Source organism: Exiguobacterium sibiricum 7-3, from assembly GCF_000620865.1.
Classification (GTDB): domain Bacteria; phylum Bacillota; class Bacilli; order Exiguobacteriales; family Exiguobacteriaceae; genus Exiguobacterium_A; species Exiguobacterium_A sibiricum_A.
In genome coordinates, this window is record NZ_KK211190.1 from 1,242,020 (window position 1) to 1,299,690 (window position 57,671).

General features: G+C 46.9%; 63 protein-coding genes (2 of these 63 running past the window's edge). 56 read left to right on the forward strand and 7 right to left on the reverse strand.

Annotated features, from left to right (window positions below):
• From P402_RS0107185 to P402_RS0107205, 5 genes are all read left to right on the forward strand, one after another.
• Positions 1-848 carry the 3' portion of a MerR family transcriptional regulator gene (locus P402_RS0107185; protein ID WP_026828059.1) on the forward strand. 37 nt of this gene lie to the left of the window's left edge, so only the last 848 of its 885 coding nucleotides appear in the window; its start codon lies off the left edge, out of view; it ends in the stop codon at positions 846-848.
• Between the two features lie 59 nt (positions 849-907).
• Positions 908-1,498 (forward strand): adaptor protein MecA, encoded by a 591-nt coding sequence (locus tag P402_RS0107190; protein WP_026828060.1) that lies wholly within the window; start codon positions 908-910, stop codon positions 1,496-1,498.
• Between the two features lie 179 nt (positions 1,499-1,677).
• Complete coding sequence (locus tag P402_RS0107195) at positions 1,678-2,625, forward strand: D-alanine--D-alanine ligase (protein ID WP_026828061.1); 948 nt, start codon at positions 1,678-1,680, stop codon at positions 2,623-2,625.
• A 131-nt stretch (positions 2,626-2,756) separates the two neighbouring features.
• Complete coding sequence (locus tag P402_RS0107200) at positions 2,757-4,022, forward strand: Glu/Leu/Phe/Val family dehydrogenase (protein ID WP_012370683.1); 1,266 nt, start codon at positions 2,757-2,759, stop codon at positions 4,020-4,022.
• 114 nt (positions 4,023-4,136) lie between these two features.
• Positions 4,137-5,126, forward strand: coding sequence for a YpdA family putative bacillithiol disulfide reductase (locus P402_RS0107205; protein WP_026828062.1), 990 nt, complete (start codon positions 4,137-4,139; stop codon positions 5,124-5,126).
• A 60-nt stretch (positions 5,127-5,186) separates the two neighbouring features.
• Here the strand turns inward: P402_RS0107205 and P402_RS0107210 are convergent, their stop codons facing one another.
• Positions 5,187-6,155 carry an asparaginase gene (locus tag P402_RS0107210; protein WP_026828063.1) on the reverse strand — a complete coding sequence of 323 codons (969 nt, stop codon included), beginning with the start codon at positions 6,153-6,155 and terminating at the stop codon, positions 5,187-5,189.
• 151 nt (positions 6,156-6,306) lie between these two features.
• Between P402_RS0107210 and prsW the strand changes: the two genes are divergently transcribed.
• The 26 genes from prsW to P402_RS0107340 all read left to right on the forward strand — a co-directional run bounded on the left by prsW (position 6,307) and on the right by P402_RS0107340 (position 27,317).
• Positions 6,307-6,966 carry a glutamic-type intramembrane protease PrsW gene (gene prsW, locus P402_RS0107215; RefSeq protein ID WP_026828064.1) on the forward strand — a complete coding sequence of 220 codons (660 nt, stop codon included), beginning with the start codon at positions 6,307-6,309 and terminating at the stop codon, positions 6,964-6,966.
• A gap of 25 nt (positions 6,967-6,991) precedes the next feature.
• Positions 6,992-7,648 (forward strand): flagellar brake protein, encoded by a 657-nt coding sequence (locus P402_RS0107220; protein WP_026828065.1) that lies wholly within the window; start codon positions 6,992-6,994, stop codon positions 7,646-7,648.
• 74 nt (positions 7,649-7,722) lie between these two features.
• The gene (gene cmk / locus P402_RS0107225) at positions 7,723-8,394 is read left to right on the forward strand and encodes a (d)CMP kinase (protein WP_026828066.1); all 672 of its coding nucleotides are present in this window, start codon (positions 7,723-7,725) and stop codon (positions 8,392-8,394) included.
• The gene (locus P402_RS0107230; RefSeq protein WP_026828067.1) at positions 8,391-8,990 is read left to right on the forward strand and encodes a lysophospholipid acyltransferase family protein; all 600 of its coding nucleotides are present in this window, start codon (positions 8,391-8,393) and stop codon (positions 8,988-8,990) included. Before cmk ends, P402_RS0107230 begins: the two co-directional genes overlap by 4 nt.
• A 93-nt stretch (positions 8,991-9,083) precedes the next feature.
• The gene (gene rpsA, locus P402_RS0107235; protein ID WP_026828068.1) at positions 9,084-10,217 is read left to right on the forward strand and encodes a 30S ribosomal protein S1; all 1,134 of its coding nucleotides are present in this window, start codon (positions 9,084-9,086) and stop codon (positions 10,215-10,217) included.
• Positions 10,218-10,340: 123 nt separating this feature from the next.
• Positions 10,341-11,651 carry a ribosome biogenesis GTPase Der gene (gene der / locus P402_RS0107240; RefSeq protein ID WP_026828069.1) on the forward strand — a complete coding sequence of 437 codons (1,311 nt, stop codon included), beginning with the start codon at positions 10,341-10,343 and terminating at the stop codon, positions 11,649-11,651.
• 17 nt (positions 11,652-11,668) lie between these two features.
• A complete protein-coding gene (locus P402_RS0107245; RefSeq protein WP_026828070.1) occupies positions 11,669-12,694 on the forward strand; it encodes an NAD(P)H-dependent glycerol-3-phosphate dehydrogenase in 1,026 nt (341 codons plus the stop codon).
• A 39-nt stretch (positions 12,695-12,733) separates the two neighbouring features.
• A complete protein-coding gene (locus P402_RS16845; protein WP_034769842.1) occupies positions 12,734-12,910 on the forward strand; it encodes a DUF2768 domain-containing protein in 177 nt (58 codons plus the stop codon).
• A complete protein-coding gene (locus tag P402_RS0107255) occupies positions 12,907-13,641 on the forward strand; it encodes a hypothetical protein (RefSeq protein ID WP_026828072.1) in 735 nt (244 codons plus the stop codon). The genes P402_RS16845 and P402_RS0107255 overlap by 4 nt, the downstream gene beginning before the upstream one ends.
• 85 nt (positions 13,642-13,726) lie before the next feature.
• Positions 13,727-13,999 (forward strand): HU family DNA-binding protein, encoded by a 273-nt coding sequence (locus P402_RS0107260; RefSeq protein WP_012370671.1) that lies wholly within the window; start codon positions 13,727-13,729, stop codon positions 13,997-13,999.
• Between the two features lie 142 nt (positions 14,000-14,141).
• Positions 14,142-14,720 (forward strand): heptaprenyl diphosphate synthase component 1, encoded by a 579-nt coding sequence (locus P402_RS0107265; protein ID WP_026828074.1) that lies wholly within the window; start codon positions 14,142-14,144, stop codon positions 14,718-14,720.
• Between the two features lie 22 nt (positions 14,721-14,742).
• On the forward strand, positions 14,743-15,450 hold the full coding sequence (locus P402_RS0107270; RefSeq protein WP_026828075.1) for a demethylmenaquinone methyltransferase: 708 nt from the start codon (positions 14,743-14,745) through the stop codon (positions 15,448-15,450).
• 1 nt (position 15,451) lies between these two features.
• The gene (locus tag P402_RS0107275) at positions 15,452-16,414 is read left to right on the forward strand and encodes a polyprenyl synthetase family protein (protein ID WP_034769845.1); all 963 of its coding nucleotides are present in this window, start codon (positions 15,452-15,454) and stop codon (positions 16,412-16,414) included.
• Positions 16,415-16,508: 94 nt separating this feature from the next.
• Positions 16,509-16,925, forward strand: a complete 417-nt coding sequence (gene ndk, locus P402_RS0107280) for a nucleoside-diphosphate kinase (protein WP_026828077.1) — start codon at positions 16,509-16,511, stop codon at positions 16,923-16,925.
• A gap of 140 nt (positions 16,926-17,065) precedes the next feature.
• Positions 17,066-17,839, forward strand: a complete 774-nt coding sequence (locus P402_RS0107285; RefSeq protein ID WP_026828078.1) for a CheR family methyltransferase — start codon at positions 17,066-17,068, stop codon at positions 17,837-17,839.
• Positions 17,840-17,861: 22 nt separating this feature from the next.
• Positions 17,862-19,016 (forward strand): chorismate synthase, encoded by a 1,155-nt coding sequence (gene aroC / locus P402_RS0107290; RefSeq protein ID WP_026828079.1) that lies wholly within the window; start codon positions 17,862-17,864, stop codon positions 19,014-19,016.
• A complete protein-coding gene (locus P402_RS0107295) occupies positions 19,013-20,071 on the forward strand; it encodes a 3-dehydroquinate synthase (RefSeq protein WP_026828080.1) in 1,059 nt (352 codons plus the stop codon). The genes aroC and P402_RS0107295 overlap by 4 nt, the downstream gene beginning before the upstream one ends.
• Positions 20,062-21,315 (forward strand): 3-phosphoshikimate 1-carboxyvinyltransferase, encoded by a 1,254-nt coding sequence (aroA, locus tag P402_RS0107300; RefSeq protein WP_026828081.1) that lies wholly within the window; start codon positions 20,062-20,064, stop codon positions 21,313-21,315. Before P402_RS0107295 ends, aroA begins: the two co-directional genes overlap by 10 nt.
• A gap of 44 nt (positions 21,316-21,359) precedes the next feature.
• Positions 21,360-22,622 carry a tetratricopeptide repeat protein gene (locus P402_RS0107305; protein WP_026828082.1) on the forward strand — a complete coding sequence of 421 codons (1,263 nt, stop codon included), beginning with the start codon at positions 21,360-21,362 and terminating at the stop codon, positions 22,620-22,622.
• A 28-nt stretch (positions 22,623-22,650) separates the two neighbouring features.
• Positions 22,651-23,178: a ReoY family proteolytic degradation factor gene (locus P402_RS0107310; RefSeq protein ID WP_026828083.1), complete on the forward strand. Its 528-nt coding sequence runs from the start codon at positions 22,651-22,653 to the stop codon at positions 23,176-23,178.
• A 196-nt stretch (positions 23,179-23,374) separates the two neighbouring features.
• Complete coding sequence (locus P402_RS0107315; RefSeq protein ID WP_026828084.1) at positions 23,375-23,815, forward strand: DUF2487 family protein; 441 nt, start codon at positions 23,375-23,377, stop codon at positions 23,813-23,815.
• A 104-nt stretch (positions 23,816-23,919) separates the two neighbouring features.
• On the forward strand, positions 23,920-24,426 hold the full coding sequence (locus tag P402_RS0107320) for a ubiquinol-cytochrome c reductase iron-sulfur subunit (protein WP_026828085.1): 507 nt from the start codon (positions 23,920-23,922) through the stop codon (positions 24,424-24,426).
• Positions 24,427-24,429: 3 nt separating this feature from the next.
• Positions 24,430-25,101 (forward strand): menaquinol-cytochrome c reductase cytochrome b subunit, encoded by a 672-nt coding sequence (gene qcrB, locus P402_RS0107325; RefSeq protein ID WP_012370658.1) that lies wholly within the window; start codon positions 24,430-24,432, stop codon positions 25,099-25,101.
• A gap of 41 nt (positions 25,102-25,142) precedes the next feature.
• Positions 25,143-25,934 (forward strand): menaquinol-cytochrome c reductase cytochrome b/c subunit, encoded by a 792-nt coding sequence (locus P402_RS0107330; protein ID WP_026828086.1) that lies wholly within the window; start codon positions 25,143-25,145, stop codon positions 25,932-25,934.
• A gap of 56 nt (positions 25,935-25,990) precedes the next feature.
• Entirely contained in the window at positions 25,991-26,590 is a 600-nt protein-coding gene (locus P402_RS16305; protein ID WP_034769848.1) for a DUF1405 domain-containing protein, read from the forward strand.
• A 46-nt stretch (positions 26,591-26,636) separates the two neighbouring features.
• Positions 26,637-27,317, forward strand: coding sequence for a zinc metallopeptidase (locus P402_RS0107340; RefSeq protein ID WP_026828087.1), 681 nt, complete (start codon positions 26,637-26,639; stop codon positions 27,315-27,317).
• Between the two features lie 61 nt (positions 27,318-27,378).
• Here the strand turns inward: P402_RS0107340 and P402_RS0107345 are convergent, their stop codons facing one another.
• A complete protein-coding gene (locus P402_RS0107345) occupies positions 27,379-28,266 on the reverse strand; it encodes a YitT family protein (RefSeq protein ID WP_026828088.1) in 888 nt (295 codons plus the stop codon).
• Positions 28,267-28,439: 173 nt separating this feature from the next.
• Here P402_RS0107345 and bshA point away from each other — a divergent pair, with 173 nt between their 5' ends.
• The 13 genes from bshA to nth all read left to right on the forward strand — a co-directional run bounded on the left by bshA (position 28,440) and on the right by nth (position 41,389).
• Positions 28,440-29,582 carry an N-acetyl-alpha-D-glucosaminyl L-malate synthase BshA gene (gene bshA, locus P402_RS0107350; RefSeq protein ID WP_026828089.1) on the forward strand — a complete coding sequence of 381 codons (1,143 nt, stop codon included), beginning with the start codon at positions 28,440-28,442 and terminating at the stop codon, positions 29,580-29,582.
• Positions 29,569-30,714: a CCA tRNA nucleotidyltransferase gene (locus P402_RS0107355; RefSeq protein ID WP_034769850.1), complete on the forward strand. Its 1,146-nt coding sequence runs from the start codon at positions 29,569-29,571 to the stop codon at positions 30,712-30,714. The genes bshA and P402_RS0107355 overlap by 14 nt, the downstream gene beginning before the upstream one ends.
• A complete protein-coding gene (locus P402_RS0107360) occupies positions 30,675-31,646 on the forward strand; it encodes a biotin--[acetyl-CoA-carboxylase] ligase (protein ID WP_026828091.1) in 972 nt (323 codons plus the stop codon). The genes P402_RS0107355 and P402_RS0107360 overlap by 40 nt, the downstream gene beginning before the upstream one ends.
• 238 nt (positions 31,647-31,884) lie before the next feature.
• Positions 31,885-32,724, forward strand: coding sequence for a 3-methyl-2-oxobutanoate hydroxymethyltransferase (gene panB / locus P402_RS0107370; protein WP_026828092.1), 840 nt, complete (start codon positions 31,885-31,887; stop codon positions 32,722-32,724).
• On the forward strand, positions 32,721-33,551 hold the full coding sequence (gene panC / locus P402_RS0107375) for a pantoate--beta-alanine ligase (RefSeq protein WP_026828093.1): 831 nt from the start codon (positions 32,721-32,723) through the stop codon (positions 33,549-33,551). Before panB ends, panC begins: the two co-directional genes overlap by 4 nt.
• Before the next feature lie 2 nt (positions 33,552-33,553).
• Positions 33,554-33,937 carry an aspartate 1-decarboxylase gene (gene panD, locus P402_RS0107380; RefSeq protein ID WP_026828094.1) on the forward strand — a complete coding sequence of 128 codons (384 nt, stop codon included), beginning with the start codon at positions 33,554-33,556 and terminating at the stop codon, positions 33,935-33,937.
• A gap of 101 nt (positions 33,938-34,038) precedes the next feature.
• Positions 34,039-36,852 (forward strand): ATP-dependent DNA helicase DinG, encoded by a 2,814-nt coding sequence (dinG, locus tag P402_RS0107385; protein WP_026828095.1) that lies wholly within the window; start codon positions 34,039-34,041, stop codon positions 36,850-36,852.
• A 61-nt stretch (positions 36,853-36,913) separates the two neighbouring features.
• Positions 36,914-37,084: a YpmA family protein gene (locus tag P402_RS16850; RefSeq protein WP_012370646.1), complete on the forward strand. Its 171-nt coding sequence runs from the start codon at positions 36,914-36,916 to the stop codon at positions 37,082-37,084.
• A complete protein-coding gene (locus P402_RS0107395; protein WP_026828096.1) occupies positions 37,081-37,548 on the forward strand; it encodes a hypothetical protein in 468 nt (155 codons plus the stop codon). The genes P402_RS16850 and P402_RS0107395 overlap by 4 nt, the downstream gene beginning before the upstream one ends.
• Positions 37,549-37,564: 16 nt before the next feature.
• Positions 37,565-38,746, forward strand: coding sequence for a pyridoxal phosphate-dependent aminotransferase (locus P402_RS0107400; protein WP_026828097.1), 1,182 nt, complete (start codon positions 37,565-37,567; stop codon positions 38,744-38,746).
• A 29-nt stretch (positions 38,747-38,775) separates the two neighbouring features.
• Positions 38,776-40,065: an asparagine--tRNA ligase gene (gene asnS, locus P402_RS0107405; protein ID WP_326931778.1), complete on the forward strand. Its 1,290-nt coding sequence runs from the start codon at positions 38,776-38,778 to the stop codon at positions 40,063-40,065.
• Positions 40,066-40,136: 71 nt separating this feature from the next.
• Complete coding sequence (locus P402_RS0107410; RefSeq protein WP_026828099.1) at positions 40,137-40,715, forward strand: DnaD domain-containing protein; 579 nt, start codon at positions 40,137-40,139, stop codon at positions 40,713-40,715.
• Between the two features lie 5 nt (positions 40,716-40,720).
• Positions 40,721-41,389, forward strand: coding sequence for an endonuclease III (nth, locus tag P402_RS0107415; RefSeq protein WP_026828100.1), 669 nt, complete (start codon positions 40,721-40,723; stop codon positions 41,387-41,389).
• Positions 41,390-41,439: 50 nt separating this feature from the next.
• Here the strand turns inward: nth and P402_RS0107420 are convergent, their stop codons facing one another.
• The 3 genes from P402_RS0107420 to P402_RS0107430 all read right to left on the reverse strand — a co-directional run bounded on the left by P402_RS0107420 (position 41,440) and on the right by P402_RS0107430 (position 43,679).
• The gene (locus P402_RS0107420) at positions 41,440-42,267 is read right to left on the reverse strand and encodes a DUF3800 domain-containing protein (protein ID WP_034770188.1); all 828 of its coding nucleotides are present in this window, start codon (positions 42,265-42,267) and stop codon (positions 41,440-41,442) included.
• A 616-nt stretch (positions 42,268-42,883) separates the two neighbouring features.
• On the reverse strand, positions 42,884-43,129 hold the full coding sequence (locus P402_RS0107425; RefSeq protein WP_026828102.1) for a hypothetical protein: 246 nt from the start codon (positions 43,127-43,129) through the stop codon (positions 42,884-42,886).
• 256 nt (positions 43,130-43,385) lie between these two features.
• Positions 43,386-43,679, reverse strand: coding sequence for a DUF1798 family protein (locus P402_RS0107430; protein WP_026828103.1), 294 nt, complete (start codon positions 43,677-43,679; stop codon positions 43,386-43,388).
• Positions 43,680-43,753: 74 nt separating this feature from the next.
• On the opposite strand from P402_RS0107430, the gene recU reads away from it, so the two are divergent.
• From recU to gpsB, 6 genes are all read left to right on the forward strand, one after another.
• Positions 43,754-44,368 (forward strand): Holliday junction resolvase RecU, encoded by a 615-nt coding sequence (gene recU, locus P402_RS0107435; protein WP_026828104.1) that lies wholly within the window; start codon positions 43,754-43,756, stop codon positions 44,366-44,368.
• A gap of 33 nt (positions 44,369-44,401) precedes the next feature.
• Positions 44,402-47,080: a transglycosylase domain-containing protein gene (locus tag P402_RS16310; protein ID WP_051525128.1), complete on the forward strand. Its 2,679-nt coding sequence runs from the start codon at positions 44,402-44,404 to the stop codon at positions 47,078-47,080.
• Between the two features lie 106 nt (positions 47,081-47,186).
• A complete protein-coding gene (locus P402_RS0107445; protein WP_026828105.1) occupies positions 47,187-49,451 on the forward strand; it encodes a DEAD/DEAH box helicase in 2,265 nt (754 codons plus the stop codon).
• A complete protein-coding gene (locus P402_RS0107450; RefSeq protein ID WP_026828106.1) occupies positions 49,448-50,632 on the forward strand; it encodes a ribonuclease H-like domain-containing protein in 1,185 nt (394 codons plus the stop codon). The genes P402_RS0107445 and P402_RS0107450 overlap by 4 nt, the downstream gene beginning before the upstream one ends.
• Complete coding sequence (locus P402_RS0107455; RefSeq protein WP_026828107.1) at positions 50,629-51,189, forward strand: DUF1273 domain-containing protein; 561 nt, start codon at positions 50,629-50,631, stop codon at positions 51,187-51,189. Before P402_RS0107450 ends, P402_RS0107455 begins: the two co-directional genes overlap by 4 nt.
• Positions 51,190-51,194: 5 nt before the next feature.
• A complete protein-coding gene (gpsB, locus tag P402_RS0107460) occupies positions 51,195-51,518 on the forward strand; it encodes a cell division regulator GpsB (RefSeq protein WP_034769853.1) in 324 nt (107 codons plus the stop codon).
• 78 nt (positions 51,519-51,596) lie between these two features.
• On the opposite strand, the gene P402_RS0107465 is transcribed toward gpsB, so the two are convergent.
• The gene (locus P402_RS0107465; RefSeq protein ID WP_026828109.1) at positions 51,597-51,905 is read right to left on the reverse strand and encodes a hypothetical protein; all 309 of its coding nucleotides are present in this window, start codon (positions 51,903-51,905) and stop codon (positions 51,597-51,599) included.
• 32 nt (positions 51,906-51,937) lie between these two features.
• Positions 51,938-53,512, reverse strand: a complete 1,575-nt coding sequence (locus P402_RS0107470; RefSeq protein WP_026828110.1) for an FAD-dependent monooxygenase — start codon at positions 53,510-53,512, stop codon at positions 51,938-51,940.
• A gap of 80 nt (positions 53,513-53,592) precedes the next feature.
• Here P402_RS0107470 and yvfG point away from each other — a divergent pair, with 80 nt between their 5' ends.
• The 6 genes from yvfG to P402_RS0107500 all read left to right on the forward strand — a co-directional run.
• Positions 53,593-53,823, forward strand: coding sequence for a protein YvfG (yvfG, locus tag P402_RS0107475; RefSeq protein WP_233494521.1), 231 nt, complete (start codon positions 53,593-53,595; stop codon positions 53,821-53,823).
• Positions 53,820-54,431, forward strand: coding sequence for an NUDIX hydrolase (locus P402_RS0107480; protein WP_026828111.1), 612 nt, complete (start codon positions 53,820-53,822; stop codon positions 54,429-54,431). Before yvfG ends, P402_RS0107480 begins: the two co-directional genes overlap by 4 nt.
• 60 nt (positions 54,432-54,491) lie before the next feature.
• A complete protein-coding gene (locus tag P402_RS0107485; protein WP_012370627.1) occupies positions 54,492-54,698 on the forward strand; it encodes a hypothetical protein in 207 nt (68 codons plus the stop codon).
• Between the two features lie 145 nt (positions 54,699-54,843).
• Entirely contained in the window at positions 54,844-55,575 is a 732-nt protein-coding gene (locus P402_RS0107490; RefSeq protein WP_026828112.1) for an ABC transporter ATP-binding protein, read from the forward strand.
• Positions 55,572-57,089, forward strand: coding sequence for an ABC transporter permease/substrate-binding protein (locus P402_RS0107495; RefSeq protein WP_026828113.1), 1,518 nt, complete (start codon positions 55,572-55,574; stop codon positions 57,087-57,089). Before P402_RS0107490 ends, P402_RS0107495 begins: the two co-directional genes overlap by 4 nt.
• Positions 57,086-57,671 carry the 5' portion of a diacylglycerol/lipid kinase family protein gene (locus P402_RS0107500; protein ID WP_026828114.1) on the forward strand. It continues 299 nt past the right edge of the window, so 586 of the gene's 885 nt are visible here — the first part of the coding sequence; its start codon is at positions 57,086-57,088; its stop codon lies off the right edge, out of view. Before P402_RS0107495 ends, P402_RS0107500 begins: the two co-directional genes overlap by 4 nt.

Here is a 57,671-nt window from a genome sequence, read left to right on the forward strand (position 1 = left end):
CATTGGTGGGACTCAATCCGACGACCATTCGTGCTTGGGAACGGCGGTATCAAGTATTGGATCCGGATCGTAGCGAATCAGGACATCGTATTTACAGCGATAACGATGTTGCCAAGCTACGTTGGATCGTTGATAAACAAAAAGAGGGGCTATCGGTTTCAAAAGCCATTCAACTATATGAAATGCCTGTGAACCGAACGGAGGTTCCGACCGATTATGGGATTGAATTGCGTGACCAACTATTCGAGGCGCTGACGAGTTTTGAAGAACGGCACGCGCATGACATCATGAACAAAGCGTTTTCGATGTTTAGCTTTGATAAGGTCATTCAAGATATCGTAGGTCCGTTGTTACATGAAATCGGCATGAGATGGGAAAAGGGCACGATTACGATCGCCCATGAACATTTTGCGACAGCATTCTTACGGGCGCGTCTTTCGACGTTATCCCTTCAAATGCCGATCAATCCATTTTTACCACGCATCCTGTGTGTCTGTGCACCGGAAGAAGAACATGAACTCGGATTGTTGTTCTTTACGCTGTATCTACGTCAGAGCGGATTCGATGTCATCTTTCTTGGGGCGGGTATTCCAGTACCCGACCTTGTGGCAGTGACGAAACAGCTGACTCCTCGGGCAGTGGTGTTATCTTGTACGGTTTCCGATCATTTAAAGGACTTGGATGAAGCGATTGACGAGATTCACCTGCATGCGCCGCAAACGGAAATCGGTTTAGGCGGCTATGCCGTTGACCAACACCCGGAAAAGTACGGGGATATGTTGCTTGGATCAGATGACACGGCTTGGAAAAGTTGGTTAAGTCGACTCACTCCGACAACTGGTGTATAGTGTGAGTCATATCGAACGGAGAGCTTTTGTACTCTGCCGAGTAACTGGAGGAGTCTAACATGAGGTTTGAGCAATTTAAGCAAGGTCACTTACGGGTCTTCGTGTCGAAGCAGGAACTGTCTGTCCATGACGTTCGACCAGAAACGTTGGCTGTCGGAAAAGGACAAGCATTATTACGTAATCTACTAGAAGAAGCAGAATCCAATTACGGATTTCATGCCGTCGGGACACTCGACTTCTTCGTAACATTTTTCCCGAACGACGGGATGTTGGTCGATGTTCGGCGGGAAGGTGCTTTGCCGGAAGAAACATTTGAAGAATTTGATCAAGTGGAGATTCGGATGACAGTCGATATCGTGCATCATGTCTTATATCAATTGGACCAGTTAGAGGATGTCATTCAAGCAAGTCATAGTTTGAGCCGGCACATCGGTCAAACCGAGACAGGCGGCACGTTGTATTTCTTTGAAGGCCGTTATTATTTATACTTCCAAGAACAAATGAAACAACACGTTGAGCAGACGGTGACAACGATTCTGTCGGAATACGGAGTACCAAGTCCGAAAAGTCCGCTCGTGATGTCCGAATACGGCAAAACGATTTTGTTAGAACAAGCGGTTCCGGCTCTGATTGCCACCTTTACACCTTGATTCGGATGATCCTTTTTAACGGGTGAATCGTCAATGTGTAGCTAAAAAGTCACTTCACCGAACACATTCGGGAAGTGACTTTTTATATGTCAGGACGGTTCTTGCGACCATTTTGTGTTTTTTCATACAAAAAGTGATGGTATGATAAGCATTGAACGTAAGATGAAGGAGTGAACAAGATGAAAGTGGCAGTATTGTTTGGCGGAATTTCTGGTGAACGTGAAGTTTCATTAAATAGTGGGAAATCGGTAATTAATGCGCTGGAAAGCAAAGGGCATGAAGTCGTTGCCGTCGACTTTCATCCAGAGCGTGCAGACGAAATCTTAAATCTACAAGTAGAGGCCGCTGTCATTGCCCTTCATGGCAAGTTTGGTGAAGATGGTCGTGTCCAAGCGCTACTCGAGATGGCGGGTATACCATATACAGGTTCAGGAGTATTGGCGTCAGCGTTAGCGATGGACAAGGCGCGCTCGAAAGTACATTTCGAAAAAGCAGGAATTCGAATCGCCCGTGATGTATTGGTCGAACGAGGGGATGACATCGAACAAAAAGTCAGCCAATGGGGCAACCAATTCCCGTGTGTCGTCAAACCCGCACAAGAAGGTTCTTCGAATGGTTTAACGATTGCGCTGGATGAACAGATGTTGCGTCAAGGCATCGAACTGGCTTTCCAGGCAGACGACGCTGTTTTAATTGAGCAATTCATCAAGGGGCGTGAAGTTACAGTGCCGGTTCTCGGCGCGAAGGGGCAAGAAAAAGCCTTGCCGGTGATTGAGATCATTCCGAAAAATGAATTTTATGACTATGAGTCAAAATATGCAATCGGTGGATCGGAACATATCTGTCCGGCACAGTTTGATGACAAGACGACACAAACATTACAGGAATGGGCCGTTTTAGCCCATCAAGTATTAGGGTGTGCCGGCTATTCGCGGACCGATTTCCTCGTTCCCGATGAGGGGGCACCGGTTATTTTAGAAACGAACACGTTACCGGGGATGACCTCTACGAGTCTCTTCCCGGATGGTGCGCGTGCTGTCGGAATCGACTATCCGGAACTCGTCGAAACATTTATTGAACTGGCGATTACGCGTCATCAAAGTGAATCGGCAAGCAAAAAAAAGTGAAAATGAAGTGGATGGTAGAAAGCGCTTACAAATATGGTGGCAACCCCTTTCATTACGGCTCGGAAAAAGGTATACTTTATCCGAACAAGGAAACGGCATAGGGGATGCCACTTATGGGGAGGAACGTTGGAATGATCACTGACCAACAACACGCAAATCATCGCAAGAATGTACTCGAAGCAACACAAGAAATCGTCAAGGAAGCACTTGAAAAACTTGGTTATCCAGACGAGATGTATGAATTGTTGAAAGAGCCACTTCGGATGTTGACAGTCCGGATTCCGGTTCGGATGGATGACGGATCGACAAAAATCTTTACCGGGTACCGTGCTCAGCATAATGATGCTGTAGGTCCGACGAAAGGTGGAATTCGTTTCCATCCGAACGTAACGGAAGTCGAAGTCAAGGCATTGTCCGTTTGGATGAGTCTCAAGGCAGGAATCGTCGATTTACCTTACGGTGGTGGTAAGGGCGGAATCATCTGTGACCCACGTGAAATGAGTTTCCGTGAAATTGAACGATTGAGTCGCGGATATGTTCGTGCCATCAGTCAAATCGTTGGTCCGACGAAAGATATTCCGGCACCGGATGTCTTCACGAATTCACAAATCATGGCTTGGATGATGGATGAGTACAGTCGAATCGATGAATTCAACTCACCAGGCTTCATTACAGGAAAACCATTAGTTCTTGGTGGTTCGCATGGTCGTGAGACGGCAACAGCAAAAGGTGTCGCCATCATGATTCGAGAAGCGGCTGCTAAAAAAGGAATCACGCTTGAGGGGGCACGTGTCGTCGTTCAGGGATTCGGTAATGCCGGAAGCTTCTTGTCGAAGTTCATGCATGATCTCGGTGCGAAAGTCATCGCCATCAGTGATGCCTACGGAGCGTTGCACGATCCGAACGGTCTTGATATTCCGTATCTACTTGATCGCCGTGACTCGTTTGGTACCGTCACGACACTTTTCAAAAACACGATTTCGAATAAAGAGTTGCTTGAACTGGAATGTGACATTTTAGTACCGGCAGCCATCGAAAATCAAATTACAGAAGACAATGCTCATGACATTAAAGCAAGTATCGTCGTCGAAGCGGCGAACGGTCCAACGACTAACGAAGCGACGAAAATTTTAGCGGAACGTGATATTTTGATTGTTCCGGACGTTCTTGCTTCAAGTGGTGGCGTTACCGTCTCTTACTTTGAATGGGTTCAAAATAATCAAGGATACTACTGGACGGAAGAAGAAGTTCATGAAAAACTTGAAAAAGTACTCGTGAATTCCTTTAACCAGGTGTATCAGACAGCGCAGACAAGAAATGTCGACATGCGACTTGCGGCATATATGGTCGGTGTCCGTAAAATGGCGGAAGCATCACGATTCCGCGGTTGGGTTTAATTTAAGTCAAGCTCACTTCTAAACGAAGTGAGCTTTTTTGTATGGTTATTTCTTTCTTAGACGGGAAAGATTTGCTAAGATGAAAAAAAAGCAAGTGGAAGAGGCGAAAAAGATATGTTGGATTGTATCGTCATCGGCGCAGGGCCTTGCGGGTTATCCGCGGCAATTGAAATGCAGGACCTTGGACTGTCTGTCGAAGTGATTGAAAAAGGAAACATCGTGGAAGCGATTTATCAGTATCCGACACACCAGACGTTTTTTTCAAGCAGTGAAAAATTAGAAATCGGCGGTGTGCCTTTTATCAATAAAGAACTAAAACCGAAACGGCAGGATGCCCTTGTCTATTACCGGGAAGTAGTGCGGCGAAAAGAGGTCACCGTGCGACCATTTGAGACGGTTCAAGACGTTGCGCGCATTGAAGATGGTTTTAACGTGACATCACTCCGCAATGGGCAAGTCGTGACACGGACAGCCAAATCGGTTGTTCTGGCGACCGGATATTATGGGCTGCCGAATAAGATGGATGTACCGGGTGAAGAATTGCCGCACGTCTTCCATTACTTCAAAGAAGGTCATCCGTTTTATGGCCAGGATGTTGTCGTCATCGGCGGGAAAAATTCGAGTGTCGATGCGGCAATTGAACTTGAAAAAGCAGGTGCCCATGTGACGATGCTGTATCGCGGCGAATCGTATAGTCCTTCGATTAAACCGTGGGTATTGCCGAATTTCGAATCCTTAGTCCGGGCAGAAAAAGTGACGATGGTGTTTGACGCGACAATCGAAGAAATTACGAATGCTGAAGTGTTGTATTCTGTCCATGGTCAACAGTTGGCTGTCAAAGCGGATTTCGTATTCGCAATGACGGGATATACGCCGGATATCGGACTGTTTGCCGATGCCGGAATTGAAATCGATCCAGAAACAGGGGTTCCTGCATTTGACGAAACGACGATGGAGTCGAACATCGCCGGCATCTATATCGCTGGTGTCGTTGCAGCCGGATATGATGCCAATAAAATCTTCATCGAAAACGGGCGATTCCATGGTGGGTTGATTGCAGACAGTCTCCTGCATCGTCTGAAACAAGAAACTGCTCGAACATAATGTATACACAAATAAAGGGAGGGGCATCGATAGAGGCCTCTCCCTTTATTGTCTGCACATTTATTCGACGCGGAAGGATTCTTCCAACGCATGGTGCGTGGCACCAATCTCAAGTTCAATCATTAGTTTCAACCGCGCTTTTTGAGAGTTCAGTCCATTCGAGAAAATCACACCGAGTTCTTTTAACTGTTGTCCACCCCCGGTATAACCGTACACGTCCTGGACGATTCCATTGAAACACCGACTGACGATGACGATTGGCATTTGTTCCGTTAGAGTCTGGATTGCATCGACGAGGCTTGGCGGCACGTTTCCTTGACCAAGTACTTCTAATACGAGTCCGTCGTAACCGAGTTCGCTGATCGCAAGCAATAAATCCGGGTCCATCCCGGCATATACTTTTAAGACAGCGACACGTTTGCTCAATTGCGTCACCATATGAGTCGGTTTGAGAAGTGGTGTGTTGAACAAGTACACGTGATCTTTTGTCACCATACCCAAATTTCCGAAATGGACGGATTTAAACGTATCGACTGAAGAAGTATGGGTTTTCGTGACGTTAAACGCAGAGTGGATCTCCCCGTTGAAGACGACAAGGACACCTTTGTCTTGAGCAGCCGCACTGACGGCAACCCGTAAGGCGGTAATTAAATTAAATTCACCGTCTGATCCGACCTCATTAGAAGAGCGCATCGCACCGGTCAAAACGATCGGAATCGGCGCACCAATCGTGAGCTGGAGAAAGTAAGCCGTTTCCTCCAACGTATCCGTGCCGTGTGTAATGACGACGCCGTCATACCCACCGTCCTGTAATTCCCCATCGATAAAGTGAGCGAGTCGTAACATGATTTCTGGTGTGATGTGGGGAGACGGTAGATTGGAGAAGTGACGCGTCGTAATATCAGCAATATCGGTCGCTTTTGGCAATGAGGCGTCCAGCGGATTGATCTCATTGGGTAAAACGTGACCGGAATGGTTTTGCGCCATCGCGATGGTGCCTCCGGTATGAATCAAAAGTAGTTTTTTCATTAAATGGTCGTCGTCGAAAAACGAACAACCTTCACCTTCTTTCCGGTCATTTTCATTAACATTGTACCCTTTTTTTCCAGAGAAACAATGGGTGCGGTTTTCTTTTCCGGTAGAAACCTTTATTCTAAGAGAATAGGAAGGGGGAGGAGACGTGTTACCAATCGTTTTCTCAGGAATTGCCCCAGGAATTGCATTGTTGACATATTTCTATTTGCGCCACGAACACGAATCAGAGCCGGTAGGGTATATCCTCCGTAGTTTTATTTTCGGGATACTTCTTGTTTTTCCTTTAATGTTCATCGAATATATCATCCAAAGTGAGTTTGGAGGACTGGAATCGATTCAATTAGTTCGTTCGGCCGTGACGGAAGAGTTTGCAAAATGGTTTGTTGTCTTTTATACCGTCTACATCCATCAACGGTTTAATGATTATTATGATGGCATCATTTATGCAGTTGCTTGTTCATTAGGATTTGCTACATTGGAAAATATTTTATATTTAATGGTTAACGGAACGGTTGAACATATGATTTTCCGTGCATTGTTACCGGTCTCAGGACATGCTTTATTTGCAGTCATTATGGGATTTTTTATGGGGAAAGCTAAGTTTTCGAATCATCCGTATCGTTGGCTCGGATTATCAATTTTCGTTCCGATGGTTGTACATGCTATTTTTAATTTGTTAATATTGGAAAATGGTGGTATATCCATTGTGCCAATTCTATTTATGGTTGGATTATGGATGGTCGGTCTTTATCAAATTCGAAGCGCAAATCGTTTAAATCAACGACACAACAGAAAAAGCAATTGAATAGAATGGACTGGGAGAGAGTAAGATGATAGAAACTGGAGATTTAGTCATGTTGACCAATCAGGAGGACCGTCAAGGACGGACGAAAGTAACGGCTGTGACCAACCGATTGATTTGGATTGAAGCGCCAAGTGAAGTCTCGACGTTAAAAACCTTTATCTTATCAGATCAGGAACAAGTCGGATTTTACTTCTTCAAGGAAAAAGGAAAACTCTATGGATTTGAGACGGAAGTCGTGGAACGGCAAAATGATCCGTTACGAGGTCAACGTTATGCATTGCGCCGACCGGAAGAAAATATGATTCAGCGCGTTCAGCGCCGGCAGTTCGTCCGTGTGCCTCAATTGTTGGATGTTGCTGTTCATCCGCATAAAATCTCTTTTGAGCCGTTTACTTCCGTTACGCTCGATTTATCGGCAGGCGGTATTTTAGTGTTGGCCAATCAAATTCCAATCGAAGTGAAAGACGAGTTGGAATTGACCTTTTTATTGCCGACGGGAGACGGCGTGACACATACGGTAGATGTTTTGGCAGAACTTGTACGTGTTGACCCGAGAGAAAGCCGTTATGAATTAGCCTTTCAGTTTACTCGGATCAATGATCGAAGTCGTGAACTTGTTTTACGGCACTGTTACCAAGCGCAAATGAAATATTCACGACGTGGAACGAATCCATTCACGTAAGCGCATTTTTTTGCTATGATAACGGTCGATACTACACACCACTGTTGGTGAAGATGGAAGGAACGAAGTCACTCATGAAGAATATTCAAATTGCCTTAGACGGACCTGCAGGTGCCGGGAAGAGTACGATTGCCAAACAATTAGCAGCGCATCTCGATTATGTGTACATTGATACAGGAGCCATGTATCGTGCAGTCACACTTGCTGCGTTAGAACAGGGGATTGATTTAGAAGATGGACCGGTTCTTGGAGAATTGATGAAATCCCTTGATATTCGTCTGACACCAGGAGAACAGGGACAACGTGTCTTCATCGGAGAACGGGAAGTGACGGAAGCGATTCGAACGAATGAAGTGACGAATAATGTTTCGTTTGTTGCCCGCCAAGCCGAAGTGCGGTCAGCGCTTGTCGTTGCCCAACGTAAACTGGCGGAGCAAGGAGGCATCGTTATGGACGGCCGTGACATCGGGACAGTCGTCTTGCCAGAGGCCGAGTTGAAAGTCTTTTTGACGGCATCGGTCGAAGAACGAGCCAGCCGCCGTCATCGTGAGAATGTTGCCCGCGGAATGGATAGCGACTTAGAAGCACTGCAAGAAGAAATTGCGTTGCGTGACCAGCGGGACAGCGAACGGGCGGTTTCACCGCTTAAGCAAGCAGAAGATGCCATTTATCTCGACACGACAGAATTGAACATCGATCAGGTCGTAGCACGGTTAACCGAACTTGCAGAAGGTGTCTTAAAATGAACCAGAACGACTTTGTTTATCGATTAGCACGATTCATCGTCCTGATGATTGCCAAAACGGTGTTCCGTTTAAAAGTGACGGGAAAGGAAAATATTCCGTCTGACGGATCACTCTTAGTCTGTGCCAACCATAGTTCCAACTGGGACCCGGTCTTTTTAGTCAGTGCCATTCCGACAAGTCGCTCCGTACGTTACATGGCGAAAGAGGAACTGTTCCGAATCCCGGTTCTCAAACAAATCATGATTTCAGCCGGAACGTATCCGGTCGGTCGCGGACAAGGTGATCGTCAAGCGTTGAAGCGGACGATTGAATTGTTGAATTCGGATGAAACGGTGGGGATTTTTCCTGAAGGCACCCGATCGGCACCAGGAGAGTTTACATCAGCCCAACCCGGCGTCGGATTCTTTGCTTTGCGTTCACCGGCCCAAATCTTACCGATTGCAATCATCGGGGATTACCGTCCGTTCCGAAGAATGCGCGTTGTCGTTGGGAAACCGGTTGACATTACGGATTTAAGAGATCAACGAGGGGCGGCGAAGGCGATTTCCGAACGGATTTTGGAAGAAATCAAAACCGTCTACTTCAATCACGCGTAATGCCTTGACAAATAGTCAGAATTGTAAGAAGTTAGAAGAAGGATAAACGTAGTCATACGTTTCTTGTACTCATCGTGAGGAGGTTGTGTTGGAATGGTCGAAGAAATGAAAGATATGCCTGATTTTGAAATTCATCGGGACCAGGTAATAACCGGAACGGTCGTGAAGATTGAAGACAAGCAAGCACTCATTGATATCGGATATAAGACAGAAGCAATCCTGCCGATTAGCGAAGTATCGAGTCTCCACTTGGATGACATTCAAGGTGCGCTCAAAGTCGGTGATGAACTACAAGTAAAGGTCAAGAAAATAACAGATGAAGAAGTGGTTGTTTCCAAACGTGAAGTGGATGCTTTACAGGCATGGGAAAAAGTTGAAGCGAAATACGCATCGGGCGAAATTTTTGAAGTTGTTGTAAAAGACATCGTCAAAGGTGGACTTGTCGTCGATATCGGTGTTCGTGGTTTCATTCCAGCTTCTCTTGTAGAACGACACTATGTGGAAGACTTCTCAGATTATATCGGTCGGACGATTGCTGTTAAAGTCGTCGAACTGGATCAAGAAAAAAATCGCGTCATTCTTTCGCATAAAGCCGTTGTCGAAGGTGAATTGAATGCGAAGAAAAAAGAAACGCTCGAACAGCTTGAAGTGGGCCAGATTTTAGAAGGAACGGTTCAACGTTTAACGGATTTTGGTGCGTTTGTTGATATTGGCGGAGTGGATGGGTTAGTCCACATTTCCGAAATGGCACACCACCGTGTGGAACGACCGTCTGATATCGTCACGGAAGGACAACAAGTCGAAGTGAAGGTACTTGGTGTTGATCGGGATACGGAAAAAGTAAAACTCTCGATCAAGGAAACGCAGCCGGGACCATGGCAACAAATGGAAGGCAAAATCGAAGCGGGAGACATCGTCAAAGGACGTGTCCGCCGCATCGTTCAATTCGGTGCTTTCGTCGAACTGGCGCCACAGGTTGAAGGACTGCTTCACATTTCGCAAATCGCAAACCGCCATATCGGTTCGCCGTCAGAAGTGCTTGAAGAAGGTCAGGAAATCGAAGCAAAAGTTCTTGAAGTGCATCTTGCAGAGCATAAGATTTCCTTGTCGACACGTGTTTTGGAACAGGAAGAATCGTCGGACGATGATTATTCTCAGTACACGGATCAAAATGAAGGATTTTCGGTTGCTGATCTTGCTGAGAAGGAATCGGATTCAAAAGAATAAAGTAGTAAAAGTGAACACGAAACGTGTTCACTTTTTTTATGTTCGGATAGATATGGTATAAAACCGCTCCATTTGGTACAATAGAACGGCTATGAAGCGAGAGAAGAGAAAGAAGGTGTTGGGATGGCAATTCCAGTAGTGGCGATCGTAGGTCGCCCAAATATCGGAAAGTCGACGATTTTTAACCGGGTGATTGGAGATCGGGTTTCGATCGTAGAAGACAAGCCAGGCGTTACCCGCGACCGTATATACGGAACTGGAGAATGGCTGAATCGTCATTTTCATTTGATTGATACAGGTGGAATCGAAGTTGGGGATGAGCCCCTACTTCAAATGATGCGTCATCAGGCGGAACTCGCCATCGATGAAGCAGATGTGATTATTTTCATGGTCAACGGCCGTGAAGGCATTACATCAGCGGATGAAGAAGTCGCAAATATGTTATTCCGTTCAAATAAACCCGTCGTCATTGCGGTCAACAAAGTCGATAACTTTGAAATGCGTGATTTGATGTATGAGTTTTATTCATTAGGATTCGGTGATTTGTATCCGATTTCCGGAACGCATGGTTTAGGGCTCGGGGATATGCTTGACCGTGTGCTTGAGCTTGCACCGGATAAAGAAGAGATCGAGTACGATGAGGATACGATTAAGTTTGCTTTAGTCGGACGTCCGAACGTCGGAAAATCAAGTATGACGAACTCCATTCTCGGTGAAGAACGGGTCATCGTTTCAAGTGTCGCCGGTACAACACGCGATGCAATCGATACACCGTTCTCACGGGATGAACAAGAATATGTCATCATCGATACAGCAGGTATGCGCAAACGCGGAAAAGTCTATGAATCAACAGAACGATTCAGTGTCATGCGTGCACAAAAAGCCATCGAACGGGCGGATGTCGTCTGTGTCGTATTAGATGGTGAAGAAGGTATCATCGAGCAAGATAAAAAAGTTGCCGGTTATGCCCATGAAGCAGGCCGTGCGATCGTCATCGTCGTCAATAAATGGGATGCCGTTGAAAAAGACGATAAAACAATGAAAAAAATGGAAGAGGAAATTCGCGAAGAATTCCGATTCCTTGATTATGCACCAATCGTTTTCGTCTCGGCGAAAACAAAACGTCGTTTACAAACGTTACTTCCTGTCATCAAACAAGCAGCGAAGAGTCATGCGCAACGCATTCAAACAAGTGTCTTGAATGATGTCATCGTAGATGCCGTAGCGATGAATCCTGCCCCAACGGATAAAGGAGTTCGTCTGCGAATCAACTATGCGACACAGGTCGCTTCGCGTCCACCGACATTCGTCTTATTCGTCAATGATCCAGAATTGTTACACTTCTCATACAAACGTTATCTGGACAACCGGATTCGTGAAGCCTTTGATTTTACAGGAACACCAATTCGGATTCTGGCACGTCAAAAACAATAAGGACAAGGTGAATCATGATGAAAAAAATCGCAGTCATTGGAGCAGGGAGTTGGGGAACCGCACTCTCACTCGTTTTAGCCGATAACGGTCATGAGATCACTCTCTATGGTCGGGATCAAAAAAATGTTGATGCCATTAATCAAAATCATGAAAATACGCAGTTCTTACCAGGTGTGACGTTGCCGGAATCACTTCGGGCAACAACTGTTTTAAGCGAAGCTGTCGAAGGGGCCTCACATATCTTGATTGTGACGCCCTCTTCTGCGATTCGTTCTGTATCGCGTCAACTCAATGAATTGTTGTCAGAACCGGTCGTGTTGATTCATGCTTCGAAAGGGATTGAACCTAAAACACACTTGCGGCTGTCGGAATTGATGGAACAAGAAATTGATGCCTCTAAACGTTCGGCGATTTGTGTTTTGACTGGTCCATCCCATGCGGAAGAAGTTGCTTTGCGGAAGCCAACGACTGTGACAGTTGCTTCAACGGACATGGAAGAGGCAGGACGTGTGCAAGAATTGTTTACGAATGATAACTTCCGTGTCTATTTGAATGCCGATATTATCGGAGCAGAACTGGGCGGAGCTTTTAAGAACATCATTGCCCTAGCAGCCGGAATGGCGGATGGGTTAGGGTACGGCGATAATGCCAAAGCCGCCTTGATCACCCGTGGTATGGTAGAAATCGCACGACTCGGCACGTTGTTCGGTGCTAATCCGATGACGTTTACGGGATTGACCGGCATGGGAGATTTGATTGTTACATGTACATCGGTCCACAGCCGGAACTGGCGTGCTGGAAATGCAATTGGCCGGGGGGAAAAACTCGAAACCGTTCTCGAAAACATGGGAATGGTCGTCGAAGGTGTCCGGGCGACGCAAGCCGCTTACGATTTAGCAGAAACAAAACAATGTGAGTTACCAATCACGACAGCGCTTTACCATGTCTTATTTGACGGACATACTCCGGCCGAAGAAGTACAGAAGTTGATGCGCCGTCCGCAGAAAAATGAGATTGAACATCTGTTTACGATGAAAGATTAACGGAGTGGGGTGGAAACCTTGAGTCCTGGATTACTAAAAATGTGGATTTCGTTCGCCGGGATTGGTCTGTTTGCCATCAGTGTCTTATTGGTCACGATCAGTCGGACGAAATTATCCGGAGGTTGGCAATTTTTGATGTCGACCATTGCTTTTCTTTGTTTTATCGTCGCATCGATCATCATGGTCTTTATCGTCATGGCAGGTCCGAGCGCATGAAAAAACTTCTAGTTGTCTTCATGCTGATCCCCGTAATGTTGTTATCCGGCTGTTTATTTCCGGATAGTCAAAAACCGTCGAATCGGGTTCCTTATCCAGAACAGATTCGGACGGTACAAAATGCAGTAGACGCCTATCAAAAAGATACTGGGGTTTTGCCGATTAAAACACGAGAAGCAAATACGCCATTAATGGAACGCTATCAAATCGAGCTCGGACGTCTGATTCCGCGATATATGAGTGACCCGCCTCCGAACAGTTTTGAAGGCGGTGGTACATTCATTTATCTACTCGTCGATGTCGAAAAAAAACCGACCGTCAAATTGATGGATTTGCTTGTGGCGGAAGAACTTCAAAAGCTGCAAGTTCGGATTGATACGTACCGTAAGAAAAATGACAAGTATCCCTTCAAAGGTTCGATTGGAAAAAATCAGTTTACACTTGATTATAAGAAGCTGTTTATTAAAGAGGAACCAAAAGTGCCGAGTCCGTATTCGGATGAAAAACTGTCCATCTATGTCGATGGACAAGGTCAGTTGTTTATCAACTATTTGCCTGAACTCAAAAAAGCGGTCGAAACTGCGAAGAAAAAGCCGAAAGTCGGCCAAGATATTCGGCATTTGCTTTACGATGAGCAACCTTTTGTTCCTGCATACTCTCAAAGCTACACAATCAACAAAAAAGGCGAACCTGTGTTTTCTGAAGAATCGATCGAAGAATCAGAAAATTAATAGGGATTCTAACGAAAATGTTGTAATATCAACGTTTATAAGGTATGATTAGCCTCGAAGAAGTGATTGGGAGGGGGTGAACGTAATGAACAAAACTGAACTCATTCAAGCAGTTGTCGAAAAATCAGGTCTGACTAAAAAAGACGTGACGAAAGTTGTAGAATCAACATTCGAATCGATCACTGAGACACTTCAGTCTGGAGAGAAAGTCCAATTGATTGGCTTTGGTAACTTCGAAGTCCGTGAACGCGCAGCTCGTAAAGGTCGCAACCCACGTACAAAAGAAGATATCGAAATCCCAGCAAGCAAAGTACCGGCTTTCAAACCAGGTAAAGCATTGAAAGATGCGGTTAAGTAATTCGGCTACATAGTCGTTCGAGGAAATCCTCGGACGGCTTTTTTTGTGGACATTGAGAGACGAGAAAACGGATTGATTATGGTATATTAAAAAAGAAGAAAATCCATCAACGAGATGGCACTGGAGATCGGGGGGTAAAAGCATGAATCATCAAGAGCTGATCGTGGAAGAAATGGTCACCGCACTCACTACAAAACAAACAACACAACTGGCTCGGCATGTGGATTTCCCTTCCATCAATCGTGAACAAATCAGTTGGTTGATCGATGTCGCCCAAAATGAAACGTTGGCTTGGCAATCACTTGTCAAAGGTGTGCACTATGCACAAGTGGCGCTACTGTTACACGAACGTGTCGGAGAGACCAAAAGAGGTTCGAAAGAACGACAATTGCTGGTTTTGGCGGGAGATTTGTTTTCGAGCTATTTCTTTGAAGAATTGGCGTATCTTCCCCAAACGGCACTCGTAACACTCGGGCGGACCGTTCAGCATGTGAACGAAGCAAAATGTGCTCTTCATGAGGAAAACTACGATTCAACCGAAGAGTATGTCTTGCTCTGGTTAAAGGCAGAATTCGGATTGGTTCAAGGATTAGCAACGATTAGCGGAAGAGACTGGTTGACGGAGGACGGACAGCGTTTAATCCGCCAACGGGCACAAAGCTTACAGGCAAGTGCTCAACAACTATTATTATCACATCTAGAACAGATGGCAGTAGCGTAATATCTTCGAAAGGGTGAACTGCGTGCAGACACAAGAAAAAGAGAAAAAAGTATATGAAGTGTTTCAATCGATTTCAAGTAATTATGATCAAATGAATTCCATTATCAGCTTCCGCCTTCATAAATTGTGGAGAAAAGAAACGATGCGGCGGATGAATGTGTTTCCAGGCGCGAAGTGTCTCGACTTATGTTGTGGAACCGCCGACTGGACGATTCAACTCGCGAAAGCAGCCGGTCCGACCGGTGTGATTAAAGGACTTGATTTTTCTGAAAACATGCTGAAAGTCGGCGTGGAAAAAGTTGAAGCGCTTGAAATGAAAAATGTCGAGTTGATTCATGGAAACGCGATGGATCTTCCGTTTGGTGATCATTCTTTTGATTATGTGACGATTGGCTTTGGACTCCGAAACGTTCCGGACTACCTGCAAGTCATTAAAGAAATGCATCGGGTCTTAAAACCTGGCGGGACGGTCGTTTGTCTCGAGACGAGCCAGCCGACAGCCCCGTTATTTAAAGAAGCCTACTCCCTTTATTTCGGAAAAATCATGCCGCAAGTCGGTCGTTTGTTTGCGAAATCCTATGATCAATACAATTGGCTGCAAGAGTCGACCGAAGTCTTTTTAGATCGTGTCGAGCTGAAGCAACTGTTTGAACAGGCCGGTTTTATGCAAGTTGAAGTAAAAGCATTTGCAGGTGGGGCGGCTGCAATGCACCTCGGAAAGAAGTGGTGAGATGTCACTGCATTCAATTTATCGAGATGTAACAAAAGAAGTTAATTTAGTGGATCAATTTTTAGTCAGTCATATCGCATCAAACGACCCGACAATCGATGCGGCCGGACAACAATTGCTTCAAGCAGGCGGCAAACGGATCCGGCCTGCCTTCGTTCTGTTGGCATCAAAATTTGGTCGGGCAGACCGCGATGAACTCGTGCGTGTCGCAGCCAGTCTTGAACTGGTCCATATGGCCTCGCTTGTTCATGATGATGTGATTGATGATGCCGAATTGCGACGTGGAAAACCAACCGTCATGCAACACTTTGATGAAGAAGTTGCCCTTTATTCCGGTAATTTTTTATTTGGTGAAGCGGTTAAATTGATTGGTGAAGTCGGGAAACCGGAACTCGTTCAAGTGATGGTCCATACGATGCGCGAAATTTGTGAGGGTGAAATCGAGCAGATTTACGATCAGTACGACTGGGAACAATCCATCAAACGGTATATCAAGCGGATTGAACGCAAAACGGCGATCTTGATTGAAGCCAGCTGTCACCTTGGGGCGATCGTCGCGAACTGTTCACCGGAAGATACAAAGGCATTACGACAATTTGGGCGTGACATTGGTCTAGCTTTCCAAATTGCAGATGATTTGCTTGATTTTACAGCCAAGCGGACGGAACTCGGAAAACCTGTTGCAGAAGATTTACGGCATGGCCATAAAACTCTGCCAGTATTTTATGCTTCAGAAGATCAAGATTTCTTTCAAGAGTTGCAAAAGATCCGTTCGATGCCGAGTCATGAAGAGGTCGCTCCGTTACTAGACCGGTTGCAGCAATCAGATGCTTTGGAGCGAACGCAACAAACGGTCGATTTATATATTCGACGGGCCATTCTCCGCTTGAATCATCTGCCGAAATCGTCCGCAAAACGTTCTTTGGAAGAGGTCGCCCGATATGTTGGGAAACGTAAAGGTTGAAAAAATGTAAAAAATTTCTTGCCGCTTGTCCATTTACGCAGTAAACTTACTATGTAAGCGCTTTTTTATCTGTATTTCATAGGGGGAACTAGTAATGGAGCAAACATTTTTAATGGTAAAACCGGATGGCGTTGAACGAGGTTTGATTGGGGAAATCATCGCTCGTATCGAACGTAAGGGATTCGTAATTCGTGAAATGAAAATGATGCAAGCATCTGAAGAATTGGCACAAGCTCATTACGCGGAACACGCAGAAAAACCATTTTTCGGAGAGTTGGTCACTTTCTTGACATCTGGTCCAGTCGTCGCGCTTCGTGTTGAAGGCGAAGATGTCGTCACAGTTTCACGGATGATGATCGGTAAAACGAAACCGACAGAAGCACTTCCAGGAACGATTCGGGGTGATTTCGCGAACACGATGAGTGAGAATGTCATTCATGGTTCAGACAGTGTTGAAAGTGCCGAGCGTGAACTCGGTCTTTGGTTTCAAGGACAACCATTAAACGTATGATGGCGGCAAGACGATTGAGCAACTGCTCGATCGTCTTTTTTTGTTTTTTGGAAAGGAAATAGCTTTATGCTAAGATAGAAAATAAGACAGGGAGTGCCTTGAAAGCAATCCCGTAAGAGAGAGGATTTGTGAGGTGGACTATGCAGGATTATGAGCTTTTCATCCAACGTTTCTTAAAAAAATCAGGAATTGATTTAGGACAATATAAAGAAGCCCAGATGAAGCGGCGATTGACAGCGCTACGCGATAAAAAAGGATACAGTACATTTGCTTCTTATATGCAGGCGATGGAAAAAAGTGCGACATTGTATGAAGAATTTTTGGATCGCATGACCATTAACGTCAGTGAGTTTTTCCGGAATCCGATTCGGTGGCAACAACTCGAACAGGACATCTTGCCGGTTTTGCAAGCCCGTGCTCATGGACGGATCCGGACATGGAGTGCCGCCTGTTCGACAGGGGAGGAACCGTATTCGTTAGCGATGATCTTAAACGAAAAGATGGATCCTGCACAATTTACGATTCAAGCAACGGACTTGGATGACCTGGTCCTGGAAAAGGCCAAACAAGGCCGTTACGGGGCATCTGCTTTAAATGAAGTGGAGGAAGCGCGAAAAAAACGCTATTTCATCGAGCAAGAACAACAGTTTGAAGTCGTTCCTGAAATCAGACGTCTCGTCCGGTTCAGTAAACATAATTTGTTGGGTGACCGATATGATACAGGATTTGATTTGATCATTTGTCGGAACGTCTTGATTTATTTTACAGAGGAAGCCAAGGCGCATGTCTACCGGTCGTTCGTCGAAGCCTTAAAACCGGGCGGTATTTTGTTTGTGGGTGGGACAGAACAGATTTTTCAACCGGAACGGTTCGGTCTGAAGATGAAGCAAAGCTTTTTTTACGAAAAAATCTAAGGTAAGAGGGGGATGAGGCAACATGCGTTATATGACAGCAGGTGAATCACACGGTAAAGGATTATCGGTTATCATCGAAGGAATCCCTTCTGGTCTTATCATTGATTTTGACAAAGTACAACGTGAGATGACGCGCCGTCAAGGTGGCTATGGTCGTGGACGGAGAATGCAGATCGAACAGGACGCGGTAGATGTCCGTGGAGGAATTCGACATGGCTATACGACGGGGGCACCCATCAGCCTGTTCATTGAAAATAAAGATCATACACACTGGACACAAGTCATGCAGGCAGAACCTTTGCAAGAAGAGCTGGAACGGCCGCGCACGCTAACCCGTCCCCGACCGGGACATGCGGATTTAGTCGGCGGATTGAAGTACGGGCACCGGGATTTACGGGATGTCCTCGAACGTTCGTCTGCCCGGGAAACGGCGGCACGTGTTGCTGTTGGCGCCATTGCCAGACAACTATTGAGCCAGCTGGACATTGATTTATTTTCTCATGTCCGTTCAATCGGTGGCATCGATGCAGATGTCATCAATCCACTGGAATACCGTGACGTGATTGAGACATCTCCTGTCCGCTGTGCCGATGAAGCGGCAGCTGAGCGGATGATGGCAGCGATTGATCAAGCCAAAAAAGACGGAGATACGTTAGGCGGGGAAGTCGAAGTGGTCGTGACGGGTGTCATGCCGGGAATCGGCTCCTTTACGCAAAACGAAACGAAACTCGACAGTCGCATCGCCCGCGCTGTCATCAGTGTCAATGCGATGAAAGCAGTTGGATTCGGAGACGGATTTGAGCTGGCTCGACGAAAAGGCAGTACGGTGCAAGATGAAATTCTGCATGACGAGACCGGTTACTTCCGCAAAACGAATCATCTTGGAGGAATCGAAGGGGGTATGTCGACCGGGATGCCGATTCGGGTCCAAGTAGCGATGAAACCGATTCCGACCCTGTATCGTCCCCTGCAGTCGGTGGATATTGAAACAAAAGAACCTTTTGTTGCCCAAATTGAACGAAGCGACGCATGTGCCGTTCCGGCTGCTGCGGTCGTACTGGAAGCCGTTGTAGCAGTTGAGATTGCGGCAGCTGTTCTTGAAATGTTTGGTACATCGACGCTTGACCGTCTCAAGCAGGCTGTTACAGACTACCGGGAGGAGGTGCGTCTCTTTTGACGCACCTGACCATCCAGGCGAGCCGTCCTTATTCGGTTTATGTTGAAGCAGAGGCCATCCTTCACATTCGTGAAATCAAACAAGCGCAAGAAGCGGATCAGTTCTGGATCATTACAGATCAAACCGTAGCGGATTTGCACATGGTGTCGATTCGTCGTCAACTCGAGATCTGTTTTCCGGTGACACCCCAATGTGTCAGTACCGTCGAGCCTGGAGAAGGCAGCAAATCATTATCCGTCTATCAACGGTTACTGGAAGAGGGAATTGAGCAGGGGGCAACCCGTAAGACGATGATTCTTGCAGTCGGAGGCGGCATGATTGGTGACTTGGCCGGATTCGTTGCGGCGACTTTCCTGCGTGGTGTTCCGTTCATCCAAATTCCAACGACGCTGCTTGCTCATGATTCGAGTGTCGGAGGAAAGGTTGGATTAAACTTACGTTGGGGTAAGAACTTAGTAGGTGCTTTTTATCAGCCGTCTGCCGTGCTATATGATCCCGCCTTTTTACAGACGTTGCCTGACCGCGAATGGAGAAGCGGTTTTTTTGAATTATTGAAGCATGGATTATTGGCGCGTCCGACATTCGCAGAAGACTTGATCGGATTTGGATTGGCAGACATCAAACAGTTGCCGCTGGCAGACTGGATTTCAGCCGGGATTAAAGTGAAACAACACATCGTCGAGCAGGATGAACGTGAGGCGGGCATCCGGGCCTTTTTAAATTATGGCCATACGTTTGGCCATGCGGTCGAATATGCGAGTGTGGATCTTTCCCACGGAGAAGCGGTCGGAATTGGATTGGTTTTTGTATCGTTACTCGAAGGAAATGAACGTCAAGCCCGTCAATTGGTGGAGCTGATCAAAAGACTCGGTGTCGTGTTACCGGAACGTCAACCGTTTGAAAGATACTTGGAGTTGATGAAACGGGATAAAAAAAATGATGCGTCGATTCGATTTGTCTTACAAGGTCAAGACGGATTTGGCTTAGAAGCAATCAATCGGGAACGTCTAGAAGACGCATATGATCAAACAGTGAGGTGTTTACAGTGGGCTTAAGAGGGACAGTACGCGTACCAGGAGACAAATCAATGACCCATCGTGCGTTTTTGATGGGCGGAATCGCTGAGGGGACGACAGTGATCTCGAACGCCTTGCTAGGGGCAGACTGCCTGGCATCGCTTGCAGCAGTCGAGGCACTTGGGGCGAACATTCACCGGACGGAACAAGACATCCGGATTACCGGTACTGCTTCTCTGAATGCGGCAACGATCGATTGCGGCAATTCGGGAACGACGATTCGTTTGTTGAGTGGTATTTTGGCCGGTGGACAGGAAACATACACTTTGACAGGAGATGCGTCGCTGCAGCGACGGCCGATGGACCGGGTGACTGTCCCGCTTGCGACACTTGGAGCGGACATTGAGGGGACGTATGCGCCGTTGACGATCCATGGTCAACCGCTTGTTGGCACGACCTATACATTGCCGGTGGCGAGCGCTCAAGTCAAAAGTGCAGTGTTGTTGGCCGGATTGTTTGCAACAGGAGAGACGACAGTCATCGAACCGATTTTGTCGCGGGACCATACAGAGCGGATGTTGCCGAAATTCGGAGCGGATCTTACCATCCAAGAACAGGAGCAAGGACGCCGGATTCGTCTGCAAGGACCGGTCCGACTAAAGGCGACGACGATCGATATTCCGGGTGATCCTTCTTCTGCGGCCTTTTGGTGGGCGGCAGCGGCTTTAGGGAACGACAGCCAAATCACTACGGAACACGTGTTAATGAATCCGACCCGGACCGGATTTTTGCAAGTGTTACGCCAAATGGGGGCCAGTGTCGAAATTACGAACCGCCGTGAAATGGCGGGAGAAGAGACAGCGGACGTAACCCTGACGACGACTCACTTACAGGCAGTGGCAATCGAAGGAGAGCAAATTCCTTCATTGATTGACGAAATCCCGTTGCTTGCCTTGCTTGCGACGCAAGCAGAGGGACGGACAGTCATCCGGGATGCGGCAGAACTGCGTGTTAAGGAGACCGATCGGATTGAGACGGTCGTATCGACTCTTCAAAAAATCGGGGCGAAGATTGAGGCGACTGAAGACGGTATGATCATTGATGGACCGACACCTCTTGTGGGGGCGACGGTCGACAGTGCGGGGGACCATCGTCTGGCGATGATGTTGACGATTGCCTCGACATTACAACCGGAAATCCAAGTCCTTGGGGATGAAGTAGTTGAAGTCAGCTACCCGACGTTTTATGATGATTTAAAGACACTGCAACAAACGAATCCCTGAAAAAGATTTCGAACAGTGAAATAGAGGAAAGTGAGGCGTTTGCCTTGAACGAAAACGTATTAAAAGAGATCGTCGAAAGTCTCGAGCACGGTCACACGTCAGAAGCGTTGACGGCGCTCGAACAGCTTGAAAAAACCGGGACGGACGAAGATCGTTTAGCGGTGGCTGATTTGTACATCGAATTAGGATTATCTGACCGGGCAGTCGATTTACTGGCACCTTTGTATGTGGATTATTCAGGGAATGCTGGTGTAGCGTTGTTACTCGCAGAATGTTACATCGATTTGGACCGGGAAGAAGAGGCCATCACGGTGCTCGAACAGGTCGATGTGACGGATATCGAAAACGGTCCCCGGACATTGGTTTTGCTGGCTGACTTGTATCAGTCTCAAGGGCTAGATGAGGTAGCATTGGCTAAATTAAAACAAGCGCGTGACTTGGCGCCAAATGAACCGTTGCTTGCTTATGGACTGGCAGAACTCTATATGACACTTGGTGCATTCGACCAAGCAGTTCCGTTGTTTGCGGAAATCGCAGCTGATCCGGTCTTGCGTGAAGAGTTACCGCTTGATGCCCTCTATGCGGAATCACTGGCGATGATCGGTGAGTTTGAAGAAGCGATTCCTCTCTACGAACGCGCTGTTGCCGAACGATCGGATCTGCACACATTATTCGGTCTCGCCATGACGGCTCACCGGGTCGGGCAACATCAAAAAGCAGTCGAGACATTCCAACAACTGATTGCTCAGGATCCTGACTATACGTCGGCGTATGTTCCGTATGCTGAAAGTCAGGCGGAACTCGGTTTGACGAAAGAAGCGCTTAATGTCATCAAGCAAGGAATGGAGCGCGACGATTATAATGATGAGTTACGGACGATGGAAGCGTTATTCCTCTTGAAACTCGGCGATCGGGAAGGCAGCGTCAAAGCGTTACGCGAAGCGCTGGCCCTCAATCCAGAATCGCTTGTCGCAGCGGAACGATTATTGGCATTGCTCGCGGAAGACGAAGATCATGACGCGACGCTCGAGACGATTTCCGCCATCGAAGAACATGTGACGGCGCCGATTCTAACCTGGTATCGTGCCCGATCACTATATGCGTTAGAAGAATATACGCAGGCGATGGAGAAATATGCGCAGGTGGAAGCTGCTTTTGCAGATGATGCGTTATTCTTAAAAGAGTATGGATATGCTCTTGTGGAAGAAGGACGCCGGGACGAAGGGTTGGTCTTATTACGCCGGGCGGCCAATCTGACACCGGAAGATGCAGATTTAGTCGACTATGTCGAACGAATGGATGGATGACTTCACTGGAGAAGGGAGTAGGATTAAGATGACAGAGAGAAAGCAGCGTTTCTTGCGCCGCATCTTGACCTATTATACGTTGAAACGTCGGGAATCAAAGTGGATCATCGATTATTGGCTTCGAAACGATTCGAAGCTCGAACAGGTTCATTTTGTTCAAAATGCCATGTTTGCGCCAAAAGCAATAATCATTACGACCTATGGATTTGATGCAGACCCTTTTCTCTTTAAAAAAGGAGAGGTCAAGACGACCGATCCGGAAAAAGCCTATCATGATATTCGTTTGACCGATGAGCCGATCTATATCGAGTTAAACTTTCAAGGGATGATGATGGATGACGAGTACCTCTCGCTGTTAGAGGAAAATCCTTTTCGACCGGAAGTAGCCGTTGAACCGAAACTGGCGGATGCTGCGATGAATTTCATTGCGGCATCCGTCAACCGTCAGGAAGAAGAACGTTTGGTCCGATTGATTGACGAGGCGCTTGATGCCCGGGATAAAAATCGTTTCCAATCGCTTTCGGACGAATTACGGATCATTCGCAGCCAGCTTTGATCGGGAAATCGAGTCGTTCGCCTTCCTTCGACTGCACCGAAGGGAGGCTTTTTTTTGAAATCGAAACTAAGGGGAAAATATGAAGAAAAATTGTAGCTAATTTCATAAAACGTTCACATTAAAGAAGCAGTTACAAAAGCGGATATGATACATTAAATGTGACGAAATGTAAGTGAACAGGAAAGGGGGGAATGACTTGCGTTTCAAACCATCCGATGTTCAAAGGACGAGAAACGAACAAGCGTATATCGATACGTTGATTGTCCCATTGATTCCCGTCGGATTCGACGAAGCGATGCATGCTTTCTCGGAATGTGCAGATATGACGATGACCGTCGCGACGGAAGTCGAACGGCAATTGTCGGGACGTGCGATGCTTGTTCCGTCAATGACGTATATTGGTGAACCGTCCATCGATCAGCTTACCAGTTGGGAGCAAGCCGCATCTTCAGAGCAGTTTCGATTTGTAACGTTCATTACTGCCGATTTACGGTGGAAAGAGACATCGGTCACGGACATCATTTATGTCCCACGTTTATCGCTTGAGACGATGAGTCGCGATCAACAAGGTCAGATGGTCGGGAATTTTGTCGGGCAAGTCTTAGAGCAGTTAGGAAACCGCTGGACCGCGCTATGAAGCGGTTGACGCAATGATTTTATTAAGATACTATTACCATGTGAGAAATTTGTGTGAAGTACTGTGGTCTTGGGGCACAGCGTACATCACGAGGGGGGATCGAGATGGCTCAAAACGGGTCTAACGTAACACGTCGTCAATTCTTGACGTATACATTGACTGGAGTCGGCGGCTTTATGGCGGCGACGATGGTCATGCCGATGGTCAACTTTGCAGTTGATCCAGTCCTGAAGAAATCAGGAGCAGGCGATAAAGTAAAAGTAATGAAGTTGTCGGACATCACGACAGAACCAAAACGGGTCGACTTCAAAAAACAAACACAGGATGCGTGGTATGAGTTTGAAGAAACGTTATCTGCGTGGGTGTTCAAAAACGATAAAGGCGAAGTATTAGCCTTATCACCGATCTGTAAACACTTAGGATGCCAGGTCAGTTTTGGAGCGGATCCGACGCACCCAGAACAATTCTATTGCCCATGTCACTTCGGCCGGTATACGAAAGATGGCGTCAACGTACCAGGTACGCCTCCGACGAAACCGCTTGATGAATATGAAAAGCAAGAGAAAGATGGTTTCCTTTACCTAGGTAAACCAGTCGAAAGAGGTGCGTAAGCGATGATGCAAAAAATTTATGATTGGATTGATGAGCGCGTTGATATTACGCCACTTTGGCGAGATATCGCCGATCATGAAGTTCCAGAACACGTTAACCCGGCCCATAACTTCTCAGCATTCGTTTATTGTTTTGGCGGGTTGACATTCTTCACGATTGTCATCCAGATTCTTTCAGGAATGTTCTTGACAATGTATTACGTACCAGACATCATCAATGCGCATGCGTCCGTGTACTATCTTCAAAATGAAGTAGCGCACGGTCAAATCGTCCGTGGTATGCACCACTGGGGCGCATCGGTCGTCATCGTAATGTTGTTCTTACATACATTACGTGTCTTCTTCACAGGTTCATACAAAAAACCACGTGAATTGAACTGGGTCGTCGGCGTACTGTTATTCTTCGTTGTCTTAGCACTTGGTCTGACAGGATATCTGTTGCCATGGGATATGAAAGCATTGTTCGCAACGAAAGTTACGATTCAAATTGCGGAAAGTATTCCTGTCATCGGTGGTATCGCGAAAACACTCCTGGCGGGTGGAGAAATCGTCGGTGCAAGTACAATCGCTCGATTCTTTGCGATTCACGTCTTCTTCCTTCCTGCAGCATTGTTCGTCTTGCTCGGGGCCCACTTCATGATGATCCGTAAACAAGGGATCTCTGGACCACTTTAAACCGACACTTATCATTAGACAACTAAAAGGGGGAGAACACGATGCATCGTGGTAAAGGAATGAAATTCGTCACCGATTCACGGGTGTCGATTAATAACCGGATGCCGAATAAGTCAAAAGACTATTCGGAGTATCCAGGTCGGACGGAAGCGTTCTGGCCAAACTTCTTGCTTCGCGAATGGATGGTAGGAGCGGTCTTCTTGATCGGCTTCATGACGCTGACAATCGTTGAGGCAGCACCACTTCAAAATATCGCTGACCCGACGAATACGTCGTACATTCCACTTCCGGACTGGTACTTCTTATTCCTCTATCAGCTCTTGAAATATCAATTTGCGGCTGGTCCGTACATTTTGATGGGTACCGTCATTCTTCCAGGTCTTGCGTTTACGGCACTGCTTGTTGCACCATGGCTTGACCAAGGACTCGAACGTCGCCCGGCAAAACGCCCGATCGCCGTCAGCATGATGTTACTTGCCATCGTATCGATCGTCTTCTTGACATGGGAATCAGTTCAGACAACACACTGGGATACTATCCATAAACAAGGTGAGTTGACAATGAACGAAGGTCCAAAAATCGATACAGCAGCAAAAGGCTTCGAGATTTACTCGAATCAATCATGTGTCAACTGTCATGGTAAGAACCTCGAAGGCGGCGCAGCTGCTCCAGCCCTCGTTGGAACGAAGAAGACAGAAAAAGAAATTTATGATATCGCAGTTAAAGGTGTCGGTTCGATGCCTGCTGGACAGTTCAAAGGTTCAGACGCCGATCATAAAGAACTTGCTAAATTCATCGCTTCATACGGTGAAGGCGGAGAAAACAATAAATAAGACAACCGGCCGGGGGAATCTTCCTCCGGTTTTTGTCTATCATGAGGTGACGATACATGCCGTTCATTCATCTGTTAAAACATAAAGCTGTGCTTTGGGCGCTTGCCTTAATCAACCTGGGAGGAACATTATACGGCTATTACTGGTATCAACCCCAACTGGTCCAGTCGAAGTGGTACTATTATCCGTTCATTCCGGATAGTCCGACAGCGTCTCTCTTTTTCACGATTATCGTCTTTTTATGGATTTTCAATCGTCGATCGCGTTTATTTGAAGCCCTTGCCTTCGTCACCTTGATCAAATATGGGGTTTGGGCAGTCGTCATGAATGCGTTGATGCTACAAGAACTCGGAACGGATGATTCCTATTTGACGGCGATGGCCTTGATGCTGATGGTTTCACATGGTGCGATGGCGTTTCAGGCGCTCCTGTATGCGCCTGTCATGACGTTTCGGGTCAAGGAACTGGTCCTCGTCTCGATTTGGGTCATTCATAACGATGTCGTGGATTATGTGCTCGGACAGTGGCCGCGGTATCCGGCACTTGCTGAACACATCCAGTGGATCGGGTACGGTTCCTTCTGGTTGACCGGATTATGTCTTTTGATGGGATATTGGTTTGTTGCACGCGATTCGATTGACAATAAGGTCGCTTGAACATAAAATAAGACTATAATCTTTTTTTATGAAAGGAAGCGACGACATGGCGAACTATTTAATCTATCTAGCCATCATCATCATCGTGCCGATTTGGGCACAGATGCGTGTCAGAAAGACGTACAAAAAATATCAGGAAGTTCCGATTCACAGTGGGGTGACTGGAGCACAAGTCGCAGACTTCATCATGAAGCAAAATGGGATTACCGATGTTCGTCTTGAGCCGATTGGTGGGACGATGTCCGATCATTACGATCCAACGAATAAAGTCGTCCGCCTGTCGGAAGATGTCTATTACGGTTCTACGGTATCAGCCGTTTCGATCGCCGCACACGAAATCGGTCACGTCATTCAAGATGCGACCGATTACGGAATGATGCGGGTTCGTCACCGGATTGCCCCGGTGGCTTCGATTACGTCTAACTTGTCGTTCCCGTTGTTGATGATTGGTTTCTTGGCGGGGATGAGTGGACTGGCTATGCTTGGTGTCATCTTGATGCTCGGAGCCGTCATCTTCCAACTCGTGACGTTGCCGGTCGAGTTTGACGCTTCTAACCGGGCGATGGCCCAGTTGACGGAACACGGTATCATTGACGCGGAAGAAGAGCGCGGTTCGCGTCTTGTCCTGAATGCAGCGGCTTGGACATATGTCGCCGCGACGCTCGTAGCGATTGCCGAATTCGTCCGTTTGGCGTTGATCGTCTTCGCTCCGTCAAGTGATGATTAAGAATAAAAACAAAAGACGAGGAATCCGATTTGGATTTCTCGTCTTTTTGTATTGTGCCCAATCACGTTTCTTTGATTGGGATTCGGTTTTCATCGAAGGTGAACCCTTCGCCCGTCACTTCATAGACATCATGCAGGGTAATGAAGGCATGTTGATCGACTGATTTGACAAGTGTCTTCAATCGTGTGATTTCATTGCGGGCGACGACGACGTACAACACTTCCAAATCGCGTCCCGAGTAACCGCCCTTGGCGATCAAGCGAGTCGTCCCGCGGTTCATCGTCGCGTGAATACCGTCCGCAATCTCCGTCCGTTGATCGCTGATGATCATGGCGGCTTTTCCGGCATACGTCCCTTCTTGCATCCAGTCAATGACACGAGCACCGACATAGACGGCAAGTAACGTATACATCGCCTGTTTGTAGTCGAGATAGCTTAACGACGCAATGATGACAAAAAAGTCAAATACCATAAACGTTCGGCCGATCGACCAGCCAAAATACCGTTTTGTTAAGCGGGCGATGATATCGACACCGCCAGTCGTTCCACCGTTATTGAAGATGATGCCAAGACCGACACCGATGAATACACCGGCAAACAAGGCCGCGAGGACCATATCATCTTTCAAGAAAATCTCAAGCGGAGAATATTTAGCGATCAATCCATACCAAATCGAAAAACTGAACGTTCCGATCAGCGTATAGACGAACGTCGTCCGGCCAAGCAACTTGTAACTGACGAGGAATAACGGAATGTTGAGCAGTAAGTTGGTGACGGATGGGGAAAAACCGAACAATCCCTTTAAAATCAAGGTGATGCCTGTAAATCCTCCTTCTGCCAACTCGTTCTGCACGTTAAAATGATAAATACCAAAAGCGAAAATAAAGGATCCGATCAAAATCCAGATGATATTTTGAATACGAATCGGAAACTGGAATGGGGGTGCCATCTGATTGCTCCTCTCTGACATGACTCTTTCTCTAGGGTAACGGCAGACGTCAAAAAAGACTAGCTTTTCTGACGAAAATCGTTCGAAAAGTGGCAGATGTAGTTTTTAGTCGGCAATTTGATTACAATGAGCAGGGGACAGGACATTACTTAGTGAAGAGAGAGTGAGTAGATATGAAAAAAGCGATTGGGATTCTCTGTTATCCATCGGTCGGCGGCAGTGGTGTCGTAGCGACGGAACTCGGCATGAAATTAGCAGACCGGGGACACGATGTCCACTTCATTACATCCAGCATTCCGTTTCGACTGACGGAGTACCGGCCGAACATTACCGTCCATCTCGTCGAGGTGAATCAATATTCGGTTTTTAAATATCCACCGTACGACATCACGCTGGCGTCGAAAGTAGCGGAAGTCATTGATTTGTTTGATCTTGACGTCATTCATGCCCATTACGCTGTGCCGCATGCGGTTTGTGCGGAGCTTGGGCGAAACATGGCGAAGAAAAAGGGCGTGGCTGTCGTAACGACTTTACACGGGACCGATATTACCGTCATCGGACAGGATTTAGAGATGCAACCGGCGATCCGGTATGGCATCGAAAGTTCGGATGCCGTTACGGCAGTTTCCGAAAGTCTGGCGCTTGAAACAAACATGACGTTAAACGGACAGTATACGATTGAAGTGATTCCGAACTCAATCGATGAAAGTATGTATTATCCGATGCGGGATGAACGATTGAAACGCCACTACGGCATCGAGCCGGATGAGGTCGTTGTCATCCATATTTCGAATTTCCGACCGGTCAAACGAATCGATGATACAATCGCTGCCTTTGCGATTGCTTCAAAGGATCGTGCCATGCGCTTGTTACTAGTCGGAGACGGTCCAGAAATGGGGCAGACGCGACGCCGGGCAAAGGAACTGGGGATTTACGACAAAATCATTTTTGCCGGCAAACAGGAGCATGTCGCCCAGTTGCTGGCAATCAGTGATATTCATTTACTGTTGTCGGAAAAAGAAGCGTTCGGGCTTGTCGTCCTCGAGGCAATGGCTGTCGGTGTGCCGAGTGTCGTCTCGAGTGCCGGTGGGTTACCGGAAGTGATTCAGGATGGAAAAACTGGATTCATCGTACCAACGTATGATGTCAAGGCTGCAGCGGACCGGATTGGACAGTTGGCGGATGATGCAACATTGCGGGAAGAATTAGCAGAGGAAGGAATTCGGGATACCCGAAGACGGTTTGATTCCAATCAGGTCGTTCGTGCCTATGAACTGCTGTATGAACGGGTGTGTGCACGCTATGAAAATGCTTGAGTCGGCCAATCACATCATTCAGACGATTGAAGAGGCGGGCGGCGAAGCCTATATCGTCGGAGGAGCGGTCCGGGATATGTTGCTCAAACGAGAACCCGGGGATTACGATTTGGCCACGTCATTCCTTCCGGATGAGGTCATGCGACTGTTTCCGGTCGTTATCCCGACCGGACTCGATCATGGCACTGTCACGGTCGTCCTAGACCACATTCCGTTCGAAGTGACGACATTTCGTTCAGAAAGTACGTACAGTGACCGTCGGCGTCCGGATGAAGTGACGCTCGGCGTCAGCTTAGAAGAAGACTTGACGCGTCGTGATTTTACGATCAATGCGATGGCGCTGAAACCGGCCGGGCTCGTGGATCTGTTTGGTGGTCAAGACGATTTGGCAGCAAAAATTGTCCGGACGGTCGGTCGAGCGGAAGAACGATTTGATGAAGATGCCCTGCGGATGATTCGGGCGTTTCGATTCATGAGTCAGTTGGAATTTACGCTCGACCAGGAGACGGAACAGGCAATCAAACATCAAAAACAGCATCTTCAATCGGTCGCCATCGAGCGAGTTGCGATAGAGTTTGAAAAATTATTGTTAGGTCCCGGACGTGAAGCGGCCCTAGCGGCGATGCTCCGGACCGGAATCCAGCAGTACATGCCTCATCTGAACGAGACGATCATCAAGCAGTTGATGGCGCTCCGGTTTAACGGTGTATCGTCAGATGACGTCTGGACACTCGTCTTAGTCGCAGGACTCCGTCCGGAAGCATTACGGGCCTGGAAACGTTCGAAAAAACAGGAAGGGCGCGCGAAGACACTGGCTCCGCTTGTTCAGAAAGAGACGTTATCCGATTGGCAACGTTACCGGTTGTCGGACGAAGAGTTGGAACATTTGAACGAGATGACAGGACGCCGACATGAAGAGCGAACGTCCTTGCCAATCCGACGTTTACAAGACTTAACGGTCAACGGGCGTGACATGGTCGAACTCGGATTGCAAAAAAAACAGATTAAAGAAGCGCTTCATCACCTGGAGCGACAAGTCGTGCACCGTCAACTGGACAATCAACGCGAGATACTGTTAAAGGAAGTGATGAGTTGGAAAAATCAACACGGGACCGAGTCCTCCACGCATTGATGCAAATCGACTGGATATCGGGACAAGAGTTGGCTGATCAATTAAATATTTCACGTACCGCTATTTGGAAACAAATAGCGGCATTAAAAGAATCCGGGTACATCATCGAAGCGAATAAAAAAACAGGCTATCATTTAGCCGATCAAGGCGACCGGTTGACCCCGCTTGCGATTCAACAACATTTGCGAACGCAAACGCTCGGACAACAAATCATCCACCTTGAGCAGACGGAAACGACGCAACGGATCGCCCATGAACAAGCCCAGCAAGCAGCAAACGAAGGCACACTGATTGTCTGTGACTTTCAAACCGGCGGTCGGGGGCAACTCGGGCGCACGTGGCACGAGACGAGGGGAGCGGGCATTGCGATGAGTTTGATTTTGCGTCCGGAAGCACCGCTTCACCAAGCCGGTCAATTGACATTACTCGCGGGGATCGCCTTAGCTGATACGCTACGAACACTCGATGTCCCGGCGACGATTAAATGGCCGAACGATTTGTTGATTGCAGGACGGAAAGTAGCCGGTATCTTAACGGAAATGCAAACGGAAGCGGATCGCATTAATTCCGTCATCATTGGAATCGGCATCAACGTCCATCATGAACAGTTTTCGGAAGTCTTGGCGGACCGGGCGACATCTTTAAAATTAGCGACAGGTAAATCAATTGTCCGCGCTGAAATCGTTGCTTTGTTTTTAAATACGTTCGAACCGATGTACCGGAAGTGGTTGACGGACGGATTCGCGTCATTTGTCCCCGCATGGGAGAAATATGCCGATCGGTTAAACGATCTGGTAACGTTACGAACACGGCAAGAGACCGTGACCGGAATCTTACGTGGAATTCGAACTGATGGTACCTTGCAGATTGAAACGGAGACGGGTCTGAAAACATTTCATTCTGCTGAATTGATTTACTGGACGGAAATGTAAGCTCGGACGTTTGCAGTCTGCTTTTTGAATCATGTATAATGAGTGCGAGGATGATAGCCATTTGGAGTCATACCGGTTAGAGGCTTTTATTCATAACGTTTATTTGACTGCCTTGATCCTACTCGGACAGGGACAGAAGGATGATATTGCACTTATCCACGCCTTCTTTCCTATGGATTATTTTAGGAAGGAAGGTGTTTCCTTTTGTCCTCTCTAAACTACGAAGGAGAGAACACACATGCATACGATGACACCTTTATTAAAAAAACAACAGGCGGGCGAAAAACTCGTCATGCTGACGGCGTACGATTATCCGTCAGCCAAACTGGCAGAAGCTGGACATGTCGATTTACTATTGGTCGGTGATTCACTCGGGAATGTCATTCTCGGCTATGATTCGACGATTGCCGTGACAGTAGATGATATGGTCCATCATGCGAAAGCCGTTCGGCGGGGGGCACCTGCGACATTCATGGTCGTCGACATGCCGTTTGCCAGTTACCATGGTTCGTTTGACCGGACGCTTGAAGCGGCAGCCCGTATTTTCCAAGAAAGCGGAGCGGACGCCTTGAAACTCGAAGGGGCCGGAGAAATCTTGACGACGATCCGTCGTCTGACTGATGCCGGGATGCCGTGTGTCGCGCACTTAGGACTGACACCACAATCTGTTGGGGTGCTCGAAGGATTCAAAGTCCAAGGGAAATCGCTTGCAGCAGCGGAACAGTTGATTGCCGACAGTTTGGCAGCAGAACAAGCGGGAGCGAAGATGCTCGTCCTCGAATGTGTGCCGCATCCTCTAGCGAAACGCGTCCAGGAACTCCTGAAGATTCCTGTAATCGGGATTGGTGCAGGGGCTGATGTCGCAGGACAAGTATTGGTTTATCATGATCTTTTGACGTATGGTGTCGGTCGGCTTCCAAAATTCGTCAAAGCGTATGCTGATTGGAACACATCAGGTACGGAAGCCATCGCGCAGTATGTCCAAGAAGTCAAAAACGGAACGTTCCCTGAACTCGCCCATTCTTTCGTGATGGATGAAGAATTGATCGGGGCGTTATATGGAGGATCAAAAGAATGAAAATCATGCAGAGTGTGGAACAACTGCGGGAAGCGTTGGCAGGACAAACGTCAATCGGTTTCGTCCCGACAATGGGGTTCTTGCATGAAGGACATGCCTCGTTACTGAACCAGGCACGGCAGGAAAATGATATCGTCGTCTTGAGCATCTTTGTCAATCCGACACAATTTGGTCCGAACGAAGATTTAGACCGTTATCCGCGGGACGAACAGCGTGATCAACAAATGGCGCAAGCCGCAGGCGTCGATTATCTCTTTTATCCGACGAATGACGTCATGTATCCGCTCGATATGGCACGGGTCACAGTTCGCTCAGGTGATGATGTCTTATGTGGTGCGTCACGACCGGGACATTTTGACGGGGTCTTGACGGTCGTCAGTAAATTGTTTAATATTGTCCAACCGAAGCGCGCCTATTTCGGATTAAAGGATGCGCAACAGTTGGCATTGATTGAAGGATACGTCTCAGATTACTTTGTCCCGGTCGAAATCAAACGGTGTCCGATCATTCGCGAAGCGGACGGACTGGCGAAATCGTCGCGTAACGTTTATCTGTCGGAAGTGGAACGAACGCAAGCGCCGGGGATTCAACACGCATTGCAGGAAGCAAAACAAGCACTCGACGCAGGGGTACCACTTGAAACCGTTCTTGCACAAACCCGTGCGTCACTTCAGTTTGAAGGCACTACGATTGATTATGTCGAAGCCGTCGCCTATCCGACACTCGGACAGGTCGATTCGACAACAGAAACGATTTTACTTGCGGTTGCCGTTCAATTTGCATCGGCTCGTTTAATTGATAATTTACTATACACGAGAGGAGCATGATCATGTTACGAACATTCATGCATGCAAAACTACACAAAGCCCGTGTGACGGAAGCGAATCTCCATTACGTCGGCTCGATTACAATCGACGAAGATTTACTCGATGCTGTCGGTATTCTCGAAAATGAGAAAGTCCAAGTGACGAACAATCAAAATGGAGCACGGATTGAGACATATGCGATTAAGGGAGCCCGAGGTTCTGGTGTGATTTGTTTGAATGGAGCAGCAGCCCGCCATTTCCAAATCGGAGATGAAGTCATCATCATGGCATATGCGCAATTGACGAACGAAGAAATCTCATCACATGTTCCGAAAGTGGCAGTCCTTGATCAGGATAATTCAATCAAGCAGATGTTATCGCAGGAAATCGCACATACGATCTTATGATTTTTGAGGGACCCGAGATACATTCGGGTCTCTTTTTTGTTAAGATGGAACTTGAGATGCCATATGTATAAGATATGGGTGGTTAAAGGTGGAGATGAGTCGTGGAAAAGAAGTTTGTTGTAGTGGATTTAGAGACGACCGGACATTCGATTAAATCCGGCGATGAGATGATTGAAATCGGAGTGGCAGTAATTGAAGATGGTCAGATTACAGATCGTCTGTCGGCATTTGTCCGTCCACAAAAACCGATTCCGCCGTTCATTTCTCAATTGACCGGCATTACGGATGAGGACGTGTCGCAGGCGGAATCATTCGCGACCATTGCACCGCGTGTACTCCAATTACTCGATGGTGGGGTGTTCGTGGCACATAACGTGCAGTTTGATTTGACCTTTTTGAACGAAGCATTAGAAGAAGAAGGCTATTTGCCGTATTCTGGTCCTGTCATCGATACGGTTGAGTTAGCAAGGATTTTATTACCGACTGCCGAAAGTCATTCCTTGTCCCATTTGACGGAAGCGTTACAACTGACGCACCATGAAGCACACCGGGCCGGGAGCGATGCAGAGGCAACGGCAGAATTGTTGCTCCATCTACTTACCCGTCTACAGGATTTACCGCTCGATACGTTACGACACTTACGTCGTTTAGCCGGAAAGCTGTTTAGCGCGATTGAACAGGAGATTGACGAAGCGATTCAAATGGTGGGACTGGAGCCGGACGACCGTTTTGATTATTTTCGTAAGCTGGCTTTAAAGAAACGAACTGAACCGGAAGAATGGATGGAGCGGACAGAACTGGAACCATTCAGTCCGTTTGTCGACCGGTTAAATGAAACGGTCTTCCCGCAACTGTTCCCTGGATATGAACCACGTATGGGACAACTTGAAATGATGCGTCACGTCTATCAATCCCTTGACCAAGAGACACCATTACTGGTCGAGGCGGGAACGGGAACCGGAAAATCACTTGGGTATCTTGTACCGGCGGCGCATTATGCGATTGAACATGAAACGCCGATTATCGTCAGTACGCACACGATTCAATTACAGGAACAGTTATTTGCCCGGGATCTGCCACTTTTACGTCAATTGTTTGAAGCACCGGTCGACATCACCTTATTAAAAGGCCGCAGTAATTACATGGACCTACGTAAGTTTGAGTTTTTCCTCAGCGAGACGGAAGAACCATATAACTTCACGCTCGCTAAAGCAATTTTGTTAGTCTGGCTGACGCAGACCGAGACAGGAGACTTGGAGGAAGTCAGTTTACCCGGTGGAGCAGCGCAAGGCAATATCGCCATCAAACAACTGATTCAGTCGGACAGCCAGTCGCAACTTGGACGGTTTGACCCGTGGTACAGCCGTGATTTTTTCCATCATGCCGTCCGACGGGCGAAACAAGCGACGATTATCGTCACGAACCACGCCTTGTTATTTAGTGATATTCAATACGAAGCCGGAGTCTTGCCAAAGGGGTGTCCGTTGATATTAGATGAAGCGCATCAAATCGAAGAAGTGGCCAGTCATCATTTTGGATTGGTTTTTGATGGACATTCCTTTGATCGGATTTTCAGACAGCTTGGATTCTCTTCGGATAAAAAATTATTGACGCGCTTGATTAGTTTATCGGATCAATATGATTTGACGGAGTTGGTCGAAGCGCATAGTGAAACGATCGATGAGACGTTGACGGCACTGCTCGAAGAAGCGGACGGACTGTTAACGATCATTCAGGCCTATGGTCTTGAACTCGCTTCACGGAAAGAACGTCGCGAAGGACGGGTCACGGTTCGTTTCAAACGACTGGATCATTCGATGCGTGCCGTGCAGGAGAGCGCAAAACGGGTCGAACTCGTCTTAAGACGTTTACGGCAAGCCATTCGGGCGATTCATAAACTGTTCCATGATCAACGCGAACATATGAGTTACCGCGAGCGCTCGATCGTAGCCGATTTGAAGGCCGTCATCGGTCAATTGGAAGAAGTCGAACAGGCGATTTTTGAGACGATGCTCGCGCCACACGATGAGACGGTTTCCTGGATTGAAACGACAGCTAAAAATCGGAAATTGACCCGGATTTATACGCAACCGATTGATATTTCAGACCGTCTGCACCGGGAAGTATTTTCGAAACGGACCTGTATCTTAACGTCTGCGACCTTGACGGTTTCGAATAAGTTCCAGTTCATCGAAAAACGACTTGGACTATCGGAACTCGAGACACGACGGTTCATCGTCCCGTCGCCCTTTGGCTATGCAGAAAAAGTCCGGCTGATGGTCCCGACAGATTTACCGTTATTGCAGGATGTACCGCAAGCGACGTATTCCGAAGTCATCGCGGATGCGATCATCCGAATTGCCGAAGTGACCGAAGGACGGATGTTGGTGTTATTTACATCAAACGAAATGTTGCGCCAAACGCATGATGCGACAAAAATGGCCTTGCCAGAACGGTTTACGCTGCTTTCCCAAGGAATCACCCAAGGGTCACGACAGCGTCTGATGAAACAATTTAAACAGCTCGATGCCTGTATCCTGTTCGGTACAGCTAGTTTTTGGGAAGGGGTCGACGTTCCGGGTGACGATCTGAGTTGTCTCGTCATCGTCCGCCTGCCGTTTGCACCACCCGATCAACCAATTGTTCAAGCGCGCTCAGAGCAGATTGAACAACAAGGGAAATCATCGTTCTTTGAATACAGTTTGCCGCAAGCCATCATTCGCTTCAAACAGGGATTTGGCCGATTGATCCGGACGACGAACGATCGGGGTGTCGTCTTCATTTTTGACCGACGCATCGAGACGACACGTTACGGGAAACGGTTTGTTTCCAGTCTGCCCAATGTCCCGCTTTTAGCGCAACCGCTCGACGAATTAACGGCTGAGTTGGAATTGTTCTTAAATGAGACGGATTGAGTCTGTTAAAATAAGCATTATCGCATTATAATAGATGTAGAAAAATGAGGGAGGATATAAGATGGATTCGAAAATCGAGACGCTAGCAACCGTCAAGGTCAACCGGCATGACGATACGTACAAGATTGTAGACTTATTGAATCGCACGTTAAAAACAGAAGATTTGATGTTTGGTCTGGCACTGGACGAAAAAGATAAGGAGCAGATGGTCTTTACCATCTACCGCACATGAAGTGGAAGATCGTCATTGGTCTGATCGGCTTCATCCTTTTGATTACGCTCCTCGGTACGGGTGTGTATCAATTCACCGTCGCTGAGGCAAAAGAACGTGAACAAACCGTCGCCGTACAGGCGGAATCACGTTTGAAAAAAGAATTGGCACCGCAACAGACTCAATTTGATTATGTATTTAATGGAAAAACCCAGTATAGTGTCTTTACGATTAAACAGGATGGTCAAGCATTACGGGCCTTCGTTCCTAAAAAGGGTAAAATCGAGACGAGACGTGTCAAGGATGGAATGAAGATTGCCGATGTCATTCGACAAGCCGGCAATCCGGAGAACATCGTTTCAGCGAAATACGGTTTTGAAGACCGGGCGCTGATTGAAATTGTCACTAAGACGACGACCGGATACGATTATTCGTATTATACCTATCAAGAAGGGTCCTTCATCAAACGATTACGGATCAATTAAAAAAGGAGTGGACAGGATGTTATCGAAACGGGTACAACAACTGACACCGTCAACGACACTGGCGATTACTGCAAAAGCGAAAGCATTGCGTGAAGAAGGACAAGACATCATCGGACTCGGTGCGGGCGAACCGGATTTCAACACTCCAGAATTCATCATCCAGGCGGCCTTTGCGGCAGCAGAAGCGGGCGATACGAAATACACGCCGTCCGGCGGAACGGTTGCCTTAAAAGATGCCATCATCGAAAAAACCCGCCGTGATTTATGGGTATCATATGACCGCTCGGAAGTCATGGTCGCTTCCGGAGCGAAGCATGCCTTATCGACATTGTTCCAGGCAATTTTAGATCCGGGCGACGAAGTCATCGTCCCGGCTCCGTACTGGGTCAGTTATCCGGAACAAATTAAACTGAGTGACGGTGTTCCTGTCATCCTCGAGACGACGGAAGCATCACGCTTCAAAGTAACACGTGACCTGCTGGAACAACACATCACACCGAAAACAAAAGCACTTGTTTTAAATTCACCTTCGAATCCGACCGGTATGGTCTATACGAAGGAAGAACTTGAAATGGTCGCAGATGTTGCGATGACACACAATTTGCTTGTCATCAGCGATGAAATTTACGAAAAGCTGTTATACAACGGTGTGACGCACTTATCCATTGCGACGTTACCCAATATGCGTGAGCGGACGGTCATCATCAACGGCGTTTCGAAATCGCATGCCATGACAGGCTGGCGGATTGGTTATGCCATCGGACCGAAAGATATCATCAGTGCGATGACGAACCTGGCCAGTCATTCGACTTCCAATCCAACATCCATCGCGCAAGCGGCATCTGTCGCAGCCTATGCGGAAGGTGATGCGCCGGTTGAGGCGATGCGTGTCGTGTTTGAAGAACGTTTGGAACAAATTTACGACCGGTTGATTCAAATTCCAGGCTTAACCTGCCTGAAGCCGGAAGGTGCATTTTACCTGTTCCCACATGCATTACGGGCAGCCGAAATGTGTGGATTCTCGAATGTCGATGACTGGTGTACAGCGGTCTTATCGGAAGCGAAGGTCGCCCTGATTCCGGGATCCGGCTTCGGCGCACCAGAATATGTCCGGTTATCGTATGCGACAGATCCGAAACGGGTACTTGAAGCATTAGACCGGATTGAAGGATTTATCACGGCACATACGGCCGTTTAATAGAGAGAGGATGTTGACTTTTGAAAGCAATGATTCGGGATGTAGAGAAACACGTAGGCGAGGAAATCACGATTGGTTGTTGGCTCGCCAATAAACGTTCGAGCGGGAAAATTGCGTTTCTTCAATTGCGGGATGGCTCAGGCTTCATGCAAGGAGTCGTCGTCAAGGAAACGGTCGGGGAAGATTTGTTCAAAACGGCTAAAGGATTGACGCAGGAAACATCGATGTGGGTGACAGGTGTCATCAAATCGGATGGTGGACGGACAGCAATCGGTCATGAAATGGAAATCACAGCGATTGAAGTGATTCATGAAGCAATCGATTATCCGATCACACCAAAAGCACACGGAACGGACTTCTTAATGGATAACCGTCACCTCTGGTTGCGCTCAAAACGTCAACATGCCGTCATGGTTGTCCGGAACGAACTGATTCGGGCGACATATGAATTCTTTAACCAAGAAGGGTTCATTAAAGTCGATCCTCCGATTTTGACAGGCAGTGCACCGGAAGGGACAACTGAATTGTTCCATACGAAATATTTTGACGAAGATGCCTACTTGTCACAATCCGGTCAACTCTATATGGAAGCAGCCGCGATGGCACTCGGCAAAGTCTTCTCATTTGGCCCGACATTCCGTGCCGAAAAATCAAAGACACGCCGCCACTTGATCGAGTTCTGGATGATGGAGCCGGAGATGGCGTTTTATGATCACGACATGAATCTCGAAGTTCAGGAAAACTATGTGTCACATCTTGTTCAATCGGCTTTGAAAAACTGTCGTCCAGAGCTCGAGTTGCTCGAGCGTGACTTGACGGTTCTCGAAAACATTCAAGCCCCGTTCCCGCGTGTAAAATATACGGAAGCGATTGACATGCTGAAAGAACAAGGCTTTGACGATATCGAATTCGGCGATGATTTCGGTGCTCCGCATGAAACGGCAATCGCCAACACGTTCGCGCGTCCCGTCTTCATTACACACTGGCCAAAAGACATCAAACCATTCTACATGAAAGAAGATCCGGAAAACCCGGGCTTCGTGTTATGTGACGATTTGATTGCGCCGGAAGGGTACGGAGAAATCGTTGGTGGTTCACAACGGGAAGAAGACTATGAGAAGCTGCTTGCCGGTATGAAGGAACATGACCTGGATGAAACCGGTGCTTACAAATGGTACTTGGAAACACGTAAATATGGATCAGTACCGCACAGTGGTTTTGGTCTTGGTCTTGAACGGACTGTCGCCTGGATCACAGGAGTCGAACACGTCCGCGAGACGATTCCATTCCCACGTCTGCTGAACCGATTGTATCCGTAATAGTGATCGAAATCGACCCATCCCTCGGACGGGTCGATTTCTTGCTTACAATAAAGAATCGAGGAAGTATCATGGATCATAATTTAATTCAGCTGTTTGAGGAAGGAACGGTTGTCCTCCCTAAACGATTGTTTACAGAAGCTAAACGTCTTGGAATCAGTTTTGTTGAGTTTACACTGATCGGACAATTGTTTGCCTGTCGCGCCGAAGGGATGGAGATGCCGTCACCAGAGGAACTCAGCAACCGGCTCGGACTTTCGGAAACGGAAACGATTGAGACGACACTTGGACTGCTTCAAAAAGGATTACTCGCGATGGAGAATGTCGCCGGCTCGGAACGTTATTCCCTGGTGCCGCTTTATGAAAAGTTAATGGCACCACCGGAACAGGAAGCGCCAAATTTCGATACGATCAATCCATCTGTCTTCCAGCATTTTGAGCGTGAGCTTGGGATGATGTCACCGTTTCAGATGGAACAGATCATTCAATGGCTAACGATTGAAAACATTGCAGAAGAGCTTGTTCTTGCTGCCTTACGGGAAGCCGTCTACCATAATGTCCGGAAGATGACGTACATCAATCAAATTTTACGGACATGGGAACGAGAAGGTATCAAAACGCTCGAAGATTTGGCGACGAGAGGGAGCTGACGGGGATGTTACGAAAAGCAGACATTGAACGGATCGAATCGACACTGGAAGAGATGTTTCCGGATGCCTTTTGTGAATTGGTTCACCAAAATCCGTTTGAACTCGTCGTTGCCGTGGCTCTCAGTGCGCAAGCAACAGACGTATTGGTCAATAAGGTGACCCCGGGGCTATTTGCCGCGTATCCGACTCCGAATCAGTTGGCTGCAGCGCCGGTCGAAGAGATTGAAGAAAAAATCAAACGGCTTGGGTTGTATCGCAACAAAGCAAAAAACATTAAAGCGCTAGCAGAGCAATTGCTGGTGTTACATGATGGTGAAGTTCCGACGGATCGCGCAGGGCTCGAAGCCTTACCGGGAGTCGGACGAAAAACGGCGAACGTCGTCTTGTCTGTTGCATTTGACGTGCCGGCGTTTGCGGTTGATACGCATGTCGAACGGGTGTCAAAACGTCTCGGCATCTGTCGGTGGAAGGACAATGTCACGCAAGTCGAACAGACCTTGACGAAACGGTTTAAGCGAGAGCGGTGGTCGAAGCTGCATCATCAGTTCATCTTTTTTGGGCGATACCACTGTAAGGCGCAACGGCCAAACTGTCTGGAGTGCCCGTTGCTCGACATGTGCCGGGAAGGGAAAAAGCGGACAAAAGGATTATTGCCGCCGCTTGCGGGGGAATGACAAAACAGCGTCCTGCCACTTTTGGCAGGACGCTGTTTTTGGTTAAAAAATTATCCGTTCCACGGTGTATCGGACCATTCGCGGCGTTTTTTCGTGATCGGAACCTTTTTAAAGCCCCAGTTGCGGAAATCCTGATCGGGACTGTCACGGCGAATGTAAATCTTATTTTTGATGGCTTTGAAAATTCGGTTTTCGTCCCCATAATGGACAAACCGGGGTTTCACCTCAATCACGCCACGTCTGACGCGGGAAAGAGGGAGACAGACAAGATCGGCAATCTCAAGACCAGATTGGTAGAGGTCGCTATCCTTTTCAGCAAAAATAAAGCCTTTGATTTTTTGACGGCTTTTCTCCACGTCCAAATGAACGGTCCCGGAGTTGAAGATATCAAAAAATGCTTTTTGAATCAGCAGATTCTGATAATCATCCCGACTTTCGAGCACGACCCGGGCGCTTGTCGCTTCCGTTTCTTCAAGGAATGCGTAAAACGATTTCATCAGGTGGGCAAAGGCAACGACATACGGATCTTTCGGTGTCGAATAAAATTCCTGTAATTTTTGTTTATCGACTTCAACGCTGACAATCGTACAATCGATGTCGACTAAAAAGTCCGGTAAGGCAACCCAAAAATGACGTAACATATCAATCGTGATGCCATCTTCCTTGCCATACGGATGTTCCGCCTTTAAGATTTCTTTCAGATGAAGCGGAATGTGCGGATCTTCGAAAACAGACGATTTGAATTCCATCAATCGTTTGCGTAATGGACTGGGTTCACCGGTTTCGTCTGAGTCGATGGCATACTTATATTCCATCAAGACGCCGGTCAGATTAAATTGGGTATTTCCTTTTGGTGTTCCGGTCTCATCGACAAACATGACATATTTTTTGGGTGTTGAGTTTGTAGTCCTAGGAAATCCTTTGACATCAACGTTTTTCACGTTTCTTGGTTCTCTTTTATTCAAGCGAATCTCCTCCAATTGCACACATACTGCACACTTTTATTAAGACCAAGCACATCTGTTACCTCTTTATGTAACTTTACACTGACACGGCTATATAAATCCATGGTTATTGCACAACTTGCATGACCAATCTTTCCTGGACACTGTTCCGTTGACTTCGCCAAAGCATACGAGAGGATTGTTGCTTTTTTTGTTCATCGCATTTAAAGCGGGTTCGGACTGCCCGTTTACCGGTAATAGGGTTCTTTTTTTATATTCGTCATATAGCTTCTCCTTCCTGCCTGATTATGACAGTGGGGATATTTTTCGTAAAATTGACGATGGACCAAACGGCACAACATCTAAAAAAATTAAGAAGAGTAACGCGATGAAGTGAACCAAACATTTACTCAAATGGGAGTAGCTTTAGAAAAAGACACATGATGTTTCTAGTTGGAAAAGTAATGAGCAGCTTGGTAGAGGAGGGGGGAGCACGTTTTAACCAGACTATTTTCATACAAAAAAAGCCGTCAATTAGACGGCTTCGATGTTACCATTCAAATCCTTCTTCACTGTAAGATCCATCAGAATTAAAGAATTTTTCTTCTGTTTTACCATTCACGGTATTCGTATAAATGACATATACATCGAGATTATCGAACTTATCAGCCATTTTTTTAGCGGCTGTACGGGCTTCAGCCTCATTCGTGAACGATTCAGTCTTATCTGCTTCACGATGGTTCTCTACACCGTGTTCTTCATAACCTTCTACTGACCACATTTTTTTTGCTGACATAAACAACATCCTTTCGTAGCAAAGCAGGTTGTGTACCGCTTTGCTGTTTATCATTATGCTTGGTTTGATGAAAATTAGTCAATTCATCATACATACAATCATTCTAAATACGCAAAAATCATAAGGGAAATCAGCTCATTTGCCAATCTATACTCTCAAACTGTTAACCAAAACATGTCATCTAGTTATCAGATTACATATTCAGAATGTCCATTTTAGATCCGGGATTACGTGACGAAAAATAGAGTTCCTTTGATTATTGCATCAGTTGATCGATATAACGGACAGACTTGATGGTTTCGTTAAAGCGTTTTAAACTGGTTTTCGGTTGGAATGCCTGAACGGACAACTGTTTCAGCTGATCAACGGCACTCTCGACCATCGCCGGGCGCAAATAAGGACTGTTCTGTGCATTTTGTTGCCAGGCTTCAATCAGGACGTCTGCTTGCGCGACGAAGGGGATGACATCGGTTTGAAAGTCATATTCCTGACCATTTCGTCCAGCTTGGTAAATCCGTTCAATATCCTGAAGTAACGGTTCTATTGTCATTTGTTTTTAACTACTCCTCTCGGCCGATACGATACAATCACATATCATGGTACAATAAACGCGTTAGGAGGGGAATCGTTTTGAATTACCCGAATGGTAAAAAATTTCAAAAACCAGTAGAACCGCATGGTATGGCGATCCGAAGTGCACGCTCCAAGGGATCGACTTTTTCAAATCGCGGAATGAAGCTTGAAAAACTCATCAATGAAAGTAATATGTTTTACTTGACGCATAATCGGGCAATCATTCACAAGAAACCTACCCCTCTACAAATCGTCCAAGTTGATTATCCGAAACGGTCGGCTGCCGTCGTCAAGGAAGCGTACTTCAAGCAACCTTCGACAACAGACTACAATGGTGTGTACCGCGGAAAATACATCGATTTTGAAGCGAAGGAAACCAATCATAAAACATCCTTCCCACTAAAAAACTTTCATACCCATCAAATCGAGCACATGCGTCAATGTATCGCACATGGAGGAATTTGTTTTGTCATCATTCGATTCAGTATGTATAATGTGCAATATGTGTTATCTGCCGAGCATCTGTTCCCATGGTGGGAGCAACTGGAAACGGGTAGAAAATCGATTCCGCTAGACGAAATCGAACGGCACGGGAAAAAACTCGAGACAGGTGCGTTTCCTGCGATTGATTATTTACCGGCAGTGGACGAGTTATATTTCACTTGAGAAACTTTACAGATTGAAGGAGAAGGATAGCATATGGAAAGAAGTCGTGTCGCACGTCGTGAAGAGACGAAGACGTCAGCCAAACAAACGAATCGGACAAAGCGTCCGAAAAAGAAAAAAACAAGCGGTTCCGGTGGTAAAGGTCCGCTTTGGAAAAAGCTTTTATTAATCGCTACAGGAGTATTTATCCTGATGATGATTGCGGGTGGCGGGTTCGCGGCATATGCCGTTGCGACCGCTCCGGAGCTTGATGAATCAAAGTTACGTGATGCGCTCCCGCTAAAGATTTATGCGAGCAATAAAGAAGAGATTAAAAAGGGTGGGACGAGTCGGGAGTATGTGTCGATTAAAGAAGTTCCTGATGTTGTGAAAGATGCGTTTATTTCAATCGAAGACCGGCGTTTTTATCAGCACAACGGAATCGACTTCCGTCGCTTAGGCGGCGCCATTATTGCCAACATCACAGATGGATTTGGTTCAGAAGGCGCTTCGACCATTACGCAACAGGTCATCAAACAATCGTTTTTAAGCTCAGACAAGACCATTACCCGGAAAGTCCAGGAACAATGGTTAGCGATTCGTCTGGAACGGGACTACACGAAAGAACAGATTCTTGAAATGTATTTAAATAAAAACTATTACGGTCAAGAATCGTACGGTATTCAGACGGCGTCAAAAGCCTACTTCAACAAGACGGTCGATAAGCTGAACTATGCAGAAGCTGCGATGCTTGCCGGTCTACCGCAACGTCCATCGGCTTACGATCCGATTCAAGGAAGTCCGAAGTTAACGAAATGGCGTCAGACACAGGTTCTTGATGCCATGTTGACGACAGGTGTCATCACGCAACAACAACGTGATAAGGCAGTCGATCAACCGATCTCAAAATTGATTGATCCGGCACCGAAATCAAAAGACGATGCGGCTTACGACAGTGTCATCTTTGATATGGTTTCGCAAGAGCTAGAAGATGTGTTTGGTTTAGAAGGCAAGGATATTTACGGCCAAGGATTAAAAGTCTATACATCCATCGATAAGCCGATGCACGATTATATGAATGAAGCTATTAAAAAAGATCAGATTGTCCAGTTACCGGATTATGCGGAAGCAGCGGCAACGGCAGTTAATACACAAACGGGTGAGATTTTAGGAATCGTTGACGGGAAAAAGCCTGGTACAGGTACTGCGCGTCGTAACTTTGCCAAAGAACCGCATCAACCCGGCTCATCAGCGAAACCATTTTTCGCATATGGACCAGCCATTGAAAATGAGAAATGGTCAACGGCTAAAATGCTGACGGACCAGGAAACAGAAGTCAACGGCAAAAACATCGGCAACTATTATGACGGTTACCGTGGAACTAATACGATCCGCCACTGGCTGAAGATTTCTGCCAATACGCCTGCCATTCAAACGTTCCAACAAATCGGAGGCGACACGGTCGAAAGTTTTGCAGCTAAGTCTGGATTAGGCTTACAAAAAGATGAATCGATTTCACCGGCATATGCAATCGGTGGAATGAAACACGGATTCAATACGACACAAATGGCTTCTGCTTACGCCACGCTTGGTAATGGCGGTGACTACATCAAACCGCACATCATCAAAACGATTGAATACAGTGACGGCTCAAAAATCAAATCACCTGTCAAACCGAAAAAAGCGATGGAAGATTATACAGCTTACATGTTAACGGATATGTTGCGTGATGTTCTCAAACCGGGTGGGACGTTCCCAAGTGCTGCTCTTGCCTTCGACGCAGCAGGTAAAACCGGAACAACCAATGCCTATAAAGATGTTTGGTTTGCCGGTTACACATCAGATGTCTCGATCAGTGTCTGGACCGGAACAACTAAGTCGGGGAACAACAACGAGTTAGGTTTGAGCGGACCGACAAACAGTACAATGGCACAAAATATTTGGAAAGATTTCGTCACAAAAACACGTGACCGGACTCCTGCGCCATTTGAACAACCAAGTTCTGTCCTCAGTATCGGGGAAGAACTGTATGTCAAAGGGACAAAAGAACCGGTTGTCGAAAAAAAGGCAGTACCAGCTCCGACTGGCTTACAAGCATCTTACAATGAAGACTCGGAGTCTGGTGAACTGACCTGGAGTTATAATGATTCAGCGCTTCGGACTAACGGCTATGACAGCGTGTCGTTTGAAGTATCAATGACTGACCCGGACGGAAAACAATCGGTGCTTGGCACCAGCTCTACGAATCGGATCGGAATTAACCGACTTGATCCGGGGCGGACGACATTTACGGTTGTTGCGAAAGCGTCTGGTGAACAGTCGGGTCCCGTTTCAACGACTGTGACGGTTGCAGACGTCGAAACGGATCAGCCGACAACGGACGAACCGGCAACGGACGAACCGACAACGGATGAGCCAACGACGGACGAACCGGCAACGGATGAGCCAACAACGGACGAACCGGCAACGGACGAACCGGCAACGGATGAGCCAACGACGGACGAACCGGCAACGGATGAGCCAACGACGGACGAACCGGCAACGGATGAGCCAACGACGGATGAACCGACAACAGATCAGCCAGCGACGGACGAACCGGCAACGGACGATCCAGCCTCAAGCGACGGAGCATCTACTCAGTCGGACCGAGGAAATGCATCGAACGGTAACCAAGGGCGCGGTCAGGATAATGCGCCCGCCGATCCACAATCAGAATCAGAAACGCAGCAATAACGAGTAGAGAGATTACTTGAAGAAGATAAGACCGAAGAAACGGGTATGTTTCTTCGGTCTTGCTTCTCTTTTTTTGTATAATGGAGTTCAGGAAGGAAGTGGGGCAATGGAATCAAGACAATCACTTGTCACCTATTTAGAAGAATTAAAAGCCGATCGTTCGTTCATGGAACGTGTCACATATATGAAAACGATGGAAGCGACTGCCGGACGTTATGCACCGTTTCCAAAAGAGATGCCGGAGCGTTTACGCCAGGCACTAGAAGGCAGAGGCATCACATCGTTGTACCGCCACCAAGAATTAGCATTTCGAACCGTTCAAAGCGGTGCATCGACGGTGATTGTTACACCGACGGCTTCAGGGAAAACCTATTGCTTTAACTTACCGATTTTATCCCATCTCTTGAAAAATCCAAATGCACGGGCACTGTATCTGTATCCGACGAAAGCATTGGCTCAAGATCAAAACAGTGAGTTGCTGGAACTGATTGATGAGATGGAAGCACCAATCCGCTGTTTTACGTACGATGGGGATACGTCACCCACGATTCGGACAAAAGTTCGAAAAGCCGGGAATATCGTGATTACGAATCCGGATATGTTACATTCCGGAATCTTGCCACACCATACGAAATGGATTGAACTGTTTGAAAATCTATCGCATATCGTGATTGACGAACTGCATACGTATCGGGGTGTGTTCGGAAGCCATGTTGCGAATGTCATCCGACGGTTGCGACGGATTTGCCGTTATTACGGCAGTGATCCAATCTTTATCATGACGAGTGCGACGATTGCCAATCCACAAGAACTGGCGGAACGTTTGACAGAGAAAAAAGTTCAATTGATTGACGACAACGGGGCACCAACCGGGCGAAAACATTTTATCGTCTATCAACCACCAATCGTCAATGCGCAGCTCGGCATCCGTCGTTCAGCAACACTTGAGACAAAACAATTGGCGTCGCGATTCATCAAAAAGAAGTTTCAAACGATTGTTTTTGCCCGCTCACGGGTAAGAGTCGAGGTGTTACTGACGTATCTCCGAAGTTTGATCCGGTTTGAGCTGGGGCCGAAATCAATTGAAGGATATCGTGGCGGATATCTTCCAAGTGAACGCCGCGATATTGAAAGACGGTTGCGTAAAGGTGAAATTACAGGTATCGTTTCGACGAACGCGTTAGAGCTCGGTGTCGATATCGGACAACTACAAGTCTGTATCATGAACGGTTATCCGGGAACGATTGCTTCGTTATGGCAACAAGCCGGTCGGGCCGGTCGGCGTCAAGACGATGCTTTGATTATTTTAGTCGCTTCTTCCGGGATGCTCGATCAGTATGTCGCAGAACGTCCTGAATTGTTTTTAAATCAATCACCGGAAGCTGCACGACTTGATCCAGATAATCTTATCATTGCGGTTGATCACATCAAATGTGCGGCATTTGAACTGCCGTTTCGCCGTGGTGAGTCATTCGGGACACTGGAGACAGAGGATATTCTCGATTATCTAGTCGAAGAACGTGTCTTGCATCAACGGGGGGAACGTTATTATTGGATGAATGATGCATTTCCAGCTCATGGTATTTCTCTGCGCTCCAGTGATCAGGAAAATGTCATCATCGTTGACCAAACGGAAGTTCCGAATCGTGTCATCGGTGAAATGGATACGTTCAGTGCGATGACCCTTTTGCACGATGAAGCGATCTATTTACATGGGGCGGACCAGTATCAAGTTGAAGTCTTGGATTTTGAAGAGAAGAAAGCCTTTGTTCGTGCGGTCGACGTCGATTATTATACGGATGCGAATTTTTCAGTCGAACTCTCCGTGCTCGATGAGGATGACAGTTACACGAATGGAGATTTCAGTGTCGCCCGAGGTGATGTCAGTGTCCGCGGTATGGCCACGATGTTCAAGAAAATCAAGTTCGGAACACATGAAAACATCGGATCGGGTCCGATTCATCTACCAGAACGGGAAATCCACACGACGGGGGTCTGGTTTTCGTTGCCGGAAGAAGCATCCTCGAGTACGGAACTGGAACAAGTCATCGAGGGGGTAGCGAACAGCTTAAGACGGGTCGCCCCGCTGTATTTGATGTGTGATGCCAGTGATGTCTTTGTTGTGCCCCAGGTCAAAGCGACCCATACGCAAAAACCGACAATCTATCTGTATGACCGTTACCCTGGCGGTGTCGGATTGGCAGAATCGATTTATAAGCAACGTGGAGTCATGCTACGGGCCGCACGGGATTCAATCGAGACCTGTCCTTGTCAGGATGGTTGTCCGGCGTGTATCGTAATGATCGGCTTGTCTGATGAAAAAGAGCGGACAATCAGAATGCTAGCTGAAATGGAGAAGGAATTATCATGAAAAATAAGCTGAGACGGATGTTGAAGACGACGGAGACCGAGCCGACAGCAAGCTCCTCATCGACGGATCAGGAACAAATGACATCAGCCGAACAAACCGCTTGGTTGGATCGAGGAGCAGATATCCTCACGTTTGAAGACGAATGGATTGTCCGGATCGATCACCGGTATCCACTGCAGGCCAAACATGGACATCGTTCGTATGCCGAAGTGTTTGAATCGTTGCAGTTGCCCCATCCGCCACTCGCCCTCGATGTCCCGCTCGAACAGGTCATATTTTTCGATACGGAGACGACCGGATTAAAGGGGACGGGAACGACGATTTTTCTGTTGGGATTCGCCCGCTTTGAACGAGGGGAGTTGCTGATGCGGCAGTATTTTTTACCGCATCCGCATTATGAGGCGGCTCTTTATCATCATTTTCTGCATGATATCGGGGATGATGTCCGGTTCGTCACCTATAACGGAAAAAGCTTTGATTGGCCGCAGATTAAGACCCGTCACGTTTTTGTCCGGGAGCGTGTCCCCCGTCTGCCGAAAGTGGGTCATTTGGATTTACTCCATGTCTGCCGACGGATGTTCAAAGGAATGTACGATTCATTCCGTTTGACGGCAATGGAGGAGCGAATTGGATTTGAACGAATGGATGATTTACCTGGATTTTTAGCACCGATGCATTATTTTCAATACGTCGAACACCAGAATCCAGCGATTATGGAAGGCGTATTAGAACACCATTTGCATGATTGTTTGACACTGGTGAGTTTATATGACGAATGTAATCGGCTTGTGACGCACCGCCAAGAAGCCACGTCACGGATTCGTGAGAACATTGGGGTCTGGTTAGCGGATTTAGGTATAAATGAACAATCAGCCGAACATTTTGGACAAGCTGACGAATTGACGGCTCAAGGTTGGTTGCGTCAAGGGCGGTTATATAAAAAATTGCACCAACATGAGAAGGCCAAAATTTGCTTTGAAAAAAGTGAAACGTATGAAGGATTCATCGAACTGGCAAAATGGGCCGAGCACATTGCCAAACAACCTTCCGTTGCTTATGATTATACTGAACGAGCCAAACGTCTATTAGAAAATCAGCAGTTGTTAGCTTCGCGGCGAGAACGATTGTTTGCTGAGTTAGACCATCGGAGCTTACGCCTGCAAAGGAAGTGTCGCGAATGAATGTCGTCGCAGTAACAGGGTACAAACCGGCTGAACTCGGGATTTTTGATCAAAAGCATCCAGGAATCAACATCTTAAAAGCTGCTTACCGGGAACGGATAATCCGTTTGATCGAAGACATGGGAACGACCTGGTTCATTACAAGTGCTACGCCGGGATGCGAACTTTGGGCATGTGAAGTCATTCTGGAACTCAAACAAGAGTATCCGGAGATACGGTTAGGAATCCTTCTTCCTTTTTTGGAACAAGAGTCAAAATGGAAAGAGCCCGTTCAAGCCCAATACCTAGCTGTGTTGAATCAAGCGGACTTCGTGGATGCCATCAGTCAAAAACCGTATGAAAATCCATCCCAGTTCCGAAACAAAACGGAATTCATGATTCAAAAGAGTCAAGGGTTGTTGTCTGTCTATGATGAAGAACACGGCGGATCAGCCAAGTATTTAGTGGAACGTGCTAAACTAGAGATGGAACGTTCGGATTATCAATTGTTTCTGATTACGCAAGATGATTTAGCGATGATGGAACAAGAGCAGAACTACAATGAACAGTGGGAGTGAAGCATATGTATAAGCCGTTATTGACAGCAGATGATATTTACAAAAAAGAGTTCAAAACCGGACTACGCGGATATGTGATTGAAGACGTCGATGGTTATCTTGATCAAGTCATCAAAGATTATGAAGGATTTGAACGGGAAATCGAGCGTTTAAAACGAGAACTGGAAGAAGCGAAATCTTCATCTTCTTCTGTCGGTTTCAAACGGGAAGAACGAAGAACGGAACCAGAGGTGACGGCACCACCATCTAATTCGTCCAATTACGATATGTTACGCCGGATTTCTAATCTTGAAAAAGCTGTTTTCGGACGTCCCCATCAAGAAGATTGATTGCTGCCTTACTTATAGCAAGTATCAGGACATGACATGAAAAAACGGATCCTCTGTATAGAGAATCCGTTTTTCGTATTACGAACGATGCAGAAGCACTTCAGCTTCCGGTAGTTCTTCTTTTAAGACATAAAGCGCCACACGATCATCTAAATCCTTACTGAAACGACGGAACAGAAACGATGTTTTGACGCCGCGCTCGATCCGGACATGGAGTCCTGCTTGTTCGAGTCGGTCATGATCACGGGCCAAACGTTCTCCTTTTTCTCCAAACTCTTCGCCTAATAGGACCCAGCGCAATGATTCTTTTGTCCGCCGTGTCACGATGAAGAGAAAGCATAAAACAAGTACTACAATCAATATGATCCGAATAGTATTAAAGTCCATGGAAAACCTCACCTCATCTTTATCATACGTCCTTAGCGGGCATAAAGTAAACGTTCAAGATAACGTGAGAAGGATTGAATCTTCAAGCCTTGTTGACGATACGCAATGTACCCGTCTGGTCGAATCAAGTACAAACCGGCCTGTTTAATTCCAAATTTTCGGGCGAGTTCGCCGCCTTGATCAACGACTCCATCATCCTTCAGTTCCTGATGAATCGAAACGGTCTCGAACAGATCCGGGTACGAATAGGCCAGATCCTTGAACGGCAGGAGAATCTGTTCGTTCGCTTCACGGGGTAGAAACAGCAAGAGCAGAAAATTACGATCCGCGCGCCGTAATAACAGTTCATTTTTTTTCGTTCGCGGATTCACGACTTCACTATAGGGCATCGGTTCTCCCGGACGTGGTGTCAAAAGAGGGAAACGGCCTTGCGTGACAAACAACTGTGACGCTTGGTAGTTGCTGTTGAGTTGCGCGATCCGGTTCGTGACGTAATGATGTAACGGTGTAATCTTTAAGCTGTTCCGGATGACTTTTTCTTGAAGCGGCAGTAAAAGTGGGATGTTAATCTGCAATAGTTCAGTAGCGAGGTTCGTAGAACGTAAAATGCCACGTGCCGCTTCACGCCGCTCGACACTGTAAGAATCGAGTAGGGGGAAACTGGCTTTAAATCGATGAACACACCAGAGTTTCCAGGCTAAATTCATCGCATCCGCAATCCCTGTGTTCATGCCTTGCCCACCGACCGGTGAATTGATATGTGCCGCGTCACCGATTAAATAGATCCGGTGATGCCCAAATTTTTCAATGATTCGATTGTGAACCCGGAACATGGAATACCAGTGGACCTTCTTCAATGTGAACGGAACCTGCGCACGATTTTTTAAGAAGTCTTCAATGGCAGAATGATCGGTCGGGACCGCACCGTTTGTCAGGTTTCCTGTAATCCGAAATAGATTCGACTGGAGTGGGAAGGATTCAATGACACCGTGATCAGAGAAAAAGATATGCACTTCTTCGGAAGATAACGGCCAATCGACCTCTATGTCGGCCAGCGCCCAAGACTCTTTAAAAGACTTACCGCTGAATGGAAGCCCGAGTTCGCGCCGGACGAAACTATTGGCTCCATCGGCGCCGATGATAAAGGAAGCATCAACAGTTTCCGTCACATCATTTTTTCGAATCGATGCGGTGACGAACGTCGGAAATTGTGCGAAACCGGTCAACTCTGTTTCGCGTTCGACCGTATGGCCATCTTCTTTTAAACGCGTTTCAAGAATACGTTCGGTTTCGCTTTGCGGCAATAAGGTGACGAAAGGAAACGGTGTATTTAAATCCGTAAAGTCAAGTTTTGCCTGCCAGGCTCCATTGACATATAAGTTTCCTTGATTGATTTTAATGGCATTCTCCATTAAAGCATCCGCTACACCAAGGCGCGCAAATAACTCAAGCGACCGTGCCTGAATGCCGATTGCTTTCGAAACGACCGATGGACCACTTGCCCGTTCGATAATCCGAAACGTCAGTCCATAACGAGATAAGGCAAGTGCTAACGTCAAACCGGTCGGTCCAGCACCAATAATCAATACATCTATTTTTTTCTTCACGTATAGCCCCCCTTATTTTACTTCTTAGCCGAAACTCGCTACCATTAAACTATCGACTGGACGGCAAACCGTCTGAAAGGATGAGAGCAGTGAACGAGCAATTATTTACGACAGAACGTTTGATGAGTAACTTTAGAGAATACATGCAACAAAATGAAGCGTACATGACGAAAATCCAAGCGTTGAATGCCTATTATAAAGTCGTGGCCGGATCGATTTTAGCCGATCGAATCGCTAAAAATGCTGATTTAATCGTTCGGATGCGTCATCTCGAAGAAGCGTATCAGAAAGTGGCGCAGGAAACACGATGAAGAATTTCCGATTAAATGATGTCAAACGAGTGTTTGCGTCTTCAACGGAACAGCTCCCTAAAAATGCTGCAGCAGTCTTAATCCCATTAGTGGAGCGGAACGGGGAAATACATCTGTTATTTCAAGTCCGGGCGAAGACTTTGCGCTCGCAACCGGGAGAAATCGCTTTTCCCGGTGGACGGATCGATCCCGGCGAACAACCGCGGGAAGCGGCAATTCGCGAAACGACGGAAGAACTGAACGTCAATCCTACGGATATTGAAATCATCGGTACGTTGGAGCCACTGGTGACACCAAATCGCTCCATCATCTATCCGTACCTCGGCATCCTGACAGCGGAGGATATCCATCCATCGCCGATGGAAGTCGATCATATCTTTTATGTAGCGCTTGCTGACTTACTTGCAGCGGAGCCGATTCAAGGTGAGATGGAATGGCGGATTCGTCCCGGTAAAACCGTACCGACAGATCGTCTGGCGAATCGTGATGCGTACGTGGACCGGACGTATAAAACGGTCGAACATTTTTATGAACATGAAGAGTATTTGATTTGGGGACTGACAGCCAAGATATTACGTCAAATGCTTCGTACCTTGACGCAATACTAGCTTTTTCACAGGTTCTTTTATATGATTAAGAATATCTGAACGTGTCAGGAGATGAAGAAGATGGAAGAAGAAGAGTTATTTGATTATATCGTCGGTGATATGGTAAAAACAAAAGAAGGTTGGGTGGCGGAGGTCACGGCTGTATTAACCAATACAGTAGTGGGCGATCTCTCACATACAAAAAACTTCGAATCTCTTGGGTTTGAATTCGAGAAACAAGTATTGATCAAATCGGAGATTGAATTATTAGAGCGTAAAACAAAATAAACAGGAAACCGGACAGAATTTTCTGCCGGTTTTTTTTGCGCTTTTGAATCGTGTAAATCAGGTTTCAGAACGATTAAATGAGGGAAATTTTACAAAGATAATAAAGAATAGACTTGACTATATTAAGGTGTTGGAGGGATCGTACGTGATTGAATTTAAAGCAGTCGGAAAAACATATCCAGATGGAACAAAAGCGGTCCAAGATTTAAACTTCACAGTCAATCAGGGAGAAATTTTTTGTCTGATTGGTCCGTCCGGTTGCGGGAAAACCACAACGATGAAAATGGTCAATCGATTGATTGATCACACGGAAGGGCAAATTTGGATAAACGGTCAACCGATCATGTCAATCGATGAACATGAATTGCGTCGTCAGATTGGTTACGTCCTTCAACAAATCGCCTTATTTCCGCATATGACGATTGAAGAAAATGTAAGTGTCGTACCGCATTTATTGAAGTGGGAAAAAAAGAAAGTGGAGGAACGTGTGCACACCTTGTTCCAACTCACGGGGTTAAATGAGAATTTAAGAAAAAAATATCCGAGTGAACTTTCGGGAGGACAACAACAACGGGTGGGGGTCATGCGGGCTTTAGCAGCAGAACAAGACGTCATCTTGATGGACGAGCCGTTCTCGGCACTCGATCCGATTTCGAGAGACCAATTGCAAAATGATTTGTTACGTCTAAACGCAGAACTTGGGAAAACAATCTTATTCGTGACGCACGACATGAATGAAGCCTTAAAACTCGGCAGTCGAATTTGTTTGATGAATGAAGGCAAGATTGTCTTGATCGGAACGAAAGAGGAGATTTTGGCGAGCAACGATGAATTCGTTAAGGAATTCATGGGTCAAGTCAGGGGGACTTTCCAATGACAGGATTGTTTGAGACGTATCAAGACCGGAAAGCCGAACTGTTACAAGCTTTGATTGAACATATTCAGTTGTCGGTCCTTTCACTGGTGATTGCCTGTTTGATTGCTATTCCTCTCGGTATTTATTTATCCCGTCATAAAAAAATCAGTGAATGGTCAATCGGTGTCACTTCAGTCATCCAAACGATTCCCTCTTTGGCTTTGCTTGGTCTGATGATTCCACTTGTCGGAATCGGGACGGTTCCTTCAGTCATTGCCCTTGTTTTATATGCCCTTCTTCCCATCGTCCGTAATACGTACACCGGGTTGGCTGAAGTCGATCCATCGTTGAAGGAAGCGGCACGGGCTTGTGGGATGACTCCGATGCAAAGCCTGATGAAAGTAGAGCTTCCGCTAGCCTTACCCGTCATGATGGCCGGCATCCGGACAGCGATGGTCCTGATTATCGGGACAGCGACAATCGCCGCTTTGATTGGTGCCGGAGGACTCGGCTCAATCATTCTGCTCGGGATTGATCGGAACGATAATTATCTCCTCTTACTCGGTGCAATTCCTGCCGCTTTGTTGGCACTTTTGTTTGACGGGTTGTTAAGACAAACGGAAGTGGCTACAAAAAAACGTCAAACAGGTCGACTCGTCGTCGCACTGGCGTTAATCGCGACATTGATCATCACACCATTTGCCCTCGGGCGGACGGAACAACCGGATTTGGTCGTCGCCGGTAAATTAGGTGTTGAACCAGAAATTTTGATGAACATGTACAAAATGGTCATCGAAGACCAAACGGATTTGAATGTCCAAGTCAAACCGAACTTCGGGAAGACGACATTTGTCTATAAAGCTTTACAGTCCGGCGACATTGATTTATATCCTGAATTCACGGGAACCGTGCTTGCCAGCCTAACGAACGAAAAGCCGGTCTCAAACGATAAACAAGCCGTCTTTGAACAGGCACGCGACGGACTTGTTAAACAAAAACTGGCATTACTTCCACCAATGAACTACAACAACACATATGCCGTCGCAGTTCCGAAAAAAGTGGCGGATCAATACAAATTAAAGACGATTTCCGATTTACAGCAAGTGGCGGATCAATTGAAAGCCGGATTCACATTAGAGTTTAAAGATCGTCAAGACGGCTACAAAGGGATTCAAGAAAAGTATGGCGTTAATTTTAAAGAAGTAGTGACGATGGAGCCGAAATTACGCTATAAAGCCGTGCAGTCGGGAGACATCCAAGTCATCGATGCCTATTCGACTGATCCGGAAATTGCAAAATATAATATGGTCGTGCTAGAAGACGATCAACAGTTATTCCCGCCGTATGAAGGAGCACCTCTACTTCGTCAAGAGACGTTAGATGAGTATCCGGAAGTCGAACAGGCGTTAAAACAGCTGGACGGAAAAATTTCTGATAGTGAGATGTCGAAAATGAACGAAGCGGTCGCTTACGGTGGAAAAACCGCGAATCAAGTCGCGCGTGACTATTTACAGAAAGAAGGAATTCTTAAATGAGATTACTATTGATCAGTAACCCGACGGCAGGATCGAATCGCGCCGGTCTTTTACAGGATGTGATTGATCCATTAGCAGCGATGTTTGACGAAATCGTCATTCGGCAAACCGCTCAAGCACTCGATGCGTTACACTTCGCAGAGGAAGCGGCAGGTTTTGACGCGCTTGTCGTCATCGGTGGGGACGGTACCGTGTTTGAGGTGATCAATGGAATAGCAAAACTGGAGACGCGTCCGATTCTCGGCATTATCCCGGGCGGTACGTGCAATGATTTTGCTCGTACGTTAGGATTGCCGATGGTTCCAAGGCTAGCCGCTGAGATGATTGCGACCCAGCAAATCGTCGAAGTCGATCTTGGGCAAGTCAATGATACGTATTTCTTGAATTTCCTCGGCTTAGGTCTTGTCGCGGAAGCGTCAATCGGGATTGATACGGAAGAAAAAGCGCGTTTAGGTAAAATGGGATATTATCTCTCGACAATCCGGTCAAGTATGGAAGCAGAGCCATTTTCGTACGAACTGGAGTTAGCGGAAGGTCAAAAGATGACCGGGGAAGCCGTCTTGATTTTAGCAGCAAACGGCG

Bases quoted from the DNA above. Each gene is read 5' to 3' on its own strand.
- P402_RS0107190 (WP_026828060.1), top strand. From the start codon at position 908: ATGAGGTTTGAGCAATTTAAGCAAGGTCACTTACGGGTCTTCGTGTCG.
- P402_RS0107195 (WP_026828061.1), top strand. From the start codon at position 1,678: ATGAAAGTGGCAGTATTGTTTGGCGGAATTTCTGGTGAACGTGAAGTT.
- P402_RS0107200 (WP_012370683.1), top strand. From the start codon at position 2,757: ATGATCACTGACCAACAACACGCAAATCATCGCAAGAATGTACTCGAA.
- P402_RS0107205 (WP_026828062.1), top strand. From the start codon at position 4,137: ATGTTGGATTGTATCGTCATCGGCGCAGGGCCTTGCGGGTTATCCGCG.
- P402_RS0107210 (WP_026828063.1), bottom strand. From the start codon at position 6,155: ATGAAAAAACTACTTTTGATTCATACCGGAGGCACCATCGCGATGGCG.
- P402_RS0107220 (WP_026828065.1), top strand. From the start codon at position 6,992: ATGATAGAAACTGGAGATTTAGTCATGTTGACCAATCAGGAGGACCGT.
- cmk (WP_026828066.1), top strand. From the start codon at position 7,723: ATGAAGAATATTCAAATTGCCTTAGACGGACCTGCAGGTGCCGGGAAG.
- P402_RS0107230 (WP_026828067.1), top strand. From the start codon at position 8,391: ATGAACCAGAACGACTTTGTTTATCGATTAGCACGATTCATCGTCCTG.
- rpsA (WP_026828068.1), top strand. From the start codon at position 9,084: ATGGTCGAAGAAATGAAAGATATGCCTGATTTTGAAATTCATCGGGAC.
- der (WP_026828069.1), top strand. From the start codon at position 10,341: ATGGCAATTCCAGTAGTGGCGATCGTAGGTCGCCCAAATATCGGAAAG.
- P402_RS0107245 (WP_026828070.1), top strand. From the start codon at position 11,669: ATGAAAAAAATCGCAGTCATTGGAGCAGGGAGTTGGGGAACCGCACTC.
- P402_RS16845 (WP_034769842.1), top strand. From the start codon at position 12,734: ATGTGGATTTCGTTCGCCGGGATTGGTCTGTTTGCCATCAGTGTCTTA.
- P402_RS0107255 (WP_026828072.1), top strand. From the start codon at position 12,907: ATGAAAAAACTTCTAGTTGTCTTCATGCTGATCCCCGTAATGTTGTTA.
- P402_RS0107260 (WP_012370671.1), top strand. From the start codon at position 13,727: ATGAACAAAACTGAACTCATTCAAGCAGTTGTCGAAAAATCAGGTCTG.
- P402_RS0107265 (WP_026828074.1), top strand. From the start codon at position 14,142: ATGAATCATCAAGAGCTGATCGTGGAAGAAATGGTCACCGCACTCACT.
- P402_RS0107275 (WP_034769845.1), top strand. From the start codon at position 15,452: ATGTCACTGCATTCAATTTATCGAGATGTAACAAAAGAAGTTAATTTA.
- ndk (WP_026828077.1), top strand. From the start codon at position 16,509: ATGGAGCAAACATTTTTAATGGTAAAACCGGATGGCGTTGAACGAGGT.
- P402_RS0107285 (WP_026828078.1), top strand. From the start codon at position 17,066: ATGCAGGATTATGAGCTTTTCATCCAACGTTTCTTAAAAAAATCAGGA.
- aroC (WP_026828079.1), top strand. From the start codon at position 17,862: ATGCGTTATATGACAGCAGGTGAATCACACGGTAAAGGATTATCGGTT.
- P402_RS0107310 (WP_026828083.1), top strand. From the start codon at position 22,651: ATGACAGAGAGAAAGCAGCGTTTCTTGCGCCGCATCTTGACCTATTAT.
- P402_RS0107320 (WP_026828085.1), top strand. From the start codon at position 23,920: ATGGCTCAAAACGGGTCTAACGTAACACGTCGTCAATTCTTGACGTAT.
- qcrB (WP_012370658.1), top strand. From the start codon at position 24,430: ATGATGCAAAAAATTTATGATTGGATTGATGAGCGCGTTGATATTACG.
- P402_RS0107330 (WP_026828086.1), top strand. From the start codon at position 25,143: ATGCATCGTGGTAAAGGAATGAAATTCGTCACCGATTCACGGGTGTCG.
- P402_RS16305 (WP_034769848.1), top strand. From the start codon at position 25,991: ATGCCGTTCATTCATCTGTTAAAACATAAAGCTGTGCTTTGGGCGCTT.
- P402_RS0107340 (WP_026828087.1), top strand. From the start codon at position 26,637: ATGGCGAACTATTTAATCTATCTAGCCATCATCATCATCGTGCCGATT.
- P402_RS0107345 (WP_026828088.1), bottom strand. From the start codon at position 28,266: ATGGCACCCCCATTCCAGTTTCCGATTCGTATTCAAAATATCATCTGG.
- bshA (WP_026828089.1), top strand. From the start codon at position 28,440: ATGAAAAAAGCGATTGGGATTCTCTGTTATCCATCGGTCGGCGGCAGT.
- P402_RS0107355 (WP_034769850.1), top strand. From the start codon at position 29,569: ATGAAAATGCTTGAGTCGGCCAATCACATCATTCAGACGATTGAAGAG.
- panB (WP_026828092.1), top strand. From the start codon at position 31,885: ATGCATACGATGACACCTTTATTAAAAAAACAACAGGCGGGCGAAAAA.
- panC (WP_026828093.1), top strand. From the start codon at position 32,721: ATGAAAATCATGCAGAGTGTGGAACAACTGCGGGAAGCGTTGGCAGGA.
- panD (WP_026828094.1), top strand. From the start codon at position 33,554: ATGTTACGAACATTCATGCATGCAAAACTACACAAAGCCCGTGTGACG.
- P402_RS16850 (WP_012370646.1), top strand. From the start codon at position 36,914: ATGGATTCGAAAATCGAGACGCTAGCAACCGTCAAGGTCAACCGGCAT.
- P402_RS0107395 (WP_026828096.1), top strand. From the start codon at position 37,081: ATGAAGTGGAAGATCGTCATTGGTCTGATCGGCTTCATCCTTTTGATT.
- P402_RS0107400 (WP_026828097.1), top strand. From the start codon at position 37,565: ATGTTATCGAAACGGGTACAACAACTGACACCGTCAACGACACTGGCG.
- asnS (WP_326931778.1), top strand. From the start codon at position 38,776: ATGATTCGGGATGTAGAGAAACACGTAGGCGAGGAAATCACGATTGGT.
- P402_RS0107410 (WP_026828099.1), top strand. From the start codon at position 40,137: ATGGATCATAATTTAATTCAGCTGTTTGAGGAAGGAACGGTTGTCCTC.
- nth (WP_026828100.1), top strand. From the start codon at position 40,721: ATGTTACGAAAAGCAGACATTGAACGGATCGAATCGACACTGGAAGAG.
- P402_RS0107420 (WP_034770188.1), bottom strand. From the start codon at position 42,267: ATGTTTGTCGATGAGACCGGAACACCAAAAGGAAATACCCAATTTAAT.
- P402_RS0107425 (WP_026828102.1), bottom strand. From the start codon at position 43,129: ATGTCAGCAAAAAAAATGTGGTCAGTAGAAGGTTATGAAGAACACGGT.
- P402_RS0107430 (WP_026828103.1), bottom strand. From the start codon at position 43,679: ATGACAATAGAACCGTTACTTCAGGATATTGAACGGATTTACCAAGCT.
- P402_RS16310 (WP_051525128.1), top strand. From the start codon at position 44,402: ATGGAAAGAAGTCGTGTCGCACGTCGTGAAGAGACGAAGACGTCAGCC.
- P402_RS0107445 (WP_026828105.1), top strand. From the start codon at position 47,187: ATGGAATCAAGACAATCACTTGTCACCTATTTAGAAGAATTAAAAGCC.
- P402_RS0107450 (WP_026828106.1), top strand. From the start codon at position 49,448: ATGAAAAATAAGCTGAGACGGATGTTGAAGACGACGGAGACCGAGCCG.
- P402_RS0107455 (WP_026828107.1), top strand. From the start codon at position 50,629: ATGAATGTCGTCGCAGTAACAGGGTACAAACCGGCTGAACTCGGGATT.
- gpsB (WP_034769853.1), top strand. From the start codon at position 51,195: ATGTATAAGCCGTTATTGACAGCAGATGATATTTACAAAAAAGAGTTC.
- P402_RS0107465 (WP_026828109.1), bottom strand. From the start codon at position 51,905: ATGGACTTTAATACTATTCGGATCATATTGATTGTAGTACTTGTTTTA.
- yvfG (WP_233494521.1), top strand. From the start codon at position 53,593: ATGAGAGCAGTGAACGAGCAATTATTTACGACAGAACGTTTGATGAGT.
- P402_RS0107480 (WP_026828111.1), top strand. From the start codon at position 53,820: ATGAAGAATTTCCGATTAAATGATGTCAAACGAGTGTTTGCGTCTTCA.
- P402_RS0107485 (WP_012370627.1), top strand. From the start codon at position 54,492: ATGGAAGAAGAAGAGTTATTTGATTATATCGTCGGTGATATGGTAAAA.
- P402_RS0107495 (WP_026828113.1), top strand. From the start codon at position 55,572: ATGACAGGATTGTTTGAGACGTATCAAGACCGGAAAGCCGAACTGTTA.